At 32.9% G+C, this 57,670-nt stretch carries 40 protein-coding genes (1 of these 40 cut by a window edge); 6 read left to right on the top strand and 34 right to left on the bottom strand.

The window, feature by feature from the left end:
* The 16 genes from RT99_RS20945 to RT99_RS21020 all read right to left on the bottom strand — a co-directional run.
* On the bottom strand, window positions 1-405 hold the 5' portion of the coding sequence (locus RT99_RS20945) for a type VI secretion system Vgr family protein (RefSeq protein ID WP_042566684.1). 1,365 nt of this gene lie to the left of the window's left edge; 405 of the gene's 1,770 nt are visible here — the first part of the coding sequence; its start codon is at window positions 403-405; the stop codon falls past the left edge of the window.
* A gap of 29 nt (window positions 406-434) precedes the next feature.
* On the bottom strand, window positions 435-1,094 hold the full coding sequence (locus RT99_RS20950; RefSeq protein ID WP_131494937.1) for a hypothetical protein: 660 nt from the start codon (window positions 1,092-1,094) through the stop codon (window positions 435-437).
* Window positions 1,081-1,974, bottom strand: coding sequence for a glucosaminidase domain-containing protein (locus tag RT99_RS20955; RefSeq protein WP_131494938.1), 894 nt, complete (start codon window positions 1,972-1,974; stop codon window positions 1,081-1,083). The genes RT99_RS20950 and RT99_RS20955 overlap by 14 nt, the downstream gene beginning before the upstream one ends.
* An 80-nt stretch (window positions 1,975-2,054) precedes the next feature.
* On the bottom strand, window positions 2,055-2,702 hold the full coding sequence (locus RT99_RS20960) for a hypothetical protein (RefSeq protein ID WP_131494939.1): 648 nt from the start codon (window positions 2,700-2,702) through the stop codon (window positions 2,055-2,057).
* Between the two features lie 338 nt (window positions 2,703-3,040).
* A complete protein-coding gene (gene tssD, locus RT99_RS20965) occupies window positions 3,041-3,436 on the bottom strand; it encodes a type VI secretion system tube protein TssD (protein ID WP_042563897.1) in 396 nt (131 codons plus the stop codon).
* Between the two features lie 333 nt (window positions 3,437-3,769).
* Window positions 3,770-4,546 (bottom strand): DUF5457 domain-containing protein, encoded by a 777-nt coding sequence (locus RT99_RS20970; RefSeq protein WP_124020522.1) that lies wholly within the window; start codon window positions 4,544-4,546, stop codon window positions 3,770-3,772.
* Window positions 4,547-4,556: 10 nt separating this feature from the next.
* Window positions 4,557-6,881 (bottom strand): type VI secretion system protein TssR domain-containing protein, encoded by a 2,325-nt coding sequence (gene tssR, locus RT99_RS20975; protein ID WP_131494940.1) that lies wholly within the window; start codon window positions 6,879-6,881, stop codon window positions 4,557-4,559.
* A complete protein-coding gene (locus tag RT99_RS20980) occupies window positions 6,882-7,820 on the bottom strand; it encodes a PKD domain-containing protein (RefSeq protein WP_042566690.1) in 939 nt (312 codons plus the stop codon).
* Entirely contained in the window at window positions 7,810-8,280 is a 471-nt protein-coding gene (tssO, locus tag RT99_RS20985; RefSeq protein ID WP_042566691.1) for a type VI secretion system TssO, read from the bottom strand. Before tssO ends, RT99_RS20980 begins: the two co-directional genes overlap by 11 nt.
* Before the next feature lie 9 nt (window positions 8,281-8,289).
* On the bottom strand, window positions 8,290-8,781 hold the full coding sequence (locus RT99_RS20990) for a hypothetical protein (protein ID WP_042566692.1): 492 nt from the start codon (window positions 8,779-8,781) through the stop codon (window positions 8,290-8,292).
* Between the two features lie 10 nt (window positions 8,782-8,791).
* Complete coding sequence (locus tag RT99_RS20995) at window positions 8,792-9,928, bottom strand: hypothetical protein (protein WP_042566693.1); 1,137 nt, start codon at window positions 9,926-9,928, stop codon at window positions 8,792-8,794.
* A gap of 72 nt (window positions 9,929-10,000) precedes the next feature.
* A complete protein-coding gene (locus tag RT99_RS21000; protein WP_165587219.1) occupies window positions 10,001-10,882 on the bottom strand; it encodes a TssN family type VI secretion system protein in 882 nt (293 codons plus the stop codon).
* Between the two features lie 35 nt (window positions 10,883-10,917).
* Window positions 10,918-11,823, bottom strand: a complete 906-nt coding sequence (locus RT99_RS21005) for a hypothetical protein (protein WP_042566694.1) — start codon at window positions 11,821-11,823, stop codon at window positions 10,918-10,920.
* Window positions 11,824-11,826: 3 nt separating this feature from the next.
* On the bottom strand, window positions 11,827-14,259 hold the full coding sequence (locus RT99_RS21010; RefSeq protein WP_042566695.1) for an AAA family ATPase: 2,433 nt from the start codon (window positions 14,257-14,259) through the stop codon (window positions 11,827-11,829).
* 4 nt (window positions 14,260-14,263) lie between these two features.
* Window positions 14,264-16,021 (bottom strand): hypothetical protein, encoded by a 1,758-nt coding sequence (locus RT99_RS21015; protein ID WP_042566696.1) that lies wholly within the window; start codon window positions 16,019-16,021, stop codon window positions 14,264-14,266.
* Window positions 16,022-16,029: 8 nt separating this feature from the next.
* On the bottom strand, window positions 16,030-16,449 hold the full coding sequence (locus RT99_RS21020; RefSeq protein ID WP_042566697.1) for a GPW/gp25 family protein: 420 nt from the start codon (window positions 16,447-16,449) through the stop codon (window positions 16,030-16,032).
* Window positions 16,450-16,606: 157 nt separating this feature from the next.
* On the opposite strand from RT99_RS21020, the gene RT99_RS21025 reads away from it, so the two are divergent.
* The 3 genes from RT99_RS21025 (at window position 16,607) to RT99_RS21035 (ending at window position 19,213) form a co-directional block, all read left to right on the top strand.
* Window positions 16,607-17,062 (top strand): hypothetical protein, encoded by a 456-nt coding sequence (locus tag RT99_RS21025; RefSeq protein WP_042566698.1) that lies wholly within the window; start codon window positions 16,607-16,609, stop codon window positions 17,060-17,062.
* Between the two features lie 2 nt (window positions 17,063-17,064).
* The gene (locus RT99_RS21030) at window positions 17,065-18,429 is read left to right on the top strand and encodes a DUF5458 family protein (RefSeq protein ID WP_042566699.1); all 1,365 of its coding nucleotides are present in this window, start codon (window positions 17,065-17,067) and stop codon (window positions 18,427-18,429) included.
* A gap of 331 nt (window positions 18,430-18,760) precedes the next feature.
* Window positions 18,761-19,213, top strand: a complete 453-nt coding sequence (locus tag RT99_RS21035; protein ID WP_042566700.1) for a DUF1810 domain-containing protein — start codon at window positions 18,761-18,763, stop codon at window positions 19,211-19,213.
* A gap of 98 nt (window positions 19,214-19,311) precedes the next feature.
* Here RT99_RS21035 and RT99_RS21040 read toward each other — a convergent pair whose 3' ends face one another.
* The 16 genes from RT99_RS21040 to RT99_RS21120 form a co-directional block, all read right to left on the bottom strand.
* Window positions 19,312-20,295: a M20/M25/M40 family metallo-hydrolase gene (locus RT99_RS21040; RefSeq protein WP_242607234.1), complete on the bottom strand. Its 984-nt coding sequence runs from the start codon at window positions 20,293-20,295 to the stop codon at window positions 19,312-19,314.
* A 200-nt stretch (window positions 20,296-20,495) separates the two neighbouring features.
* Window positions 20,496-21,542 (bottom strand): exo-alpha-sialidase, encoded by a 1,047-nt coding sequence (locus tag RT99_RS21045; protein ID WP_042566701.1) that lies wholly within the window; start codon window positions 21,540-21,542, stop codon window positions 20,496-20,498.
* 73 nt (window positions 21,543-21,615) lie between these two features.
* Window positions 21,616-22,944, bottom strand: coding sequence for a sugar MFS transporter (locus RT99_RS21050; RefSeq protein ID WP_042566702.1), 1,329 nt, complete (start codon window positions 22,942-22,944; stop codon window positions 21,616-21,618).
* A gap of 186 nt (window positions 22,945-23,130) precedes the next feature.
* Complete coding sequence (locus tag RT99_RS21055; RefSeq protein ID WP_042566703.1) at window positions 23,131-24,732, bottom strand: SusD/RagB family nutrient-binding outer membrane lipoprotein; 1,602 nt, start codon at window positions 24,730-24,732, stop codon at window positions 23,131-23,133.
* Between the two features lie 26 nt (window positions 24,733-24,758).
* A complete protein-coding gene (locus RT99_RS21060) occupies window positions 24,759-27,866 on the bottom strand; it encodes a SusC/RagA family TonB-linked outer membrane protein (RefSeq protein ID WP_042566748.1) in 3,108 nt (1,035 codons plus the stop codon).
* 255 nt (window positions 27,867-28,121) lie between these two features.
* Window positions 28,122-30,782, bottom strand: coding sequence for a glycoside hydrolase family 3 N-terminal domain-containing protein (locus tag RT99_RS21065; protein WP_042566704.1), 2,661 nt, complete (start codon window positions 30,780-30,782; stop codon window positions 28,122-28,124).
* Between the two features lie 12 nt (window positions 30,783-30,794).
* Window positions 30,795-33,035, bottom strand: a complete 2,241-nt coding sequence (locus tag RT99_RS21070) for a GH92 family glycosyl hydrolase (protein WP_042566705.1) — start codon at window positions 33,033-33,035, stop codon at window positions 30,795-30,797.
* Window positions 33,036-33,045: 10 nt separating this feature from the next.
* Window positions 33,046-34,530 (bottom strand): alpha-L-fucosidase, encoded by a 1,485-nt coding sequence (locus RT99_RS21075; RefSeq protein WP_042566706.1) that lies wholly within the window; start codon window positions 34,528-34,530, stop codon window positions 33,046-33,048.
* 120 nt (window positions 34,531-34,650) lie between these two features.
* Complete coding sequence (locus tag RT99_RS21080; protein ID WP_042566707.1) at window positions 34,651-36,972, bottom strand: family 20 glycosylhydrolase; 2,322 nt, start codon at window positions 36,970-36,972, stop codon at window positions 34,651-34,653.
* A 7-nt stretch (window positions 36,973-36,979) separates the two neighbouring features.
* Window positions 36,980-40,117, bottom strand: coding sequence for a glycoside hydrolase family 2 TIM barrel-domain containing protein (locus RT99_RS21085; protein ID WP_042566708.1), 3,138 nt, complete (start codon window positions 40,115-40,117; stop codon window positions 36,980-36,982).
* A gap of 480 nt (window positions 40,118-40,597) precedes the next feature.
* On the bottom strand, window positions 40,598-41,623 hold the full coding sequence (locus RT99_RS21095) for an isoaspartyl peptidase/L-asparaginase family protein (RefSeq protein ID WP_042566710.1): 1,026 nt from the start codon (window positions 41,621-41,623) through the stop codon (window positions 40,598-40,600).
* A gap of 221 nt (window positions 41,624-41,844) precedes the next feature.
* Window positions 41,845-42,924 carry a putative glycoside hydrolase gene (locus RT99_RS21100; RefSeq protein ID WP_042566711.1) on the bottom strand — a complete coding sequence of 360 codons (1,080 nt, stop codon included), beginning with the start codon at window positions 42,922-42,924 and terminating at the stop codon, window positions 41,845-41,847.
* A gap of 7 nt (window positions 42,925-42,931) precedes the next feature.
* On the bottom strand, window positions 42,932-44,002 hold the full coding sequence (locus RT99_RS21105; RefSeq protein WP_042566712.1) for a carbohydrate-binding family 9-like protein: 1,071 nt from the start codon (window positions 44,000-44,002) through the stop codon (window positions 42,932-42,934).
* Between the two features lie 8 nt (window positions 44,003-44,010).
* A complete protein-coding gene (locus RT99_RS21110) occupies window positions 44,011-44,976 on the bottom strand; it encodes a glycoside hydrolase family 130 protein (RefSeq protein ID WP_042566713.1) in 966 nt (321 codons plus the stop codon).
* Window positions 44,977-45,160: 184 nt separating this feature from the next.
* Window positions 45,161-47,038: a sodium:solute symporter family protein gene (locus RT99_RS21115; RefSeq protein ID WP_042566714.1), complete on the bottom strand. Its 1,878-nt coding sequence runs from the start codon at window positions 47,036-47,038 to the stop codon at window positions 45,161-45,163.
* Between the two features lie 34 nt (window positions 47,039-47,072).
* Window positions 47,073-49,316, bottom strand: coding sequence for a GH92 family glycosyl hydrolase (locus tag RT99_RS21120; RefSeq protein WP_042566715.1), 2,244 nt, complete (start codon window positions 49,314-49,316; stop codon window positions 47,073-47,075).
* Window positions 49,317-49,437: 121 nt separating this feature from the next.
* Between RT99_RS21120 and RT99_RS21125 the strand changes: the two genes are divergently transcribed.
* Both RT99_RS21125 and RT99_RS21130 read left to right on the top strand, forming a co-directional pair.
* Window positions 49,438-50,496, top strand: coding sequence for a sensor histidine kinase (locus tag RT99_RS21125; protein WP_042566716.1), 1,059 nt, complete (start codon window positions 49,438-49,440; stop codon window positions 50,494-50,496).
* A 67-nt stretch (window positions 50,497-50,563) separates the two neighbouring features.
* Entirely contained in the window at window positions 50,564-51,277 is a 714-nt protein-coding gene (locus RT99_RS21130; RefSeq protein WP_042566717.1) for a LytTR family DNA-binding domain-containing protein, read from the top strand.
* A gap of 402 nt (window positions 51,278-51,679) precedes the next feature.
* On the opposite strand, the gene nagB is transcribed toward RT99_RS21130, so the two are convergent.
* Window positions 51,680-53,593 (bottom strand): glucosamine-6-phosphate deaminase, encoded by a 1,914-nt coding sequence (gene nagB / locus RT99_RS21135; RefSeq protein WP_042566718.1) that lies wholly within the window; start codon window positions 53,591-53,593, stop codon window positions 51,680-51,682.
* A gap of 144 nt (window positions 53,594-53,737) precedes the next feature.
* Window positions 53,738-55,837 carry an alpha-L-fucosidase gene (locus RT99_RS21140; protein WP_042566719.1) on the bottom strand — a complete coding sequence of 700 codons (2,100 nt, stop codon included), beginning with the start codon at window positions 55,835-55,837 and terminating at the stop codon, window positions 53,738-53,740.
* A 213-nt stretch (window positions 55,838-56,050) separates the two neighbouring features.
* Here RT99_RS21140 and RT99_RS21145 point away from each other — a divergent pair, with 213 nt between their 5' ends.
* Window positions 56,051-57,070, top strand: coding sequence for a proline-specific peptidase family protein (locus RT99_RS21145; protein ID WP_042566720.1), 1,020 nt, complete (start codon window positions 56,051-56,053; stop codon window positions 57,068-57,070).
* Window positions 57,071-57,670 lie beyond the last annotated feature (600 nt).

A 57,670-nucleotide genomic window follows, 5' to 3' on the forward strand; every position in this document is an offset into this window, starting at 1 on the left:
ATCATTTTGCAACTGTTCTCCAGCACCATTTTTTATTACCTCTTTTATGATGTCTTTTAAAGATAGTTCTTCCCAGGAATGCAACTTTTCACCAGACTCTAATAATATGGTTTTAGAATAGCCTGAAACCACAATATGATTTCCTGAATGTCCGTCTTCCTGATCGAAATCTATATTGGTAACAACTCCCAAAAAATTATTATTCTCTTCCAGCACAATATGTACTACCTTACCTAACCATGCCTGTGCATTTTCGAGCGTATATGCCAAAGGGCTCTCTACAGCAGCATGTGGAACAAGAATTTCAAATCGATGATGGTCATTTATTACTTGTACCAACTCAATGCTGGTAAAGTGGCTTATTTTTTTAGAATCTATTCCAAAAATTATTGTTGGTGGTGTCATAGTTTATTTTTTTGTATTAGTAGCAAATCTTAAGGAATATTATTGTTATTTGTATTTAAAAACTTAAAAAAAGCTTCATTGCTTTCAAGCATTTCAGCGGTTAAATCTAGGTCTTTAGTTCCTTGATGTGTTATTGTTTTTTTTCCTAGTTTGTAATAATGAACGGTTGTTTTTCCTTCATAATTCAAGCTATTTGTACTTATAATTATCTGGCTTTTTTCATTAAAATAAAAAGAATTGATAGCTGTTGTCAGGATATCATCGGATGTCTCTTTAAATTGATAGTTAATTTGTTTTTTATTTATTAGATCAATTACTATCAGGTTTATTCTATTATTAACCTCACTTAATGGTAATAAAAGCATTTCATTATCTGTGATATAACAATCTCTGGATTTATCATTTACAATCAGGCCATTTAAAGGAAATACTTTATCGAATCGATTTAGATATCCTATTTTTATAATATCTTTTTTGTTTTGACTAATATGAATACTATCATTATAATACTTAATCGTATATAAAGCTCCTACCTTGTCTTTAACTTCAAGGCTTTCAATTTCTAATTTATTTTGCTCATTTTTGACTATCTGTTTTGAAATATCTTTTTCTTTGGTCTTTGCATTACATCCAAAAAAAACAAAAACAATTAAAATTATTTTGAGTTTAAAAAAATTAGTTAATTTCATTTGAAATAGAATTGAATTTTTCGTTTTGTCTAATAAGTAATCTCTTTTCATCCTCTAGTTTAATTTTTCCCGGATCTGTGAATAAAATGGAGTTGTTTGTTAAGAGGGCATTTATTTCCTTTAATCTTTCTTTATTTTCCTCAACTTGATAGTCTAAACTCTTTTTAAAACGTTTTTTAAAATCGCCTATCTGATTTAATAAATGTTCCCCATAATGATTTTTACCTGCACTATCCTTATCGGCATTATAGGTATATTTACCAGCATGTCTTTCTTTTTCTGTTGGATAATATTTTCCTGTATTGAAAGCTTTATCAATATCATCTGCTGTTATATTATCCTGAGTTATTATTGTTGAAAAATAACTCCAGTTTTTATTTATTTTATTAAAATAATCTGTCAAAGCCGCCTGATAACCTCCTAAGCTTGAATAATCTTTCACACTACCGTGAGTAGTACTTCTTTTAGAAGGTTTCCCCATTACTCCAAATAAATTATAATCACCGTTTTTTATTGCAGATACTCCATATCCGCTTTCTAAACTTGCCTGCGCTAAAACTAATAATGCACCCTTACCAGATGCTCCTTTTGCTTTTGCAAAATCATAAATATCAATGGCAATTGTTGTCAAAAACTCATGATGAAGAAGTTTTTCTTTTTTAAATGATGAACTTAAATTTTTAGATTTAACATCTTCTGCAACACGATAGCCTTGTACGCTTCTTCGCTGCATCATCGCCGATAGCTTATCTGTATTTTCCCATTGGCCTGTTTGTCTGTTATATTGAGGACCTTTAACACCTAATGAGCTGGCATTTTTATGTTTTCCTGAGGATGAAGATTTGGCCATGGTAAAATTTATTAATTTGAAATATTTCAATACACATTAAATCATATATCTTATTTCGGTTTATTCAGAATATTATTTTGGTCGTTTACTAGGTTTAGGTTGGTTTTATTTCATTTTACCAATATTTTAGAACTTCTACTAACAAATTTATTTTTGATCAAAAATCCTTTTGCAAAAAAATACGACGAGAAAAAAACAAATACAATTGTTCCACACCAAAGAAATATATGCGGAAATGATTTAATATATAAAACTGATGGATAATCTGGGGGATCCATTATTAAAAAACGTTCCAGATTTTCGCATAATAAAAGTGCAAATAGTGAAACTACTCCTGAGAAGCTATTTCTTTTTTCTTTTTTATTTTTATATATGAAATTAAAAAAGAGTCCTGTTATAATACCAATAGAATATTTCAAAACACAAAAAGGACTATTCTTAAACAGATAGGCAAATACAGCTGAAAAGGAACTGGCAATAAATAATAGCAGAAGTAATTTTGAAATAGATAAAAGAGGATCTTTTTTATCATAAAATAAAAACATGAATATACAACTTAAAGATGTTGCTATTCCTACTCTCATTATATAGAAATATTCAGCTAAAAAATTCCTGTCAATCGATTCAATAGTCATCAATATAATAAAAGAATACATGTAAAAAATTCCAAATAGCATCAAGAATAAAATACCAGACAACATCTTTTTCAATAAAAAGTTCTTATCTAAATTACTATAAAGAAAATCTTGTTGTTGCATATCTTATTATTTAGTATCAGTTACCTTATACATTTCAATTCAAGGCATTAAGAACAAATAAAATTAAAGCTAGACAACTACTCATTTTTAGTAATGATTAGCCTAATTTTTGTTTGACATCTTATAATTCTTATTTATTTTTATTCTTCTCATCCGCATAAAAAAGAAGAAAAAAAAATATCACCACACAAATAGTTCTCAAAAAATTACAGTTATTTTCTTTGTAGTTAGAAAACTCCTACAAGTTAGATGAGTAAAAAATATTACTATTTTAAAACACTAAGATTTTATAAAAACAAGAAGCGGTGCATGACCGCTTCCTGATAAATTGAAATAAATTAGATTTTAGCCCAATTGTTATCTAATGTTGCATTACCTAATGTAATTTTTTCTGCTGAGAAAGTGATCTCAGTAGTCATTGGAGTTTCTGCCATAGCATCAAGCTGCTCGCTGAAGAATACAATAAATGCATTTTCAAAAGAAAGTTCTTTCATTACTTGTTCAGAATCTGCTTTGAAAAATTTTACTTTTCCGCTTACTGGTTTGTGCTGACTGTTTACTGCCTGTTCGATAACAGTAGTATTGTCTGTAGATTTTAATTTTAGGTTTAATCTACCTCCTTTAATTTCAGATGAAACTGCTCCTTTACCGTCAGTATGTCTTAACATATCAACTTTTGAGAATAATACTTGGTACTCGTTTCCTTCGAATTCTAAAATTGCTTTAAATGCCATAATAAAAATAATTAAGTTAAAAAATGTTTTTTTAGAATCCTCTTTATTTTGTATGACTAGTATTAACAAAAAAAAGAGGTATTCTACATGATTTTAGAATACCTCTTTTTTGTACTAACGTACTTTTTTTAATTGCTTCTTGTAGGAAGGTGAGGGTGATTCGCAATCAATAATATGTACGAATATACAAATACAAATTAAATAAACAAGTTTATTCGTAATCTTTTTCATCAAAAATAGTGAAATATTTTTTTTACGAAAATTAAAATATGTAAGAATACAGTATTTGCTGGGCTTGCAGAGAATTTATATGAATTTTTTAAATGTGAAATATTAATTAATAATATTTTTCATAAAAAATAATAAAATAAATCCCAGAAGTACAACCGTAATATGCAAGATGATAGCATTAACCTGAGGCTGCAATGAATTTATCTGAGTTTTTATATCTGAAGTCGCAATTGTATGGATTTCATTTATTTTGTTTACTTGTTTTTGTAAAGAATCAATCGTTTTATTTAAATATAAAATGTTTTGGTGCTGATTAGAAAACAAGCGCTTAACTTCCTTGTCTGATAAAGCTGCTTTTTTCTTAATAACCCCGGTTTTAGGCTCTTTAAGTGTTAACTCACTTACATCTTCAATTTTACTATTATTGACTTCGAAACTTTTATTTAGCTTGTTTACCAAAAAAAAGATAAAAACAATATAGGATAATAAAAACGTTGGTAAAATGTACTGAACAATTATCTCTATTGGTTTTGGTCTCACCGCACTATGAATATTGTTTATAGTACTGTAATTAGTGAAAAAAATAGGTTCTTGTTTTTTCTCTTTATTCAATCTTTCGTTTTTAAATTTTTCTTCTAAATCTATCAGTTCAAAGCGATCCAGGGAATAAACCCCCAGACTCTCGGTTAGTTTTTTATGATGTACCATCCAATTGAGCACTTCTTCCATTTGATATTCAGTAATGCCCGGATCTTTAAGTCTCCATAAAATTTCATTTTTTGTGAGTTCACACGGTTTTCCTTTGCTTTCAAAATAAAATAACTCTAGAATTATTTCATGCAAAGGTTTTGTCATTTCTATTGTATTCATAATCTCCATAATCCTTATTTTATAATAGAAGTTTTTTTGATATATAATAATATTTAGTCTGAGATTCATCGTCAAAAACCTCAAAAGTATTATTGCGCTGCATTTTTTCTAAAACCTCAACCTTACTGTTTAAAGTTGTAAAAATTGTTCTGAATTGGTCAGGCTTTTTCTTAAACTTTCGAATATCTTTAATCCTTATTTCATGCAAATCAGGACTGTTTACAAATACTCTTGTCTTGTAATAAAGTAAATCTGCCAAAGAACTTCTGTTTTTTATTGACTCTGTTTGTCTAATTTTACTGGCAAACATTTTACATCTGTCCCTAAAGCTTAAAATCTCGACTTTATCAATATTTGCGTTTGTATATTCTTTGCTAATTAACTCTCTGTAGTTTTCTATAAGCTGCTTAATTTCACTCTCGGTCAGTAAAATATGGACTTTGTTTTCTAAACTACTGCTAAGGGTATCTTTTGCATTTATTACAAATGTTTCGCTTTTATAGTTTTTAGGTATGTCGGTGCTTGTACTATCTTTTCGCGGATAATTTTGAATAAGATTATTGATCGTTCCGCTTGGCTGACTTCTTAAAAAGCTAAATTCATTTTTGTATTGTGTCAGCGATTTTAATAATGTATTATTTGTTTTTATAGTTTTACTAATAACGCTGTCAATGGATTTATTGATAGTTTCAGGCGTAAGCTCTCCATTTAATTTAGGAAAAATGATGCCTCCGTTAAAATTACTTTTTAATGGTGCATCGTAGATATAATCATTATCTACATCACCATTGTATATAAACTCATCGTTTTTTGCAATCAGTTTTGGGTCAACATAATAGTTCTGAATATTTTTTTTATTGGCACTACTTGCCTCGCTTAAATACATTTTACTCTGCAGAATGAAATCCTGGTTATCGGAATTGTTTTCATTTTTAAAAATAATGAATAATATTTTAGCATTATTTTTTGCCAAAATATTGAAATTATCCGGTAAAACGTTGTTTATAGATCCATCTAAACCTGTCAGGATAAAAAAGTTATTTTCAAAATTTGTTTCTGAACTCAAAAACTGGCTAATATTTGTATTACTGTTGCGTAAAATATTCTCATCCAAAATTTCATCTGGTGTCTTGATGCTTTTCTCTATTAAATCAAACCATTTTGAAAAAGATTGGGATTTTATCAAATAATAACTTTTAGATTTTCCTTTTGCTATAAACGAATATGTAAAATTATAATTTGCATATAATTCACTACTGGTCGTTAATTTAAGATTCTGTAATGCCGAAAGCGTTTTTTTTAAATATTGCTTTGTTGAGTTGTTGTTCTCAAAAACGTAATAAAAATTAATATTCTTACTTTCCAAAGCGATTTGTTCGATGGTTTTAATAGAAATGTCATCGCCTTTTAAATTTGTAATTTTGTTTTTGTCGTGGTTCCAAACATTTATGGGCAGCGATATTTTACTTGTGTTTTCAAACTTGATTGGCTCACTTGACTGATTTTCATTTACAAAAAAAGTATTCTTGTACAATTCATTAGCCAGAAAATTAATTTTTCCTGAAGAAAAATGCAGTGTATCCGCAGGATTCAGCCTGACAACCATATTATCTTCTATAGGATTCAAATATTGCAAAGGAACCCAACCAAATTTAAGATTTGTTGTGTCTTTTGGCATAACATCATCAAAATTTGATACAAAGGCTGAATTGGTGGTTTTGTTGATTTTATATACATATACAAAATCATTTAGTTTAATATTTTTTTTAGATGCCGATTCTAAATTCGGATCGTTCTTTAATAAAAGTGTACTTTTTTTGACATTTTTACCACTGGAAAACAAGTTGTCTAAGGTATTTGAAGCTACAAAATATTTTACATACTTTAAATTGACCTGGTTTTGCATCGCCCTGCTGTATTCAATGACATTTTCTTTTTTAATCCAGCCCAGATACTGTACTTCTTTTGCATTAGAAAAATGATTTTTTTTACTGCGTAAAACGGAGAATGTTCCTTTTGGTTTCCCAATCATTTTTTTATCTGCAACCACAACCTCATAATAGTTTTTATCTTCATCGATCACATACATTGGAGACAAAATATTGGCTTTATTATTTACTTTGGCACCATAAGGTTCTTCATAAATATTATTATCACTTCTATCTGAAAAAACCAATTTAAGCTGTGATTTTTCGCTTTCTTTTTGCTTTTCATTATCATAAGTGTTTACTGTTTTTCCTGTTTTCTCGATAACACTTGTGCTATTTTTAACCTGAGAAAAAACACCATTTGTTACCAATAAGCAAATCAACGAGGTATATCGAAGTAAAATATTAATTTTCATCTATTTACTTTGTTTTTTAGTTTTTTGAGTAACATTTATTTGCTTAAAGCATTTAATGGTATCTAATTTTACTTCCTGAATTATAGTAGAATTTCCGTCTAAGTAATGAAGTCCCTGACAATAACTTAAAAAATCATTGTATTTTTCTTCGTTTACCACTACTACAACATCAGACAAATCATTACATATGTACTTATTTTTCAAATAATTAACCTGTTCTTTATACATTCTTGTATCCCTTGCGCCCAGATTGGCAATAATTTGCAGGCGTTTTTTTATATCGTTCAAAACAATACCTGCAGAATCTACAACTTCTGGCTCTTTGAATGGTTCGTACAATTGAAGAATCTCTATTTCTTTTGTTATAGGATATCTGGTTTTATCTGTTTCCAATTTTACGGTATAAATACCGGGCTGGGTAAAAATATAAATAGCCTGCTTTTCATAAGAATCGATCGTTCCGGTTTCACCAAATTCCCAATACCAATTGTTTGAACTTGGCGAATATCCTGTAAACACGATTTCTTCGCCCACATAACCAAACTCTGAGCAAAATATTTTTGGAATAGAATCTTTTGCTGTCAATGCTCTTCCATTGACGATATTAATTTGTTTTGAAAAATCGAATTTATTATCAATTTTTAGTGTTACTAAATATTTACCTGCTCTGTCATAGGTATAATTTACGCTTCCTTTACTAACAATCGAATCACCGTTACCAAAATACCAGACTGCTTTTTTATCTGATATCAACGTACTGTCATTTATCTTAAAAGATAATTTTTCGTTTAATTCATACTGATGATTATCGTTATCGTCTAATATTGAAAAATCAAGATTACTTAATCTTTTATTGTACGGGAATAATAATGCCACTATAAACAAAATTATTGCAATACAAAACAAAACGATAACTACTGTTTTATTTTTAATGTTCATTTTTAAAATTTGCTTTACATTCGTTAAGACTTGTTTGTACAAGAGTATCGTTCTTTTTCACGGTACTTTCTTCAAGGTTTATCTCTAAAAAAACATTTAACAGGTTGCCGCCAATTAAACAAAAGTTATATGACGAATGAAATTCGTTATCCTTATACAATCGCTTATAATCTGATATTCTTCTTTTTACTTCATCAATACGCTGTACCTGGTTGATGTCATATTTAATAGTATCAATGGTCTGGAAAATTTTTCTGGATTTATTAGCATAATCTACTTTAATCTTCTGCATTTTTTCGTAATCATTGATTCTGTTGAGCATATCTGTATTATTAAAATTGGGTGTTTTTAATAAAAACTTGGTAACAACAATAAATATAATACAAGCACTGATGATAAATAATAAGTTGAATTTTACCTTTTTCCAATATGTTTCATCAAATTCTATTGCCTTCTTCATAAAATGGGATTATTTTTTTTTATTTTCCTGATCGTGTTTATCAATACATTTTTTAAGCTGAGTTTTATTTATCTCATAATTTGTCTCGGCTTCTTTCAAAACATCAATTTTAGTCTGTATATGTTGTAGTTCGACCAAAAACTCTTCATATAAAACAAAAGAATTTGTCAAATTTGTTTTTGATTTTTGAATCTCATTATTGATGGCAAATCTTTTCTCATTGATCAGAGACTGAAGATTTTTGCGCTCGTTTAGGGTTCTGTCTTTAAATCTTAAATCGTTGATTTCTATTAATATTTCATCTAAAAGCAGGTTCATTTCGCCTTGTTTTACTGCGATATCATTGTAATATTTATGTTTTTGCTCCAACTCGGCAACACCTTTATTTGCAGTTATCAGCGTGATATAGAGGCAACCAAAAACAAAAGCGAATGTTATAAAAAACATAATAAAAAACTTGCGCTTTTTACTGACTATTTTATCGTGATTAAGTGGGTTCATAGTTGTATGTTTAATCTAGTATTGACCACGTATTGCTTTTTGGAGCTGATACTTTGGTTTCTTCGCTAATTACAATATTTTCTTTTCTTACTCCGATGTATTCTAATTCGCTTAATTTTTGCCATAAGCGTTTTAAAATCCCCAGAAACTGATTTAGTTTTTCCAGCGTTTGCGCAATGTCATTATGGTCATAAACAGCGCTTTTTGCTTCAAACAATACACTAAGTAATTCTGAAGGTTTTACATCAATCCATTCGTAATAATATTGTAAAAGCATTTCTTTCTCTTTGTCGTCCATTAGGGTCAATGTTGAGATAAGATGATTGGCCAACACAATTATTTTGTCAAACATATACACCGGAGCTTCTTCAGAAGCTATGTTTTTAAGATAAAAGCAATGCTCTGCATAGTAATCAATTATTTTGGTACACAAACTAAATGTGTTCGATACTAATTTGTTGTTACTGGAACTGTGCGCGTTTTTTTTATGAATTTTTATCGAAAAATCGTTTAACTGATATAATTCGGTATTAACTTTTGTAATGAATTGATTTAAAGTTTCATTGTTTTTTGTTTTTACAACCGGAGCTATATATTTTCCGTCGTCAAGGAATGTACCGTTTTGAAATGCTAATTTTTTTACGATTAAAAAGTAGCCCGATAAAAAATTATCATTAACCTCATTTTTTTTGACAATATGTAACTTTATTTCCGGAAGCGCATGAGGATGATGTAACGGAATTATTTCCGGATCTGGAATACCTACAGGAATTAGATCATAAGGATTTATAGAAACTATAACATAATAATACTCTGCAGAATTTCGGTCTAAATCATTTGCATTGATACTTGCTTCAGGAAGTTTTGTACCATAAATATCCTGATTATAAGAAATTACATATCCGTTTTTAGCAATTACATCGCATTTTTTTAAATACGCAACTAATTGTCCGCCTTCAATTTTTATTTCAACATCTATAGATATATTACCTGCTGGCTGAATAGCCCCATAATTAAAGTTGTTTAACTGAACTTTATTATAATCGCTGACAATTGTTATAAAATTGAAATAATTATTGATAAAATGGTCTTTTGTTAGTTTTACACCATCTGTCCAGTTAATTGGTAAATGTATGTTTGATTTCATAATTGGTAAGTGTTATATTCTGGTATTAGTTAGTTTTTTTTAGTTAATGAAGTATTCCATACTTCATTTTAATTATTCCTCTATTGGATTTTGCTTTTTCAAAGTAACTCTCTTGGCAAAAATAGTTTGTTTGTTTTTTAGTTTACCCTCTGAAATCGTCTGATAAGGACTTAGGTTCCTAATAAATAAAGGGAAACTGAAATATTTTGCCGTATAAAAAGTCCATCCCTTATCTTCATGCTCGGCACTGGATTCAATGGCATCATTGGGAAATCTATAATTTTGGTCTTCAATAAACTTATCAAACCAATTACCCAGATTAACATCCTGGGCAATTTTTACATCAAATTTTGAAAAAAATTCAGAATTGCTTTTTTTCTTTATATGTATTGATACCTGCATTAAACGAAACTTATCAATATTGTCCCAATACTCAATGTCTTTACGTTCTTTTCCAACCCTCCAATATTCATAAAATGACTCAGGAATCTGTAAATATTTTTTCTTTGATTCCTGAAAAAAGATTGGCGCAAATAACCATAGAATATTAAGCATACTGATATGTGCATAACTGGAAATCGCGATATAATTAAACGCCAGATAGTAAATCCAGGAAGAGAGAATTGCTACAATTAAAAAAAGAAAAACTTTTGCCGGAGCACTATTTTGTATTTCTATCTTTTGAAACATGGCTGAATCCATAAAATACAACAATCCAACTCCGAGTATTAAGTACCATAATACTGAAAACAATAAGCCAAACCAAATAAACTCATTGTTAAAAAACGCAAACAAACAAGGTAAAGCTGCTATAAGCGAAAAGCATAAAATAAATATTATGGCCGCCTTGGCTTTTATTTTTATACTCGAAAACTGACTCATAATGAGTGTTATAATAAGTATCAAAAACGGCGCTAAAAGGTATTTTAAAAAAAAGGGTAGTATTGTATTCATAGGTGAATGTTATCTCTTTTATTATAGTTTAAAAATTATAAAATGGTATTTATACCTAAATAGTTTTCGTTTAGTTTTATCCCTAATTGATAGTTATTAAAAAAAACAATATCAACTTTTCTGTTGCTAATAAGAAAGTATTCTAATACTTTTCGCGTAAGTTCCATCTTGTTTTCTAAAATGGGATAATTAATATTTCCTTCAAAATATAAGGTCACCTCAACATCATCAATCTCACTTTCTACTGCTCCGCTAAGTCCTAAATCAAAGCCTAAAGTACCTTCACTTAGTTTTAAAAAAGGAGATGTCGTAAATACATGTTTTTTATATTTTAGTTTTACTACATTGCCTAGCAGCATTTCTAAAACTTTCTCCAACTCCGGAAGATTTTCTTTTAGCTTTTCGGCTTCACACAGATAAATGAACAGATTCTTTTTTTGTTCTTTAGATAAATTAAAATCAATGCCAACTAGTTCATCTACTATATTTAGAAACAAATCAATCTTGTCCTGAAACAAGTGTAAGCTTCTGATCGCATAATGAGTATTGGCAAAGAAAATCTCATTATCAAAAGGCATAAAGAAATCTAAAGCATTCTTTTCTGTTTCTTTATTTTCTCTAACCGCCTCCACAATCTCTTTGTTTGACATTGTAGGATTGCTAACAGACAAGGGATGAAAAAGCAGTTCGGGTAAATTATGGTAAATGCTGTTTTTTGCCAAATGCAAAACAAGCGCTTCCTTGGTAAATCTGGAATCTTCCTGATATAACATTGAAGAGAGATCAATAGCATCTCTGGAATTGTTCCTTTTTGAAAGACCTTTGTGCCTAACAAAGACTTCGGTATCATCTTTTAGAATATTCTGCAATTCATAAAAAAGAATTTCACCTCTTAAATTAAAATTAAGCTGTTGTTTTAAAACTGAAATATCCTGTTCCATAACTTACTTTTTTTCCCAAATAAACTCATCTTCTTTTATATCTAAAACAATAGCTTCATTCTCAAGAATAGCTTCTGATATAATTAATTTTGAAATTGTTTTCTTAAGATACGTTCTCACAATTCCGGCAATAGGTCTGGCGCCATACTTTTTAGAAAATCCTTTATTTGTCAGATATTCTAAAGCACCATCTGATAGATCAAATGAAATATTTTTGATGCTTATTAATTGCTCTTGCAAGCGATTTAAGTGTAATTTAAAAATAGCTTTGGCAATTTCTATATTGATAGGGGCAAATGGAACAACCTCTGTCAAACGGCCTAAAAATTCAGGTCTGAAATGCTGACTCATGATCTCAATTAATTGATTAGAAGTTGGTAAATGACCACTTTCTATTTGCTCCTGAATCCATTGGCTTCCAATGTTTGATGTAAAAATGATGATCGCATTAGAGAAATCACCTTCACGTCCTAATTTATCATGAATTTTTCCTTCATCCATAATTTGCAAAAACACATCATAAACAGAGCTGTGTGCCTTTTCGATTTCGTCAAAAAGTACAACTGAATATGGTTTTTGCCTAATTTTATTAACCAGCATCCCTCCTTCTTCATACCCTACATATCCTGGAGGAGCACCATATAATAAAGCTGCCGAATGTTCTTCTTTAAATTCTGACATGTCAAATCGAATCATCGCATTTTCATCATCAAACAACAATTCAGCCAGCGTTTTTGTCAATTCTGTCTTTCCTGTTCCTGTTGGCCCTAAGAAAAAGAAGGATCCAATAGGCTGTTTAGGATTACTCAAACCACTTCGGGATTCGATAATAGCTTCGGATAACGTTTTTATAGCATGCGATTGTCCTTTTACCCTTTCCTGCAATTTGTCTTCGATTGTTAAAAGCTTTTCTTTTTCGCCCGCGCTTATTTTTCCCAACGGTATCCCGGTCGCATTAGAAACAACTGCCAGAATCTCAGATTTTGTTACAACCGTAATTTTTTCTTTTGCTATATTTTCAATGTTCGATGCTAATTTCTCAATATCTTCAAAAGTAACCGGTTCATTTTTTTGTCTTTTCGAATTTTCTGTAACATCAATTTTACTAGTTACAACACAGCTTATTCGATTGTATATTTCCTTTTCAAGCAAACTCATTTTTGATTCATCAGCGGGATCAGATTCTTTTATCTGTTCTTTTATTTTTACAATTTCTACTAATGAATTTGCATTGGAAACAATTACTGATGAAGCCGTTCTGTCTAATAAATCAATTGCTCCGTAAGGCAGTTTTTTTTCTTTATAAAATCGTTTAGACAAATGAATTGCTTCCTGTATTACCTCTTCATTAATGGCTATTTTATAATGCTTTTCTAATTTATTTTTATAAATATTTAAACATTCAATCAGTAAAGAATAATCCAGCTCTTCAATAAAAATGTTCTCAAATTTTCCGTTTATAGTAGTTCCTTCAATTGATTTTCTATAAGAATCAGCATCAATTGAGGCAATAATATTAATATCACCCTGGGTTAATTGTGTATTAATAATATTGATGACAGCATTTGATTTAGAGTTTGATGAGTTTAGCAATACCTGTATATCATCAATAAAAAGAATGCTTTTTCCGTTTTTGGATAATTTTTCAAAAATTTCAATAAGCTTTTTCGAAATCTCATTTTCATTACTGCAATTTGCAACGAGTTTAGAAACATTTAAAGATAAAACAAGTGTTTCTTCAAAGAAATTAGGATCTGTTTCGTGTAAATTGTGAATAAGGTTTTTTATAATACTTGTTTTTCCAATACCAGATTCTCCAATTAATAAAATACCATGGTTTTCATATCTTTCTATATTTTCTAGTATCAGTCGAACTTCTCTATTTCTGCCAATGATACTGCTTCCTTCTTCAATAATATTTTTTTTATATAAAGTATCGCAATAGCTAATGTCGATCGTTTCCTGCTCATCTGCATTGTCTGCCAGGCTAAAACTCTTTTGATTATTTCTAAGTCCAAAGTGTTTCAAAAGTTCCTTATCGCTTAAGTTTAAGCCATCAATTTGTTTGTCACTATAAACCAATCCTGGTTTAATAATGGCAATAAAAACACAAAATGCATCGATAGAATCGGCCCCTAATCTAATTTTATTGAAATTTGATTCTGTAAAAACGTTTTCAACTTCGGTATCACTTGTAATACTATTATCATTGGTTTGAGATGAAGTGTACACTTCTTTTCTCACATCAAACCATTCTTTTATATATTCTATATCTTTAGATAGTGATTTTAATACTTCTACTAATCCTGTTGGTTCAAATAATAATGCATACGCTAAATGAGCTACCCCATATGTACTGTGACCATCCTGAATTGCTAATGATTTAGCTGATTTAATTGCAGATAATAAGCTTGGACTATAATCTAATTCGTTCATAAGTTTAGTTAATTGTAATTTGAAACGGAATGTTCATAACCGATTGTTTTTCTAATGTTTCTTTTAAAAACATCTCTATTTTTTTCTTGTTTTCTATCTGCAAAGCATATTTTTCCTGTAAAACAACTTCGATATCAATGGTTCTGTATACTCCTTGTTTTCTATTGCTGCTTATCCCTACTCCATCTTTAATTAAAACATCTTTAGTGATGTTTCTTAAATGATAGTCTACCGCTGATTTTATATCCTGTTTGGTTACTAAGCGCTCTTTTGACAAAAACCCGTAACGTAGATTGATTAGCTTCTCGACTTTGTTATTCCTGTAAATCCCTCCAATGGAGCTTGTTTCAAAAATGGTAGAATCCTGAGCTAATTCGGATATAGAGGTTTGCTTTAAAATAGTGCCTTTTTTTAAATTATTGGCCACCTGTCCATTCGAAGTCCAATACGAATAGTAAAGAATTTTAGATTTCTCCGTTTCATGAATTAAAGCATATACTTCCTCCTCATTAACCTGACTGTAACTGCTATTAATTTTACTTTCAATCGAATTAAGTTCTTCGTTGATTCTGGTCATTGTAGCATCAATATAATCTGCATTTATATTAGAAAAAGAACCAATATCTTCTCGTAGTGCCCTTGCCAGTTTTTTAAGAAAAAATTTTGCATTACGCGAATCATAATTTTCTAATCCGCCATAAAAAATAGTAAATGTATTTGAGGTAAGCGAATTAGCTTGTTTTATACCATTTGTAAATTCAATGTTTTTTTCGTTAAAAATTTTCATTACATCAAGAAAATGGGTATTTCTCTCTGCTTTCATCGGGAACAGACGCCCTTCGATCTGAGCATTATGAACTCTGTTATTTAACTTTCTATTGACAATTGGAAACGTATTTATTTTTATTTGAATTTTATCGAATTCTGTTTTAGTAAAAATTTCAGGAAATATAAATTCTAACCAGATCAATCCTGTATCTTTTTTGCTGGTTTTTAGCTCTTCTTTATCTATTTCAAATCTGTCTAATATCGATTCGTATACTAGGTTTTCTACGTTAAGCTTTACTTTGTAAATAGAATTTTTATAGAATGATTTTATATTTTCAGCATAATGTTTATTATCCTGAACTTCATCAAAAGTTTCATTTTCGATTTCAATATTATTCCCTAAAGAATCCTTTACTTTTATAAATTGCAAAAAGTTATCTAATGATGAGTTTTCTGTTATAAAAGTAAATTTCAATGAATTAAGCTTTTCCAGATTTTCTTTCGAAACATCTAATCCAACCCAAATACGATGATCTAAAACTTTATTTTGTGCAGATAAATGCTGTACCGTTTTTGAAGAATCTATTAAAAATGAGTCATACATTTGAAAACTAATCTCTCCTTCTACAATATTTTCATTTGTAAAAGGTGTAAAATAGATATCATAATCAACATTGGTGACCATTCCAGATTTTACAACAAATTCAGTATCATTATTTAGTATAACAATACCTTTGGTAGCCGTTGTACTTGCCAAAGTATGAGCCGGCATTGGCAAATTCCACTGACTTGGTACGATCTCCTGGGCAATTCGTTCGATAATTTTATTATCAGATTCTACTCCTTCCTGATACAAATAATAAAGTTCATGAACAAAAACATCTAATAACATCATCACCAAAGGATCTGCCATATTGATATCTTCAATTCCCCAAATTTCCAGGCATTTTTTTTGTATCCTGTTCTTTATTTCGATAAACTTAACGTCTTTCATATTTTATTTTATTGCGAAATTGGGCTAATATTCAACTTTGTGTGAAAATTAAATGGAATTAAACTTTCTATGATCGAACCTTTTACGACTATATTGGCTTTTCTTCTAATACTTGAACCTAATTCTTTATCATTAATTTCATCTAAAGAAATTGAAACTTCACTTAGAATTAGTCTTTTTTCGAAAGCCTGAATTGAATCATATAATGATTTTCTGACCAAATCTTCCCAGTCTCTTTTTTTAATATGTTGATTAAATTCTAAATCCCAAATAATCGTGCCATAGCTTGGTGTCTCTGGAATCTCACCAAAAGAAGTTGTAATTATCATCATAATATTGTACGCAATCGACTCGTCAATCTTACAAAAATTCTCCTGCGACCCTTTAAGCAAAGACTTAAAATTAACGGGGTATTTCAGATATTTCATCTTAAAAAATATTAAGTTGTTTTTTAACAAAAATTATGGTGTTTCTAATTTTTTAACATAGTACGACAAAAATCCAAATAAAATACTTACAAATCAATATTATTTAGAAGTTTTTTTTTATTAGTTTTACAAAATTAACTAAAAATCTTATAAAATTATGAGCATGTTCAATTATGGTATTGGTGGCAATGAAGTGAAGGTTGATGCCAATGAATCAATTTTAGAAATTCCTTCAAACAGAACATTACTAATTCAAAAACTTACAAATGAGCAACCGGTGGGACCCGAAGCTGTGTATGATTTGCAGACAGTAGAAGCTGTGTTTGAAAAGTACAAACCAAGTGTAGATTTTGAATTTACTACTGAAGAAGGTTCGGATTTAAATGAATCTATGGTATTTCAAAACTTAGGAGATTTTGGAGCAAAATCAATTAAGGAGAATAGCCCTTTTTTAAACAAATTAAATACTGAAAAAGAACAAGCTTATAAAATTGTGCGTCAACTTTCCAGTAACAGAGGATTAATTAAAGCCATTCAGGACCCTGCTGTCAAAGAGGCTATAATTGAATTACTTGAAAACGCTAAGAATGAAATTAACAACAATAAACTATAAATATGGCAACTCAAACTAAAGAACAAAAAAGTCATGGTTCTTCAACCGAACAATTGCTACAGGAACAAGGCAGCAAAATAAATTTATTAAATGAATATGGCGGTTTTGCCTTTTTAGAAAATGTAATCGACGGATTGTCAAACTTAAACCCTACGAGAAAAGCGAGAAAAAATATTTTTCTTAATGATGCACAATGGGAAAATGAGAGAACAACTCTAACCAATAGACTTGAGTTATGGTTGGATTTATTAAAAGGCAACGATTCTGTTGAATCTATGATTGAAGTGGCAAATGCAAAAGCTACATCTGCAGATTCAACATTAAACAGGAATTTAAAATACGCATTAAATGTTTCAAGAGAGCTGGAAACATCTTACCGCAGTGTCGCTTTATTCTATAAAAATGCTGAAAGCGATAAAATTAAAAATGTAACTATCGTAAATGCAGATATATCTCAATTAAAAGATTTAGATAATACTTTGTTTATTGATTATGTTTCAAACGAATTAAAACAAAATTTTGACAGACTAGATTTGAGAAAAAACTACTCCATTCTTTCAGTACCCGGTTATTTAGGTTCTAATGCCGTTTTAGATAAATGGTCTAAAATAGCACACGAAAACAAAACGGTATTATTAACCGATTTTCAAGACCTTGAAACTCCAGATGACGTTATAGATATTTTCTTTAATGCAAATCATACAGGTGGTGATGTATTTAAATCTAACACAATCATGACTTGTAACTATTTACTGGGAAGAAGTAAATATGATGAAGTTGGAGAGGAAGATAATTTATATGTACCGCCATCCACTTCTTTAGCCGGTAAAATCTACAAAACGCTAATGTCTCAGGTTGTTGCTGGTAAAAAATTTGGAGGTCTAAACGAAGTAGAAAGTGTTCGTTTTGATTTGAAAAAGAGCGAAATTTCAGAGCTTGAAAAAATGGGTCTTGTACCAATGGTAAATGAGTATAGTAAAATTATGGCTTTCTCTGCTAAAACATTATTTAACGGAGACAACTTAGGTTTACAAACTTACTCTGTAGTAAGAGTATTTGACCACATTACAAAAGTACTTTTCGACTTTTTAAACAGAAGAGCTTTTGAAAACTGGACAACAAGAACAGAAGCTGATTTAAGAAGCCAAATCATTAAGTTTTTAGATGGAATTAAAGGGCCAACTAATCTTATTGAGAAATTTACAGTGATGAAAATTGAACAAGATAAAACTCAAAAGGACAGAATTTTATTAGACATCCATATCACACCATATTTTCCAGCTAAAAGCTTTGTAATTCAATTAGATGGACATAAAGGAGACGGTCCTGAAGAAGCTGTTTGGCATAGTGACTACAAACAGGTTTAAACAGACATTTACCTATCAAATTTATTTTGACCCCAAAAAGTTTTTTAAAGCTTTTTGGGGTTTTTTAATATAAAATTATTCTTATAATTCCAGCACGAATTTTCTTCTATTGTTGTCAAATTTTAAGATAGAAACCAACTAATTAAGTTAAGATAGTCTTATAAAGTTGTTATTATATAACAAGTGACTAAAATTATATAAACAATAAATTGAATTCAGCATTTACATTTGACATGTTGTTAAAATGATTAATAAAAATCAAATTAGACTTTATTTAATCAAACATAGGAACGCTCAAAACTTTTATGAATCCTTTTAAAATTCAATACAAATGGTTTACTTAGATACTGACTTAATGCGATTTTTAGATGCACAAAACAAACTTTATCTTACTGCACTTTCAGAAATAAAAAAAGGCAAAAAACAAACTCATTGGATGTGGTTTATCTTTCCACAAATAAAAGGACTTGGCACTAGCAGCGTTGCCAATTATTACGCAATTCGCGATCTGAAAGAAGCTAGTGAATTTTTGCAGCATCCCGTATTAGCAAAACATCTTGTAGAAATTTCAAAACTTTTACTGACTTTTAAAAGAAAATCTATTGAGTCTATTTTGGGAGATTTGGATGCTCGTAAACTACGTTCATCCATGACGCTTTTCTCTCAGGTAGAAAATGCCGATCCGGTTTTTAAAGAAGTTCTAGATACATTTTTTTCTGGTCAGTTAGATTCACAAACTTTGTCATTAATTAATTCTTCTAGTGTGAAGTTGGCTGTGGCTTAATTAGAATAAAAAAGTGCACAAAAAATGTACACTTTATTTATTCATTTATAATGTATTTTAGTTTATTTCTTAATTCTAATCAATAAGTCTTTTAATTTCTAATCTTTATTTATAAAATAGAGCTTTTGCTCATAATTAGCAATTGAAGTCAAAGCATTATAAATATATTTTGCTACCAAAGCCCCACCATCCACATTAATCAAATCAACATCATCTTCCGGAGTATGATATTGCGGATGCCCTCCTGTATGGAAACCTATTACAGATATTCCAGATTTGTAAAATGAAACATGATCAGAACCTCCCACTTCTCCTGCGTGAATTACGGGATTGAGCCCGCTGTTTTCACCTAGTTTTTTCATTAGTTCTACTCCGTCGGGAAAAGTTCCGGCGCCTCCCATATAGATTTGTTTTTCTGCATTTAATCTTCCTACCATATCCATGTTGAGCATTACTTTTACGGCGGTTTTTTCGACCGGCAAATGAGAAACAAAATATTTAGATCCTAATAAGCCTTCTTCTTCTCCGCTAAAGGAAATAAAAATAATACTTCGTTTTGGTTTGACTTTCGCTTTAGATAATTCTTCTAATATACACAACAAAGCCGAAACTCCGGATGCATTGTCATCTGCTCCGTTGTGAATCGCTACAACATCTTTCTTTTTACTTCCGGATGCTTGTCCGCCCCAACCCCAATGGTCATAATGAGCTCCAATTACTATATACTCATTTTTTAGATTTTCATCAGATCCTTCGATATAACCAACAACGTTTTGGGTTTTAACGCTGTCTGATTTTACTTTGTTCAACCCTTCTTTTACAAAAAGACTGAAAGATTGGTAATAACTATCGTTGAACTTTTTCAGACCATATTTCTTAAAATATTTTTCGATATAAGCTGCTGCATCATTATTGCCTTTTGTTCCCGGAAAACGACCTTGCATTTTATCTGACGAAAGATACTTATCGTGTTTGTAAAATGTTTTGGGATTGATTCCGTTTTGAGCATTAATTGCAATATTGGCAAATAATGTAAATAGAAATACGGTCTTAAATTTTGAATTTTTAAAAAGTTTCATCATAAGCGTTTATTAATTTAACACATAGAGACATAGTATTCGTAGCTTAAAAAAAAGGCGTTCACTTGCATTAACAAACATAGTTTCTTTGGGACTATGTGTGAGAAACTAGTTTCTTTTTATATTCTTTTTTTACTCATTTCAATATAAATCTATGTTTCTATGTGTTAAAACAAATTATAGCAACGAGTTATGCTATTTATCTAATTCACATCAAAACTTACGTGCTTGATGTATTTTCGATTATAAGTATATAAAACATGTACTTTTTTATCTGAGGTTTGAATAATAGCGGGATAACTGAATTCGCCTTCGGGTTGATATTCCAAATCGAAAAGTTTTTGCCAATGAATTCCATCTTTTGAATGTTCTACGTCTAAAACATTTCTTCCATTAAACCAGTCTTTTCCTTGTTTTAGTGGGTTATTAACGACCAGGAAAGACTTTTTAGATAAACTTAAAGCATCAATTCCTGAATTTGAATTCACAACATTTATACTATCTGTTTGACTCCAACTTTGACCGCTATCTTGCGACCAGCTTGTAATTAGTTTATTGTGTTTGCTTCGAAATAACATCTGAATGTTTTTATCTGAATGCATCAAAAATGTCGGCTGAATAATGTCGAAATTCTGATTGTTTTCGATGTTTATTTTCTCCCACTTTCCAGTTGCTTCTGTATAGGTTTCTACGTGGCTTCTCCATTCATTTTTTTCTACGCTTTCTGTACTGCTTCCGCATAAAATAACTCCCGGGGTTGCTTCAATCGGTTTGTTTTTTATTGGTCCTAAAATACCTTCAGGTAAATATTCGGGATTACTCCAAGTTGTTCCATCATCTTTAGAAGTAATCATAGCGCCAAACCATTCTCTTGGATTTTTACCAACTTTATAAAACAAGTATAAGGTTTTGCTTTTGGCTTTAAATAAAACAGGATTCCAACAAGCCAGAGTGTCTTTTTCCTTTATTAAAGGTTTAATCAAGTTTTGCGGTGCAGACCAGGTTTTGTTTTTATAGTTTGAGAAATAAATTCCAACGTCTTTTGCACCTTCGTAACTTCCGCCAAACCATGCCGCCATAATTTCGTTTGGTTTTATTTCGACCAAAGTTGCAGCGTGACTGTTTGTAGTAATTGGTTTTTGTGTTATAAAATTATTTCTAATATTATAAGCTTGTGTGTTCTGTTTTTGAGAAGTACAAGTAATACTTATCAAAACGAATAATAGTATTGAATGAAATTTTGAAATCATTGTATTGTAAAAGTTTTTAAAGTGAAATTTGAATGGCAATTTCAAATCTCACTTTTCAATTTAATGGCGGGAATTATTTTTTGCTCAGGCCTAATTTATGTCCCCAAACAGCATAGTATAAAATAATGATATAACATGGCAACAAAATCCAATATCCTTCTGTAGCTGCTTGAGCTGTTGCAAAAGTATCATTGATTCCAAACGAAACCATATCGGCTTTGGTTAAATCTACAATTTTTCCATATAAAGGCGGAATAACTGCTCCTCCGGAAATTGCCATAATCAACAATGCCGAAGCCGTTTTGGTAAACTTTCCCAAACCTTTTAATGTTAATGGCCATATTGCAGGCCAAACAAGTGCATTTGCAATTCCTAGCGCTGCCACAAAAAGTATAGAAACAAAACCTGTCGTGAATACAATGCAAAGACAAAATATGATGCCTAAAATAGCACTTATTCTTAAAGCCAAAGCCTGAGTAATAAATCTCGGGATTAAAAATACGCCCAAAATATAAGTACCTACCATTGCCATTAAAGTAAACGTTGTAAAAAACTTAGCATCTGCTGCAGGAAATCCTAATGAAATACCATAAGCAATAATAGTGTCTCCAGCAATAACCTCAACACCAACGTACATGAACAAGGTTAATACGCCCAGCCATAAATGCGGAAACTGAAAAATACTTGTTTTTGTTGTTTCGCCTTCTTTTGATTCTTCAATTGGTGCCGCTTCAACATCTGGCAAAGGGGCTTTTAAAATTAAAACTCCCAAAACAAATAAAACAATAGCCATTATTAAATATGGTGCTACTACACTATCAGCCATCGTATCTAATAATTGTGCTTTTTCTGTAGCGTTTACAACACTCAATTTTTGTTGAATTTCATCAATTCCTGATAATAAGATTGCTCCAAAAATTAAAGATCCCAGTGCACCCGCTATTTTATTGCAAATACCCATAATAGAAATGCGTTTTGCAGCACTATCAATTGGCCCCAAAATAGTGATATAAGGATTTGATGCCGTTTGTAATAATGTCATTCCTGTACCCTGAATAAAAATACCCATCAAAAACATCCAATATGTTCTCGCTTCAGCTGCTGGTATAAAAATTAAAGCACCTAATCCTATAATAAACAATCCGAGTGACATCCCTTTTTTATATCCAATTTTATTTAAAATATAAGAGGCCGGCAAAGCCATCACCACAAACGAAATATAAGATGCTGATGCTACTAAAAGTGATTGCGCAGATGTTAATTCGTTTATTGTTTTCATAAACGGGATTAATGCGCCATTAATCCAGGTTACAAATCCAAAAATAAAAAATAGTCCGGCAATAATTAGTATTGGTATTAATGTGGTTTGGTTAGATGAGGATGGTTTATTGGTATTAGCCATAATTTTATTTTTTGCTGGTTATCTTCTTTCTTCATTTTTATTGACTCACATTAAAATTGAGATAACCTTTTTTATTATTCTGTTTTCATTGTTTTTTTGCTATTTTAGAAATAGTCGTATAAAACAAAAGGAGAGTTACCTCTCCTTTTATCCTTAAAGTAACGAACCTCTTTATCTTTACTTTATTTATTTGATGTCCCACCAAAGTCTTGTACCACCTGAGTCAGGACCTCCAAGTTTTGTGATAGCATCTGTAACGGCATCTCTGTTTGAAGAGTATTCGTTTGTAACAAAGATTACACGTTTCATTAAACTTTTTCCAACACCTGCTTCAACATTATCTGTGTTAATAGGTGGGTAGATTACTTTTGCATCACTTCTACGTAAGTCAGCCCATGCTTCCCAAGATTCAGGGAATATTGCTAAATATTTTTGAACCGCAATTTGTGTACGTTGGTTTGCTTCAGAAGCGTCCCATGCAACAGGAAGTGTTACCGGAACTGTTTCTAAACCTATAGTTGGGTAAAGAGCTGCAGCAGATGGTACAGATGGTGTAGATGTTCCTGCAATATAATTAGCAATCGCAGTTGGATCTGTAATTCCCCATTGTCTCAATGATAATGAAATCCCCTGCTCGTATAAAAATTGTGCACTACCATTCATATTCCATCCATTCAATGCACCTTCAGCTCTGCTTAAATAATTTTCAGAAGCCATGAAGATTTCAATATTTTTAGTTTCGCTTAGAGTTCCGTTAGAACCGCTTCCTAATACGTCATTATTAAACATAGAGAAAGTTGTTGTTCCAAACTGACCTTGTAAACCTCCAACTGGTCGACCTCTATAAAATTGAGCTGCAGGTGCAGCTGTAGGATTAGCTGGTGCGAACCATTTAGCAAGTCTAGGATCACCATATCCTACAAGTAAACTTTCCATAGATGCAGTCATATAATACCCCCATGCATTAACAATCATATTCATGTTGTTTGGTGTAATATTACTAACTTTAAAAGTAGCACTTTCCTCATTATTTTCTATAACACCCGCAGCTACTGCAGCTTCTGCCTGAGTTTTTGCTTTTGCAGGATCTACATCAGAAATTCTTAAGGCTAAACGTAATCTCATACTGTTACCAAATCTTTTCCAGTTTGCAACATTTCCTGAATACACTCTGTCATTTGGCTGAAGTGCAGCCACTGTAGTTACAGAAGTACCACTAAGTGTAGCATTTGCTTCGTCTAACAATTTGAAAAAATCTCCGTAAATAAAATCTACACTATCATAAGGTACTTTTTCTTTATTATTTCCTGCTTCTGTATAAGGAATTGGACCATAAGCGTCTACCATTTGATTGTACATGAATACTTTCCATATTTTCAATACAGCAAGAGCTTCTGCATTTCCTTCAGATGCTTTAATAGCATTGTTCAAAGCTGGTACAGCAACTGTGTAAAATCTTAACCATCCACGTCCTTCATAACCATTTACGAAAGCATTTCTTTCTGTACCATATCCACAACTAAGATATTGTGTAAACGTTGATGGTAAAATACCTGTTGCAATACCCCAGGTTCCCTGATCATCAACTCCTGGAGATGAATAAGAACCGTTGTGTATCCCTGCATATAATGCTGACGCAAACGCAGGACCTGCAAGAGTTTGATCTAACTGATCTTCTGTTAAGGTATTTTTGTTAGTATTTATTTCATCAAAATCCTTAGTACAGCTTGAAAAAACAGCGAGCATCGACACGACAACTCCTATTGTTTTAATTTTATAATTTTTCATATTATCTCTCTTTTTTTAAATTAAAATTAAAATCCAAACCTTACATTAACACCGTACTCTCTTGTTGAAGGAATGTTAAAAGATTCAATACCTTGTAAATTTCCTGTACCTGCTCCAGCTTCTGGGTCAAAGTATTTTGCTTCATTCAAGAAGAAAAATAAGTTTCTTCCAACTACTGAGAAGTCAATACTTGCGAAACCAGTGTTTTGTAACATACGTTTTGGAAGAGAATATCCAAAAACAAGTTCTCTTAATCTAATGTTTGTAGCATCATAAATAAAAGGCTCTGCTACCGGAGTTCTTTGTCCGATTGCTGTCCAATATTGTTCTGCAGTAATACTTGTTGTATTTGGAGCATAAGTAGTTACACCACCAGTAGTTGTTCCTACAACACCATCAACAACAATTCCGCCTTCTCTTCCTGCCAAAGTAATATCACTTACACCTAAACCAGCTTGTCTTGCTTGTGTATAAGAGATCACTTCTCCACCAATTCTGAAATCAACAAGGAAACTTAGTGAAAAATCTTTGTATTTGAAATTATTTTTTAATCCTGCAGTCCAGTCCGGGTTAAAGTTACCGGCACGAACACTAAAATCATCAGTTGCTAAAGGTATACCTGCAGCATTTACAATCATTTGACCATCTGGAGTTCTTTGGAATCCTTTGATGTATAAATCTCCGTACTCTCCACCTTTCACAACTTTACTTCTAACCAATCTTCCTTCACCAATAACCAATTCCTCTCTGTTATCATAGATAGAAGTAATTTTAGATTTATAAGAAGCATAATTTGCCATAACATCCCAAGAGAAATTCTCTGTTTGAATAGGAGTTGCAGTAAGTGTAAGCTCGATACCTTTGTTTTCGATATCTCCACCGTTTAATACAGCTCTTGATTTTGAAGAAGACTCAGGAGTGTTAATGTAGAAAATCTGATCTGATGTTTTTGTTTGGAAATAGGTAAAATCCAATCCTAAACGATTTTTAAAGAATCTAACATCTGCACCAAACTCAGAAGAACTTGACATCTCTGGTTTTAAATTAGGATTTGCAGCTGTAGTTTGAGAATACAACATACCACCATTACCACCAATATAAGATAATTGAGAACTTGTTTGATAAGGATCTGTATCATTACCCACTTTTGCGTAAGAAGCTCTTACTTTTGCAAAGCTAATAACTTCCGGCAAAGTAGCCATATCAGAGATTACTGCTGAAAGACCTGCTGATGGATAGAAGAAAGATCTGTTTTGAGAAGGTAAAGCAGAAGACCAATCATTTCTGGCTGTGATGTCTAAGAATAAGTAGTTTCTGAAACCAATTTGAGAGAATCCGTAAACAGAGTTAACTTGTTTTTCTGACATTGCTGAAGTTGATGTAACTGTCGCAACATTGATCAAAGAAAAATAGTTTCTTTTGCTTAAAACTCCTCCAGATGTTAAAGAAGAACTAGACTGTTTCAACATGTTGGCACCAGCATTAAGACCAATTGTGAAATCTCCAAATTTCTCTTTATAAGAAAGTAATGCATCAGTATTAAATTCACTTACTGTTTCATAGAATTCACTATATGAACCTAAGTTGTTGTTAAATGCTCTGGTTGCATATCTGTTTCTAATTGTTTTGTTAGTCATTTGATCTAAACCAGTTCTTACTTGTAAACTTATCGTATTTGTAATATCGTACTTAAGAGATGCAAGACCAATGAATCTGTTTCTTCTGTCATCGCGTGAATCGTCACGTAATGCAGACCAGTAAGGATTTCCTCCTGGAGAACCTGCTTCGTCAATAAAGTAATTTTGTTGCAATTGACCTGCTGCATCAGTATATTCAAAATCTCTGTATTCATTAAATTTAATACTACGAGGCAATAAATAAGCTGAAGTACCAATAGACTCCTCACCTGTTCTTAATAAATTATCAATGTTTTGAACGATGTAGTTTGTTTTTACATCCAAAGAAAATTTATCAGATAATTTACTAGTCAATCTTAAGTTAAGGTTGTGTCTGTCTAAAGCATTACCCTGAACGATACCTTCTGCACGTGTATTTGTATAAGAGAAATACCCTTGTGCTTTTTCATTTCCGGTAGTGATAGATAATGTATTTGCTAAATTATAACCTGTTTTATAAAAATCAATAACATTGTTTGGCTGTGGGCTGTAATCTGTAGTTGCAGGACCTGCATAATTCGGATTACGTTGCAACTGCCATGCCGCAACTTGTCTTCCGTCTAATTTTCCTCCCCAGCTTGATACAGAAATAGGGTTATAAACTCCTCCATCTCCCTGACCGTACTCGTTTTGGAAATTTGTCAAATTGTAAGCTGTAGAAGCCATAAAATTAGATGACAACGAAACTGAAGTTTTACCAGCTTTACCAGACTTAGTAGTAATAATGATAACACCATTACTCGCTCTGTTTCCGTAAAGTGCTGCAGCAGATGGTCCTTTAAGAACTGTCATCGAAGCAATGTCTTCCGGGTTAATGTTTGAAATACCATCTGGCTGTGTAGTTCCTCCTGTATCAATATCAGGATTACCAGTTGTAGTTCCATTACTAATTGGCACACCATCTACTACATACAATGGTTGGTTATTACCATTAAGAGACCTGTTACCTCTTAAAGTAATTCTTGATGAACTTCCTACACCATTTGAAGTCGTAGAATAGTTAAGTCCTGCTACCTTACCAGAAAGTGAGTTGGCAACGTTTAAAGACCTAGCTTGAGATACCTCAGCTACATCAATGTTCTGAGCAGAATAAGTAACCGCTTTTTTCTCTCTTTTAATACCAAGAGCAGTTACTACTACTTCGCCTAACTGATGCGTATCTGCACCTAAAGTTACATTGATAGTAGTTTGTCCTGAAACAGGAATCTCTTTTGAGGCAGAACCAACATAAGAGAAAACTAAAACTGCTGATTGATTGGGAACATTGATACTAAATTTACCATCAAAATCTGTTGATACACTAGTTTTCGTTCCTTTAACGACAACATTTGCTCCAGGGATCGGAATTCCGCTAGAAGCATCTGTTATCATTCCCTTTACTGTTGAAGTTTGTGCCTGAAGATTTTGAAATCCAAGCAAGCACACCAACAACAATAATTTTAGTACGTCTTTAATCATATAGGTTGTTTTTTGAGTTAATAACATGTTAAATTTAAGGATCCCGTTTGTTAACTAAATCATTATTTCGACAAATGACATCTTTGAAAAGGTGTTCGACAAACTTTTGTTTAAAACCCCTGATTTTACTATTAAAATCCTTACGTTTTCAGGGGTTACATATTATTAATCTTTACGTTTTATCAGTTTCTTAAAGGAATTCGAAATAAAACACTTAAAACACTACGTATTTTACTTTCCCCTTCGTCGAAAATACTATTCCACAACCTTAAAATTTAACTTTTGCAAATCTGTAGAATTCCCGCCTACCATAACTTCAAAGTCACCAGGCTCTACGACACGCTTCATTTCTCTGTTCCAGATAGATAATTCATCAGCCGTTAATGTAAATTCTACTTTTTTGGTTTCGCCTTTTTTAATAAACAACCTTTTGAAACCTTTTAATGTTTTTCTTGGAGTCGTTACACTACTATATACATCCTTAATATATAATTGTACGACTTCATCTCCATCATAATTTCCTGTATTTTTAACATCTACACTTACTTTCAATTCACCATCGGCTTTAATTTCTTTTGTATTGATAGCAAAATTTGAATATTCAAACTTGGTATAACTTAAACCGTAGCCGAATGTGTATAATGGATTTTCGCTTTCAGAAACATATCTGTGAATTGCAGATGGTTTTTGGTTGTAATATATAGGTAGCTGCCCAACTGATTTTGGAACTGTAATTGGTAATCTTCCTCCTGGATTATAATCTCCAAATAAAACATCGGCCACAGCTCTTCCTCCTGCTTCGCCCGGAAACCAGGCTTCAACAAGAGCCGGAATATTTTCGCTGATCCAATTTGTTGAAAGTGGACGACCATTTAACAGCACACAAACGACCGGAGTTCCTGTTTTCTGGATCGCTTCGATCAATTCCTGCTGCATTCCGTGTAAGTCTAAACTCGCTACGTCTCTGTTTTCTTCAACCAATTCATTTGATTCTCCTAAAACCACAATCGCAACATCTGCTTTTTTAGCAATATCGATCGCCGGCTGAAAGTTTACTTTTTCTAAATTCCAACGTAAGTGCGCTCTGGCTCCCCAGCCACCTTCCCACATTTCTATGCGGACTTTGTATTTTTTTCCAGCTTCGATATTTTTTGGAGTCGTAACCATACTTGTAGCACCTTTTGTCCAGTTGTCGATTACCAATTGATCATCAACCCACATTCTGATTCCATCATCTGAACTTAAACCTAACCAGCCGTCAAATGATTTTTCTGATTGAATGTATCCTGTCCAGCGAATAGAGAAATCATCATCTGTAACGCCATCACCAGGAGACCAAGGCCAGTCAAATTCTAATTGGTTGTCAATACGAGTTAATACCGGGTTTCCTTCTACATTCCTGTTATTGAAATATTCTCCTTTTAATCCGTTTTGAGATCCATCAGGAGTAAATAAAAATTTTGACGGAATAATTTGTCCTTTTACAATTAAAGAAACACCTTCTTCATAAAGTACATTTGTTTTCGCACCGGCAACTTGCTTAATTCCTTCAAGAACCGTAGTTCCAACTTTGTTTTTTACAGCATATCCACCTAATCTTGACGCATCAGCATTTGGTCCGATCACGGCAACTGTTTTAATATCTTTGCTTAAAGGCAGAATATTATTATCATTTTTTAATAAAATAATACATTTTCGACCCGCTTCTAAAGCAGCTTCCTGATTTTCTTTCGTATGAAAACGCTCTTTAATTAAGTTTTTATCTGTGTATGGATTTTCAAATAATCCCAATAAAAATTTCAATCTCAAAACACCGCCGGCAGCACGGTCAATTTGCTCCATCGTCAGTTTCTTTTCGCCTACCAATTCTATGATGCTTTGTTGCCAAAATTCATTTGTAAAATCATAAAACTGCATATCAACTCCCGCAGCAACCGCTTCTCTAATACTTTCTTTTGGAGAATTAGTTACGTAATGTGTCGTTTGAAGGTATTTAATAGCGCCTAAATCTGAAACTACAATTCCTTTAAAACCCCATTCTTTTCTCAAAACATCTGTCAATAACCAATGATTTGCGGCACAAGGAATTCCGTCTAATTCAGAATACGCACACATGGTTCCTAAAGCGCCGCCTTTTCTAAATGCTTTTTCAAATGATGGAAGATGATCTTCACGAGCCGAACGTTCTCCCACTAAAATTGGAGATGAATTTCCTCCCGCTTGCGGAATTCCGTGAACAGCGAAGTGTTTTGGTTCTGAAATTATAGTACGATCTGATCTTAAATCATCGCCTTGCATCCCTTTAATCATCGCCAAACCAATCTCGCTATTTAAATAAGCATCTTCTCCAAAAGTTTCTGCAACTCTTCCCCATCTTGGTTCGCGACCCAAATCTAAATTCGGACCTAAACCAAAATGAACTCCGTGCGCTCTGGCTTCCATGGCAATTACTTTACCTACTTTATCCATAACACTTGTGTCCCAGGTCGCGCCCAAACCTATGTTCATTGGGAAAGCTGTACTTCCGTCATCCAGATATCCGTGCAGCATCTCGCACATAATAAGTGCCGGAATTCCCCATTTGTTATTTTTAATCACTTCACTTTGAAGATCATTGATCATTTTTGCCGAACGCGGATAAAGATCATGAATCGCTCCAATTCCTAATTTTCCAATTTTAGTATCTGATTTTGATTTAGAAAAATCTTCTTTTTCTTTAAATAGTTCACCTCTGTACATATCCATTTGGCGGGCTTTTTCCTCCAAACTCATTCTACTTAACAAGTCTTTTACCCTGTCTTCAACGGGTAATTTTGAATCTTGGTAAGGGTATTTTTTCTGCGCATGGCTCTGGTTAAAAAAACCTACAGCCATTACGAGGATAATGGCTGTTTTTTTAATTCTTAATTGTAACATAGTTGTGTGTTTTTAATTTTGAATCACTTTTAGTGTTTTTCCATTCACAAAATCTTCATGAGAAATGAAAAAGCTATTTAGTGTTTTTCCGTTTAATTCAATTGAATTGATTTTTCCATCAGTATTGATTTCTTTTTCAATTACAATATTTTCTTTTTTATAATATTTTGGATCTAATTTGATGGTTATTTTATCAAACATTGGCGTTGTAATGGTATAAATTGGATCTCCCGGAGAAATTGGATAAATTCCCATCATAGAGTATACCAACCAAGCCGACATTGTTCCGGTATCGTCATTTCCAGGCAATCCTTTTGGTTTATTTTGAAAATATTCCTTCACCAGTTTTTTTACCATTTCCTGCGCTTTCCATTCGTCTCCTTTTACATAATTAAACAAATAAGGATTTGCAATATCGGGCTCATTTGCCATATCAAATTGTTTGATGTCGAATACTTTTTGCAATTGGTCGGAAAACTCTTTTTCACCGCCCATTAATTTGATTAATCCTTTGATATCATGCGGAACCATAAATGCATATTGCCACGCATTTCCTTCGATAAAACCAACATTTTCTTCAAAGTTTGCTCCGGATGCAGGATCGAAAGGTTCGTACCATTTTCCGTTAGCCGTTCTTGGTCGAAGTAATTTTAAATCGCTGTCATATAATTTTCGGTAAGATAATGAGCGTTTCGTAAAACGGTTATAATCATCTTTTTTACCCAAAGCTTTCGCTAAAAGTGAAATCGCATAATCTGAGGTATTATATTCCTGTGTTGTAGAAACTGGTCCACGATAATTAGTTGATAGATACCCTTTTTCAATATATTCTTTAAGTCCAGGACGCAACGGATTATTTTCGATTTGATCTGCACCTTTTAACATTGCATAATAGGCTTTGTAAATATCAAAATCCTGAATTCCCTTTAAGCAGGCATCAACGATAACAATGCTTGCCGGATCACCTACCATAGTAAATGTTTCTGTCGAATTTAATTCCCATTTTGGCAGCCAGCCGTTTTCATCATACATTTCTAACATGCTTTTTATCATATCTGATTGTTGTTTAGGATAAACTAAAGACGTTAACGGATGCATGTTTCGATACGTATCCCATAAAGAAAATGTGGTATAGCGAGTATCTTCGGTTTTAGCAATCTTGGTTCTTTTTATTACAGGATACTCTCCGTTATAATCGTTTAAAGTATTGGGATGAATTAAAGTGTGATATAATGCGGTATAAAAAATCGTTTTATCGTCTCCTGATCCGCCTTCAACTAAAATCTTCGAAAGTTCTTCATTCCATTCGTTGTAAGTATCTTTATAAACAGCTTCAAACGATTTGTTTCCGGTTTCTTTTTCTAAGTTTTCTCTTGCATTTTCGACGCTCACATACGAAATTCCGATTTTTACCTCAACCGTTTCCTGCTTATTAAACTTATAGGTAAAATAAGTTCCAATACTGTCACCAACAACCGTTTTAATGGTATTGTCCATCATTCTGGTTTTGCCGTTGTAGGTCATCCATTGCGCTTCTGTACCTTCATATTTTGATGGCTTTTTCCAAACGCCGAATTTATCTGCAGGTTTAGAAAACTTCGCCACAAAATATACCGGATAAGCATCTTCGGGACTATTATAACAAAACGAACCAACGGAACGCATTCCTTCAATTTCTGTAGAAGAAACGACTTTTACCATCGCACCTTCTTCATTGGTCAAACCTAAACCAAGATTCAATAAAATATTCGATTGCCCTTTCGGGAAAGTAAATTTGCTTACGCCAACTCTTTTCGATGCTGTAAACTCGGCTTTTACATTGTATTTGTCAATGTCTACGCTGTAATAGGCCGCTTTTGCAACTTCATTTCTATAAGCTGAACCGTATTTTAAATGATTGGTCTCAACAGCTCCCGTTGTTGGCATAAGTATTAAAACCCCTAACTCCGGACAGCCAACGCCACTTATATTAACCTGACTGAATCCTGTTAAAAATGTATTTTCATTTACATACGGGTTCGAAAGCCACTGACTGTCTTTTTCTAATTTATTCTGTTTCCCCGCTACATTAAACGGACTAATACTAGCCATTCCTCTTGGCGCAATTGGACCCGGAAAAGTAGCTCCGTAATTAGAAGTTCCAATAAACGGATTTACAAAATCAGCAGGCTGCTGCGCAAAAATACTGATGCTAAAAAACAGCATGTAAAAAATACATGCTGTTTTTATAGTGATCCTTTTGTTTAAAAACATAATCTTTTTTCTATCTGTTAATAGCTTCGATTTTTAAAGTCCATGCCTCTTTACAAGGTAAATTATTTCTTAAGTTTTCCGGAATTACAACTTTAAATCCTTCTGCTTCTTTTGTCCATTTCAATGCCGTTTTTGAACCTAACATCGTAATTTTTGTTCCTTTTTTAGGATTGATAGCTTTCACTGTAACTGTTGCAGGAATTTTATCTTCTCCTTCTTTAGCCAAATAAAACAAGAAAACATTTCCGGTTTTATTTTGCGTCATACAAATATTTTCTTCTTTAAAAGGTTCGATTGGTTTTGTGTTATAAATCGCTGTGCTGTTTACTTTCATCCAATCGCCGTAAGCCGCCAATAAATCGTACGCACCTTGCTGCCATTCTCCTTCAGGGCTTGGAGCAACATTCAATAGTAAATTTCCACCTTTTGCAACAACATCAATAAGCATATGAATTCCTTGTCTTCCTGTTAAATATTTTGCATCCGGAGTGTAAGACCATCCACCTCCAGAAGTAATACAAGATTCCCACGGGTAAGGCAAGGTCTTTTCAGGAACTCTGTTTTCAGGAGTTAAGTAATTTTGATTTTTTCCGTGAACCGCTCTGTCAACCACAATTAATCCCGGTTGTTTTTGACGTGCTTTTACAACCAATTCATCCATTTTAGGATCCTGATCTACAACTCTGTGTTTAATGAAACCGTTTTTAGATTCATTTTCTGCGAATTTTTCTTCGTAGTTTTCTTTTAGGTTTTGTTGGTCTCTTTTTCTAACCCATCCACCATCTAACCATAAAATATCAATTTTACCGTAATCAGATAATAATTCTAAGATTTGATTGTGTGTGAAATCAACATATTTCTGCCATTTTTCAGGATATAAAGACGGATCGTAATTTACGTTTCTGTCGAAAGGAGGAAAATAAGGATCCCAGTAATTTTCGTTATGCCAGTCTGGTTTAGAGAAATACGCTCCTGTTGAAATATTTTCGGCTCTAAAAGCATTAAAAATTTCTTTGGCAATATTGGCTTTTGGGTTTGTACTAAAAGCACATCCTGCATCGGTTACTTTATAATCAGAATATTTAGTATCGTACATATTAAATCCGTCATGGTGTTTTGTGGTAAAAACCATGTATTTCATTCCGGCATTTTTAGCTGCTTTTGCCCATTTTGCAGGATCAAATTTGGTTGGATTGAATGTTTTTTTCAAGCCTTCATAATCTTTTACATATTGATTATAATTAGCTGGATTACTTCCTTTTTTACGCTCACACCATCCATAATCTTCTGGACAAATAGACCATGATTCTACAATTCCCCATTCGCTATATGTTCCCCAGTGCATTAACAATCCGAATTTTTTGCCTTGCCATTCATCTAAATTTTTCAACACCAGCGGATCCGTTTCCGGTACATAGCGCTCATCTTCGTAAATGGCTTGTGAAAACATTTGAACCGAAAATAAAAGTGCGATTATGAATATTCCTCTTTTCATCTTTAATCTGTTTATTGTTTATTATTCTTTGTTTTTGGTATTATGCGTAATCTAAGCTTTGTCAAAGTTTAAAACTTTGACAAAGCTTCTGCTCGTTCCTTCGTTGTTTGAAGGCTTTTTTTAATTCACTAAAATTTCATCAACAAACAACCATGAAGATTCACCTTTTGGGCTTTTCTTCAAGTTATAGGCGATTACTTTTACAAATCTTGCATTGCGTTTTTCAAAACTGATTTTAAAATCTTTTAACTCCGAACTCACATTCGCAGCATACGGACGCATCACTTTTCCAACTTCTTTATATGTAATTCCATCATTCGAAACCAAAACTTTTATCTGAGTTGGGAAATTAACTCCTGCACCCTGACTTTCTAAAGCTCCAATGGTTACTTCCTGAATACTTTCTTGTTTTTCAAGATCAACTACAAGTTCCATATCGTTTACCAACCAGGCTTGCCATTGTCCGTCATGAAAATTCTTCGAACCCCTAACGGTATTAATCATCGTCGTTTTTCCGTCTCCTTTGTAATTATCATTAAAAGGAGTTAAGTAACTTACTTTCTTAGCAAATCCTTTATGAAAAATAATAGTATCTATAAATGTTTTTCCAACTGGTTTATCATCCTGAAATAAAGATGCTTTAAGAATAGTAGTTTCTTTAAATTCAATTGGACTTGTATATTTTATTGGATTATGTTCGATGTTTTTATCTCCCAAAACATAGCGAATGTCCGGGTTTGGAAACTCATTTTTCAACGTGACATTAATTTGTTTTTTAGCCAAATCTGCAGTTGAAGAAGCAGTTACCAAATAAGCACTTTTTGCATAATTGATTCCTAAATAATTGTAACGCTGCATTAACGAAATCAATCTTGGGGTAAAATCATTCCAGTTACGGCTTTCTTTTGTACTCCATAAAGTTTCTGATAAAGCGGCTAATCTTGGAAAAATCATGTATTCTGAATCTTTTGGCCCAGGTAAATGTTCTGCCCATAAATTTGCCTGTCCGCCTAAAACATGTTTGGCTTCTTCAGGGGTCATTCCGAGAACAACAGGATCAAATTTGTAAACTTCATTTAGCGGGTTGTATGCATCAAAAGCTACAGGTTCTTCATTTTGCGGACCTTGATAAAAATTAAAATAACAAGGAGATTCCGGTGTCATGATCACATCGTGACCTTGTTTTGTGGCATCAATTCCGCCTTGCGTTCCTCTCCAGCTCATTACGGTTGCATCTGGAGCCAAACCGCCTTCTAATATTTCATCCCAGCCAATGATTTTTTTGCCTTTAGAATTGATGTATTTTTCCATTCTCTTTACAAAATAACTTTGTAGTTCATGGGTATTTTTCAATCCGTTATCTTTCATTCTTTTTTGACAATTCGGACATTTTTCCCAATTGGTTTTTGTCGCTTCATCACCTCCAATATGAATGTATTTTGATGGAAAAATGGTAATCACTTCATCAATTACATTTTGCAAAAATTCAAATGTAGTTTCTTTTCCTGCACAATAAATATCTGTAATAGGCCATAATCCACCTGACGGAACACCAATACGCTGATCAAAACAAGCCAGTTCCGGATATGATGCAATGGCGCTGCTTACGTGCGCCGGCATTTCGATTTCAGGAATAATTTCGATGTTTTTGGTTGCTGCGTATTTTACGATTTCTTTTAATTCTTCCTGCGTCAAAAATCCTCCGTAAGTTCCTTTTTCATCTGGATTTGTAGTCAATCTTGCATTCCAGGCAAGGTTTTCCTGATCCACTCTCCAGGCTCCTACTTCGGTTAATTTTGGATATTTTTTTATTTCGATTCTCCAGCCCTGATCGTCTACTAAATGCAAATGCAAAACATTCATTTTGTGCATTGCCAAACGATCTATGGTTTCTATAACGTAGTTTTTATCAAAGAAATGACGTGATAAATCGAGCATTAATCCTCTCCATTGAAAACGAGGCTTATCATTTATAACTACATTTGGAATTTGCCATTTTTGGTTTGGCAGCGCATTTTTACTTTCGATAACAACCGGAAGCAATTGTCTGATACTTTCTAAAGCATAAATAAAACCTGCATTTCCTTTGGCCGTAATCGTGATACTTTTAGAATTTACATCTAAAATATAGGCTTCTTTTTCTAAATTCTGATCAACTTTAAACTGTACAAAATTACTTTGTGGAACTGATGTAGAAAGCTGAGGACGGAATCCTCCTGCTTTTTCAAACTTACTGATCAAAGCATTTGAAATATCCTTTTGAAAATCTGTAACTGCTACAAATTTTGTCGCAGCAGAAAATTCAAAAACACCTTTATTAATTAATAATTGCGTTGGTTTTGGTATAATCTGAATATCCTTTTCTGTATATATTTTTTGGCTGTAGCCGAAGTTAAAAACAGTCAGGAAGATTACGATAAGGAATGGTGTTAAAACCCTCATAATTGAATTATTTTATTGATGGTGTAATTTTAAATTGATATTGATAGGCTTTTTCTTCAAGCAAATATTTTTTCATTGGCCACGCTTGCCAACTGTCAATTCCGCCAACTCCCATTTGTTTATAATCGATTTTTAAACTGGTTAAATCTCTTTCTTTCAATTCGGCAGCATGTCTTTGGTCTTTTTGCAATCCATCGTCTAGATCTTCATTTAAAAAGTGTAAAGCCGTAGTTGCCAAAAATTCATCTGATGTCACTTTTATTTTCAGTTTATCATTTGATAATTCTAACCAGCGAACTTCTGTTTTATTTCCGGTTTCCTGCGGACGGATATAAGGATAATATTGCTCTGAAACCGTTTGATTGTAAATTCCGACTTGTGAACTGTAATTTCTGTCGATGTAATTTTCCTGTGGACCTTTTCCGTAATAAGTAATTGAGCTGAAATCTTTCGGCAAAATCATTTCCATACCAAATCTTGGCAGCATTGGTATTTCTTTATTTTTATCGATATTCAATTGTTCTTTTACGTTTAATTCTCCGTTGCTGTTGAATTCGTAATTTAAGATTATTTTTGAAGAAACAGTTGGTAAATTATACGTTGCTGTTACTAAAATTTTATTGTCTTTTGTTACAGAAGATACCCAGTTTACAAGCACCGGATTTTCTGTTGCATCTTTCCAGGCTTTTAAATTCACTTGGAAATTAGCTCCAAAATCATTGTCGTTTGGCGCTCTCCAAAGGTTTGGTCGCAATTGATATCCTTCTTTTATAATAGGTTCATTATTGAATGTGTAACCTGTAATAAATCCTGTTTTTTTATCGAAAGTTATAGTTGCTTTATCACTTTTAAATACCGTAGCATTGGCTTGTTTTTCAACCGAAATTTTTCCTGTACCCGCTATTTTTATATCATTTTTCCACGTTCCGGTAAGAGGCAATTGATCTGTCGCAATTTGAAATCCTTTTGGCAAAAAAGGTTCTTCTTCTTTAATATGATACGTTACCACAATAAAAGCTTCCTGAAACTCCTTTTGTTCTACATTAACCGGAAGCTGATAAGTCTTAGTTTCTCTTGGTTTTATGTCTAAATTATCAATTGTTCCCATTGCATCATCTTTTCCGTCTAAAACCAATTTCCAATGTAAACTAACATTGCTTAGATCTTTAAACGAAAATTCATTATATACTTTAATAGTTGCTGTTGTTTTATCTTCCCACGAAGTTAAAATATTTTGCATCACATTTCGCATTTCTAATGCATGTGGATTCGGTTTTCTGTCAACTGTAAAAACACCATTATTTACGAAGTTGTTGTCGCTTTTTACATCTTTTGGTCCAAAATCTCCTCCGTAAGCCAAAATACGAGTTCCATCTTCCGTTGTTTTATAAACAGACTGATCGATCATATCCCAAATAAATCCTCCCTGAAAGTTTGGATATTTACGAATTACATCCCAATAATCTTTAAAATTACCCATAGAATTCCCCATCGCGTGCGCATACTCGCATTGAATGTAAGGTCTTGAAGGATTTGGGTTTGCCAAAATATATTCTTCCATTTTGTTTGGAGAACTGTACATTGGGTCAATAATATCCGAATCCCACTCAAATTTTAAATCTTTTCCGTCCCACGCTCCTGCTGTCGCTCTTTCGTACTGAATTGGTCTTGATTTATCTCTGTTTTTTATCCACAAATATCCTCTGTAAAAATTATAACCGTTTCCGGCTTCGTTACCCATACTCCAGATAATTACCGAAGTATGATTTTTATCTCTTTCGATCATACGCTGCATACGCTGAATGTGCGCTAATTCCCAATCTGGTTTGTTACCCAAAGTTTTGGTAATATCGTAACCCATTCCGTGCGATTCTATGTTTGCCTCATCAACAACATAAATTCCGTATTTATCGCATAATTCATAAAAATATTCATCGTTTGGATAATGCGACATTCTTACCGCATTGATATTAAATTGTTTCATTAATTTAATATCTTCTTCCATTCTTTCTCTTGAAATGGTTTGTCCTGTAACCGGATCAACTTCATGACGGTTTACCCCTTTTATGTAAACTGCTTTTCCGTTTACTAAAAGTTGTCCGCCTTTGATTTCTACTTTTCTGAATCCAACATTTTGATTGATAACTTCAATAACATTTCCTTTTTTATCTTTTAAAAGAAAACTTACCTGATACAAATTCGGAATTTCTGCACTCCATTTCTTCGGATTATTTACAGCGAAGTCAAAAGTTTGTTTTTCGCTTAAAGCGGAAATAACTTTTGAAGTAATAATTTTATCACCGTCTTTTAACTGAACATCTAAAGTATAACCGTCTTTTGCATTTAAATTAGAAAAATTTGTCGAGATTTTTAAAGTTCCGTTTACATAAGAAGCATCTAAATCAGGAATAATTTCGTAATCTTTTAAATGCGCTTTGTTTCTGGCAATCAAGTAAGAATCTCTTGTGATTCCGCTCATTCTCCACATGTCCTGACATTCTAAGTACGAACCGTCATTCCATTTCATAACCTGCAAAACAATGCTGTTTTTTCCAGTTTTTACGTATTTATTTAAGTTGAATTCAGACGGCAATTTTCCATCTTCACCATAACCTACATAAACACCATTTACCCAAACAGTAAGGTTTGATTTTGCTGTACCAATGTGAAGAAAAATATCTTTTCCTTCCCATGATTTGTCAATTGTAATTTCTCTTCTGTAAACTCCTGTCGGATTGTATTTTGTGGGTACAAACGGCGGATTTGGTGCCATTAAATAATCAAAATCGTAAGTCGTATTTACATAAACAGGATATCCGTAACCGTTAACATCCCAACTTGCCGGAATTCTAAAATTATCCCAGGATTTATCATCAAATGTTGTTTTTTCAAAATCTTTTGGAAGTGCGCTTGGGCTGTCAACATATTTAAATTTCCAGGCTCCGTTGATATCTAAATAATTCTTAGATTGTCTCCATTCATTTTTAGCGGCCAATGCTTCATTTTCATAAACATAATAAGCAGCGTGCATCGGCTCTCTGTTTTCTTCATTGATTTTTTCATTTTGCCAAAAAGGAATTTTATCCTGTGCCTTAACCGAAAATATTGAAGCTATTAATGTTATTATGAATACTGTTTTTTTCATTCTTTTGTTTTTTATTCTCTCTTTGCATTTTTTTAAAACACATAGAACATAGATTTTCAAGTTTAAAAAAAAAGGTGTGGGGCTTTAATTTTAATCTTATGAGAGAGTAAAATCTATGTTTTTTCTATGTGTTTAAATTTTAGTTTATTCAATTTTCTGCAAAATTTGTCTTTTCGATTTCTATGATAAATCATTTTTTTTGGAGCAAATCCCGCTATCCGTTGCAATCTTTTGTTCCATTTCATTACACAAAAGGATTTCCACTTCTATCGGGGCTAGGGCAATCATTTTCATAAGAAATATTTTCGTCTGCTTTGTCATTTCGGCGGAGAAATCACATAAAGTGAAGACATATAGTACGTCGCTCTCTGGATGTGATTTCTCCTCCGTCGAAATGACAAAAAGGTTAGTAAATGGCGCAGGAAAAAAAATCCGCTTTATCTGCTCAATCCGCGTCATCCGCGTGCCATAATCGCATTCCTATTTATCCCACGACATTTTAAATTTTGCATCTTCCATTCTGTGTCCATTTTCGTCGTCAGAAACGGCGTAGTTAAAACCAGATCTTAAACTGTAACCAGCGTGTTCTCCATTTTTATTCAAAGCGATAAAACCAACCTGAAGATATTCCATGTCTTTGTGGTTTTTATGCTTGTTGTAAATACGTTCTGTAATTTCTTTACAGGCGTCAAAAGGCGATTTTCCCTGACGCATTAATTCTACAACCATTGCACTTCCTGCGGTCCTAATAACGGCTTCACCTAAACCAGTTGCCGCAGCGGCGCCGACTTCATTATCCAGAAAAAGACCCGCGCCGATTATTGGGGAGTCACCAACGCGTCCGTGCATTTTCCAGGCGGCGCCACTTGTTGTACAGCCTCCGGCAAGATTTCCATCTTGATCTAACATTAGCATGCTTATCGTATCGTGATTTTCGATATTAATCACGGGCTTGTATTTTGAATCTTCCAACCATTTTTTCCAGTCTTTTTCAGACTCCGGAGTTAACAGGTTCTCTTCTTTAAATCCTTCTGATAATGCAAATTGTAAGGCGCCTTGTCCGGCCAGCATGACGTGAGGTGTATTTTGCAACACTCTTTTTGCAACCGAAATGGGATGCATAATTCCTTGTAGAAAACATACTGAACCACAATTACTATTATGATCCATAATGCAGGCATCTAATGTAACTTTTCCTTCGCGATCCGGATATCCTCCATAACCAACACTGCGGACATTCGGATCTGCTTCAGGAATTTTCATACCGGCTTCGAGCGCATCTAAGGCTGATTTTCCGGCTTTTAATTCTTTCCAGGTTTCCTGATTAGCTGGCAAACCGTGATTCCATGTTGAAATTACGACTGGCTTTTTTGTCTTTTTCAAAGGATTTTCTATTTCCTCTTTTTCATCTTCCCTGCTATTTGCAAATCCGCTATAGCCTAAAACTGAACTTACGGCCAATGTGCCTAAAGTTGTTTTTTTGATAAAATCTCTTCTATTTGACATATGCTTATTTTTTAGTTGAAATTTGAAATCCCTGTGATATTTTATTTTTGTTGAGTTCTTTACAATTTATTTTAACACATAGAAACATAGTTCTCAATATATAAAAAAGTCTTTTTACTTTAGAATAAATCTCATAGTTGTATGCGAAAAAAAATAGGATTTATAAAAATGACTTTTAATTTAAATCTATGTTTCTATATGTTGAACAATCTTCTAACTCTTTATTTTAAACCGTCTTTTGTTTCTTTGATGGTTTTTAAATTACTTGCTGTTAAAGCATTTCCGTCAAAAAATGAAACTCCTGTTGCTCCATTATCTTTCGCCAATAAAATTGCTTCTTTTAATTCTTTATCAGATTTTAAACCCGGAATATAAATTCCTGTATTGATTTTAGTCTTTTTATCTTCTAAATCGGCAACGCCTTGTTTTGTTGCGTAACCTACCCAGTCAATTTCTTCGTCATAAAAACTATGGTAAATCATTGGATAAACTTCGTCGATATTCCATTTGTCCCAACGCTGACGTACCATATGATCTGCCATTTCAGGATAAGGAAATACGGCTGCAGTTAATTGTTTATTGTGTTTGTGAACAATTTTATACGCATCATCAACAACTGCTTTTATGGCATTTAATCTGAAGTTTTTCCACTCCATATCAATAGAAGTGTTATGACTGTTTTTTGGATTTTTATGATGAATTTTTTCGAATGCTTTGATACATTCATCACAATAACAAAAGTCGAATTGAGGTAATTCTGTATCCTGAACCAAGTTGTATTTTGGCAATAAACTTATCGGTAAAAAGATATCCGGGAAACGAATATAGTCTAAGTGAACGCTTTCGATTCCATCTACTTTTGCTAATTCTTCCACTAAATTTAAAACATGATTTCTTGATTCTTGTCTTGTTGGACACAACCATTGGTAATAATCTACATAAGGACGATTATCAAAACAAGATTTTCCGTCTTTACTTACCTGATACCAATCCGGATGCTGTAATGCAATTGAATCTCCGGGTCTGTTCATAGCCATAATCCAGGCGTGAACTTTTAGGCCTTCTTTTGTAGCCAGAGGCACTAATCTTTTTAAGAGTTTTGGGTCTGTTGATGTATTGATTAATACTTCATCTATTCCGCCATCTTTATATTTTTTAAATTCTTTGGTATAATCTGCATCTGATTTTTTAGGATCTGCAGTTGTCCATACGCCAAATTTAAAAGTGGTTGGTTCTTCTTTTTCAACACATGAAAAAAGGCTCAGCGTCAATAAAAAAAGTAATAGTTTTGGTAGTTTCATAGTTGGTTTATTTTGATATTATTTTGCCATCTTCCCTTATAATTAAAGTTTGGTTAGAAAAAGGACTTTTTACTGAAATATTATATCCTGAAGCGTGGTTTTCTAATACTGGTTTTAAAATTTTACCGTCGACACTAATGGTTTCCTTAGTAAGATTTTGTATTGATTTTGCCCACGTTTTATTCTTCTGATAATATTCTTTTTGAGCTCTGAACAACGTGTACAATTCCCATCTCACTTTTTCTTCCTGCGGAATTGTAAAGGTCTCTTTTCCTTCTTTCGAAGAAAAATAAACATAACCCCATTTTTCAGGCTCATGCATATTGATTACACCCATTGGCGACCAAACCCAATTGTATTCGGGTAAAAATTTTCCTTCGGCATCTTTCTTGCGTTCGTAACTTCCGTCTTTTATGGTATGCTGCCAATTAACTCTTGAGAAATTGACTCTCCAAAATTTATCTTCTGGTACATTTTGCTCATTATAGGATTTTCTATAAGATGCCCAGGGAATTGCCATTTCCAGTACCCAACCTTGATCTGTATCGTTTGGATTATTAAGCGTTCCGTTGATTTTTACCGCTGATTTCAGGCCCGGAATATTCCAGTCATTTAATACTACGTTATCATTTTCTCTATATGGTTTTGACAGAAACAGGTCCCAAGCTGTATTTAAAGCATTAATTTCTAATTCATAATAGTTAAAAGTGTCGCTATCGGGATCAATGAAAACTTCAAAATCGTTGTTGTAAAAAATAATGGTGTCGCGTTGTTTTAAATTTGCCCAAACATGTGGCTCATCAAGCTTTGCTAATATATAAAAATTGGTTTCATCCCAGAGCATTTTAACTTTTGTTCCATATTTTGGCTTTATGCCATTTTCTATATCTTCAAAAAGATCTGTCCAATCTGTTTTGCTCCAGGCAGCATCAGACTCGTCTCCATCGATTACAATTGGATTTATAGTTTTACCCGCTACGTAAGTTTTAGGTATAACGGTATTTTTTTTCGATTGCGAAAAACCCGCAATCGAAAAAAATACTAAAACAACTGTTAACCATTTAAATTTTAAATGCATGCTTTTTTCTATAAACTATTATCTTTTGTAAACTGAATTACCTCACTTAATTTACCAAATGCCATAGCAACAACAGTATCTGCTGCACCATAATATACGGCTAATTTATCTTCTTCGATGTTATGTAAAGCAGCACATGGGAAAACCACATTTCCTACGTCTCCAACTTGCTCATAAATTTCTGCAGGTCCTAATAAATAAGGCTGTGTTCTGTATTTTACCTGATCTGGTGCATTTTCTTCTAAAAGTGCTGCTCCCATTGCATAACGGAAACCGTTGCAGGTATTGATAACACCATGGTATAACATTAACCAGCCATCTTCGGTAAGAATTGGAATTGGCCCCGCTCCTACTTTTGTACATTGCCATGCACTTTGCTCAAATGGAGATGGTTTCATCACCAAACGGTGTTCTCCCCAATATTTCATATCCGGGCTGTAACTGATCCAGATATCTCCAAAAGGTGTATGTCCATTATCACTTGGACGGCTTAACATCGCGTATTTTCCGTTGATTTTTTGTGGAAATAAAACTCCGTTTCTGTTGAAAGGTAAAAAGGCATTTTCACACTGAAAAAATTCTTTGAAGTCGAAAGTGTAACCAATACCAATTGTAGGTCCGTTGTAACCATTACACCAAGTGATCCAGTAACGATCTTCAATCCAAACCACACGAGGATCATATTTATAAGCAGATTCAATCATTTCTGTATTACCAGACTGCATTACGATTGGTTCATGATTAATGTCCCAATCGATTCCGTTTTTACTAAAACCGGCAAAAATATTCATTTGAACTGCTTTGTTATCACATCTGAAAACACCTGCAAATCCGTCGCCAAAAGGAACAACTGCACTGTTAAAAATACTATTTGATGATGGAATTGCGTATCTGTCAATAATTGGATTTTCAGAATATCTCCACATTACATCATTACTGTTTTCGGGTCTGTCTTGCCAAGGAATTGTACTCATGCTCTCTTTCTTTATTATTATAGTTTGTTTTTTGTTTGCTGTTTTTTTGTTTGTTGTTCTGAAATTTGAAGCTGCGCAATCTTGTCATTCCTCGAAATGACAAACCGGGTTGTTAAGCTTTGTCAAAGTTTTAAACTTTGACAAAGCTGTCGTAGTTCTTTTAATTTTCTAATTGACTAATTATCTAATCTTCTATTCTGCGAACTTTATCTAACCATGTAAATTTCAATATCGTTGTTGTTACCAAAAACACAACTAATGCTGTAATTGCTTTTGGATAATCTCTGATGATGAAAAATATCGGAAGTAAAATCATACTTGACTGCCATACAATTCCGATGGCGCAATTCATCATATCTGTCCAGAAATCATTGTTTTTTTCGAAAGTCAGGTCTTCTGCTTTTAGTGTTTTATAAACCGGATTCCAGAATCCCCAAGGTCTTACGTTTTTGTAAAAAGATCTTAAAACTTCCATATCTGTTGGCTTGCTTAAGAATGTTCCTAAAAGACATCCTAAAATAGAAAATCCAAAAATTACAGGAAACAGATAAATTGCCTGCACATGCGCTAACTCAAATAAGAATGAACCTTCGGATAAACTTCCTTTGGCTTGTCCTAAAGCAAATTGTAAAGACGCTACGACTAATCCGGCGAACATTCCCCAGAAATAACCCCAGCCATTAAATCTCCACCAAATCCATTTTAAGAAATTGGCCGCTACGTAACCTCCGTATAAAGCACTTGTAATCCATAAGGTTAATGAATTAATTGAGTCTGCAAAGAATCCCATGAAAACTCCTAAACCAACAACAAGGAAAGAAGAAATCTGGCTTACCTTAATGTAATGTTCGTTTGTTGCAACGGGTTTGAAGTATTTTTTATAAATATCATTTACGATATAAGCTGGTCCTGCATTTACGAAAGCAGAGAATCCAGACATAAATGCGGCTAATAAACCGGCAAGCAAAATTCCTTTTATTCCAACGGGAATGTATAAGTTAACAACTTTTGGCATTAATAACTCTAAATCAGCCCCTGTTAAACCTGTGTTTGCGTTTAACTCCGGCGCAAGGTTTACTAATGCAATTACCACTATTCCGGTAATTAGTAAATATCTTGGAATGAATAAAATAAGGTTGGTAAAACCACTCATGTAAGCGGCTTCTTTTACAGATTTTGTAGAAAGAATTCTTTGTAAATCGTAACTTGGTGTTGGTCCTGCAACACTGGCAAAAAATCCTTTAAACAATGTCATTCCGATAAAAGCACCAAACATTTTATATCCTTCAGAATCAATTAAATTATTGAAGGTCTGGAATTTATCACTCCATTGGGTCTCAAACTGCCATCCAAAGAAAACATTTTTCCATTCTTCTGTAATGACAGAATTGATTTGTAAATCTGTATAGTTGATAAAAGCGTAACCGGCGATTAAAACTCCGGCAACAATCATGATTAAATATTGTACAACTTCTGTTGCTACTACAGAAAACATTCCGCCTTTTACAGTGTAAATTGTAGTTAACAAAATAATTATTAAGGCATAAGATCTTTCTGAAGTCAGGAGAATTAAATCGCCGTAATGAAGCGTTAAATCCCAAGGAAGAATGATGGTTACAAATTTCCCGATTCCTTCAAAAAAGTAAGCGATGAAACCAATTGTAGAAATAATGGCAAAAATGGCAACGATAATATGAGATGCTTTTCCGGCTCTGTCGCTCCCAAAACGGGTTAAAATCCATTCAGAACCTGTCATTACCTTCGATCTTCTGATCCAGACTGCAAGGAACATCATTACAAAAATCTGATTCCATATCGGCCACAGCCACATAAACATAAAACTTTTTACGCCATATAAAAACAGTACGCCAATCATCCAGGAAGTTCCTGAAACATCAAACATTCCAGATCCGTTACTTAATCCCAGGAAATACCATTTAATTGTTTTTCCTCCAAGGAAATAATCATCTAAACCTTTTGATGCTTTTCTTGAAATCCAAATTCCTATTCCTACGGAGAGGAGGATATAGGCTACGATGATTGATACGTCAATAATGTCCATTAATTTTATTTGTTTTTTAGTTAGTTACGTGGTTTTAGTGTTTTGTTCCCCAGTTTTTATTGGGTTCAGCTCCCATCACAAAATGCAAAATTCCGCCTTGTAGTATTTGTTTATGGGTAATGACTGTTGTATTGAAAGGAACACCGTTAAGCGTTGCCGATTGTATATAAAAGTTTTTGTTTGAAACATTTTCTGCTTCGATTACAAAAGATTTTCCTCCTTCGAGATTGATTTTTGCTTTTTCGAAAATCGGACTTCCTATTTCGTATTCGCCAGAAGCGGGATTCATTGGATATAATCCCATTGAACTGAAAACATACCACGCCGACATTTGTCCGCAATCTTCATTTCCGCTCAATCCGTTTGGTGTTGTGTTGTATTGTGTGTCTAAAATATGACGCACCCAATATTGCGTTCTCCACGGCTGATTGGCGCGATTAAACATATAAGCAATGTGGTGGCTTGGCTCGTTTCCATGTGCATATTGACCAATTAATCCTGAAATATCTGCAGAAACATTGCTTCCTGTGATTTCTGAACTTTCTGTAAAAAGCTGTTCCAATCGTTTTGTAAACACTTCATTACTTCCGTGAAGCGCAATAAAATCGTCTACATTATGAGGCACAAACCAGCTGTGTTGCCAGGCGTTTCCTTCGGTATAATCGGTGTGTTCTCTGTGATTCGAATGTTTTGGATCAAAAGGTTCGTTCCATGATTTTCCATCTTCTGATTTTCCTCTCATAAATCCGGTTTTCGAATCAAATAAATATTGATAAGCTTTTGAACGGTTTAAGAAAAATTGATAATCTTCGGTTTTACCCAATGCTTTTGCCATTTGAGCCACGCACCAGTCATCATATGCATATTCTAAAGTTATGGTAACAGATTCGTCAAGTAAATTATAAGGAATGTAGCCGTATTTTTTGTAGAAATTCAACCCGCGTTCGTCCTGCATCATGGTGGCTTTCATGGCTTGATAGGCTTTTTCGGCATCAAAACCTTTAATGCCTTTTTGATAAGCGTCAACAATTACCGGAATGGAATGATATCCTGTCATTGTATTTGTTTCGTTGGCGTAGAGTGTCCAAACCGGTAATATTTTTTTAGTATCGTAATACGCTAACATTGAGTTTACAATGTCTGATGTTTGCTTTGGTGCCAATAAAGTCAATAAAGGATTTTCGGCTCTAAAAGTATCCCATAGTGATAAGGTCGAATAAGCGGTATAATCTTTTGCTGTAACAATTTGATCATCCTCTCTTCTAAACTGACCGTTTTTATCACTATAGGCTACAGGGGCAACTTGGGTGTGGAACATCGCGGTATAAAAGATGGTTTTTAATGAGTCGACCGGCGTTTCGACTTCTATTTTATTTAAAGCAGCATTCCAGATATTAGCTGCCTTTGTTTTTGTATTTTCAAAATTTGAACTTTCGCCATCCAGATTGCCTTTGGCATTAGCCACACTAACAGATGATAAGGCTACTTTTACAAATAGTTCCTGATTATTATTGGCATCAAAAAATAATTGTGCTGCTGTATTTTCTCCTTCTGCAGTTTTACCTGTAACTATTTGTTTATTAGCCAATAAAACAGATTCTGTGATAGGTTTTGAAAATTTTGCAACAAAAAATACTTTTTGATTTTTTGCCCAGCCCATACTATATCGATAACCACTTATAGTAAATTGATCTTCAACTGTTATGGAAGTTTTTAAGGCTTTATCCCAATTAATTGCAAAACCAAGATCGATTACAACAGATTGTTTATCGTTTTTGGCAAATGTATATTTATGGAATGCGGTGCGTTGTGAAGAAGTTAATTCTACATTGATTTTAGGATCTTCAAGAAAAACTTGGTAAGAGCCCGGTGTTGCTTTTTCGTTAACATGATTGTATTTTGATTTATAAGGTAATTGATCTCGTGAAGTTGTTTTTGTAGTTAAATCCAGTTTTTTATTTGTAGGCATAAATAAGATGTCTGCCAAATCTCCAATTCCTGTTCCGCTTAAGTGTAAATGACTGAAACCAGCAACGATCGAATCTGAATAATGATACCCTGAACACCAATCCCAGCTCGAAATACCATTGTCAGGACTTACCTGAAGCATTCCAAACGGAACAGTTGCACCCGGATATGTATGTCCGTGACCACCTGTACCGATAAAAGGATTTACGTGATTAGTAAAAAAATTATCTTGTTGGTTATTTTTGTTTACATTTATTTTGCAACTTGTAACCAAAATGACGAACAAAACAAGCAGAGTAAATTTCTTCATATAAAACAATCTTAATTTAACTTTAAATTTAAACAAATACGACTTTTACCAAAACTAATTTAGACGGATGACGTATAAACTTAGATAAACATCAAAAAAAGTCACAAAACGTCACATTATTATGATTTTAAATTCAAGCAGGTTATACCGCATTCAATTGCAGTATCACATTATATTTTGGTTAACTTATTTCATATTTAATACTTTTAGATGGGGAAGTTATTTTAATGATTATGGTTATTCGTTCAAAACAAATTTGTTGGGTTTTCCAATTCATATGGCGTTATGTTATTTGAATATTTTGGTTTTGATGCCTAATTTGGTTTATAAAAAGAAATACCTTCAGTATGTTATTTCTATTTTATGCGCTATCTTTATAATGGTAGTTTTGAAATTTAATCTTACCTATTTATTAATAACACACGAAGTTTGGCCCGAAGGCCCTGAAACGATAGATAAATTGACACTCAATTATACTATTGATATGATGATGGGAGAACTTTATGTGATGACTTTTGTTACGGCAATTAAGATTACTTTCGACTTTTTGAAAGAACAAAAAAGAGTTACAGATCTTGAAAAATCACAGTTAGAAACGGAATTGCTTTTTTTGAAATCTCAAATTTCTCCGCATTTCTTCTTTAATACGCTTAATAATATTTATTCTTTATCCGTAGAAAAATCAAACAAAACGCCGAAAATCGTTCTTAAACTATCTGAATTAATGCGCTATATGTTATATGACACAAAAAGCACCAGACAAACTTTAGAGAACGAAATCCTTTGCATTCAGAATTATCTGGATTTAGAAAGAATCAGAAACGATGATCGCCTGGAAGTAAATATGGAAATTTCGGGAGACATTCATGATAAAGAAATTAGTCCTATTATATTATTAACGTTTCTGGAAAATGCATTCAAACATGGTGTTAATAAAAACACGGGGAAAGTACTAATCGATATCAAATTCAAGGTAAAAGGAGATTTTCTGCATTTCACTATTAGTAATCCTATGCCTGAAATTACGCAACATAAGGACAATTTTAACAAGTCTAGTGGTATAGGTTTAGAGAATGTCAAAAAAAGACTCGAATTAGGTTATAATAAAAACGACTATAAGCTTTCATTTAAAAATAAAAAGGATATTTTTGTCGTAAAGCTTGTAATCAAGGTCTCTTAGCAAGCATTAGCATCTTTTTTACCAACTATACTTACTAAAATTATTTCTCTCACCAAAATAATCGAAAATGAAAATAAACTGTTTGATCATAGACGATGAGCCATTAGCGATTAATGTTATCAAAAACTATCTGGAGCCTATTGAAAATTTTGAGGTTATAAATACTTTTAGTAATCCAATAGAAGGTCTGAATTTTTTAAAAAACAACAAAGTCGATGTCATTTTTCTGGACATTAACATGCCAGTTCTTGATGGTATAAATTTTATAAAAAGTCTGGATAATCCGCCGATACTTGTAATAACAAGTGCTTACAGTCAGTTTGCAATAGAAACTTACGAATTGGACGTTTTGGATTATTTGGTAAAACCTATAGAATTTCCAAGGTTAATGAAAACGCTAAACAAAATTAGTAAAAGACTAAACAGCAACAGCAGTCTTCCTCAGGAAACTAGCCCTGAAAGTCCTTTTATATTTGTTAAGATTGATAAGAAGAGAATGAAGAAAATCTTTTTTAATGAAATCTTAGTGATCGAAAGTTTAAAAGATTATTTAAAAATAAATACCCTTACAGGAAAATATATCATCCACAGCACATTATCTGATTTTACAGATTTATTACCTGAAAGAAATTTCTTAAGAATACACAGGTCTTACACCATTGCAATTGATAAAATTGATGCCGTTGAAGGAAATAGTATTGAAATTGAAGGCCTTAGATATGTAATTGGAAGATCATATATTGATCATGTAAAACAGAGAATTTTAAATTCTTCGATCTAAATAATTACTTATTATATTATGAGAGAACCTTTGTCAAAGTTTGAAACTTTAACAAAGGCTTTTTTTATTTTGACGTGTACGTTTCTAAACCCGACAGGTTTTTAAAATCTGCCGGGCTTGTCTCCATAACTTTTATAAGATTTTTATTTTGATTGCGGATTACACTTTGCAGTCCTTCTCCCGAAGCTTCGGGACGCTCAGGATGACATACATTACAGTTAGACTTTGTAAAAAGCTTAGCGAACTTCTCAATCTATAATTGCTTTATATAAAACTTTGCGCTCTTTGCGTAAAATTCACAACGCAAAAAAAATGCGGCCAAAAGGCCGCATTTTCAACATACAGGTAACTAACCAAAATAAACCATTTAAAAAATAATTTATTGTATTGTAAAAAAATTAACTAAAAATAATATCTTTTGAACGCCTCAATAGCTGAATAATCTGCCAAACCTAAAGCATGATATTTTTCTGCTGTTAATCTGTTTCTGTCTTCAACTCTTACCCAGAATTCTCTGCTATCATCTCCCTGAAACATAACTCCGTCTTTTTGAGATTGGTGATAGAAAATGGCATGACGTTTTTTAAGAACCTGATCAGGGCTCATCGGAACCGCCATCTCGATTTGGTATGATTCCCATTCATGCCACGCTCCTCTGTATAACCAGACCCAGCATTCGTCCATAAATTTCTTGTGCTTTAATCTTTTTAAAGCTTCAAACAAACTATCTAAACAAACTTTATGGGTTCCATGAGGGTCTGCTAAATCTCCTGCTGCATATATCTGATGTGGTTTTATCCTTTCGATAATATCACACATAATTTGAATATCAGCCTCTCCAAGGTTATTTTTCTTAACTGTTCCAGTTTCATAAAATGGTAGATCTAAAAAGTTAACATTCGTATCCGGTAAACCTAAATATCTTGTAGCAGCCAAAGACTCGCTTCTTCTAATTCTTCCTTTTAATTTTCTAACTTCTAAAGAATCAATATCATTGTGCTTTTTGGTTTTCAAAAAGTTAATGATCTTTTCAGATTCAGAAGAGTTCGGATTTAATGACAACGAAATCTCAGCAAATTTTAAAGCCTCTTCGTTAGAAACTGCAATATTTCCTGAAGTTTGATATGCAATGTGCACATCGTGACCCTGCTCTACCAATCTGTCAAAAGTTCCTCCCATCGAAATAACATCATCATCTGGATGCGGACTAAAAATGATAATTCTTTTTCTTTCCGGCGTTGCACGTTCAGGTCTGTAAGTATCATCGGCATTTGGTTTTCCACCTGGCCATCCCGTAATAGTCTGCTGCATTTTATTAAACATTTTAATGTTCAAATCATACGCAGTCCCTTCTTCCGTCAACACACTAGACATACCGTTATCGTTATAATCTTTGTCTGTTAATTTCAGGAAAGGTTTTTTCGTCAATTCACTTAACCAGGCTACAGCTTTCAGTTTTAACTCTTCGTCCCAAATCACTGATTTTACCAACCAGGGAGTTTTTACTCGTGTTAATTCTGATGAAGCTTCGGTATCTAAAACAAAAGTTGTGTTGTTGTGCTGTTGTAAATACGTTGCCGGTACTTGCGAAGAAATATTTCCTTCAATTGTTTTTTTAATGATTTCAGCTTTGCTGATTCCCCATCCAAGAAGTACAATTCTTTTGGCATTTTTTACAGTACCAATTCCCATTGTAATTGCTTTTCTAGGTACATTATCTATTCCTAAAAATGATGATGCCGCGTCTGTACGAGTCAAATGATCCAATGTAATACTTCTCGTTCCTGAATTAACGTGAGATCCCGGTTCGTTAAAACCAATATGACCTGTTCTTCCAATTCCTAAAAGTTGAAAATCTAAACCTCCGTAGGCTTTAATTTTCATTTCATAATCGATACAATATTGTTGTAAATCTTCATTACTTATTTTTCCGTCCGGAATATTTACATTTTCCGGATGAATATCAACATGATTAAAAAGGTGCTCATGCATAAAATGATAGTAACTCTGAATATTATTTTTATCCATTGGATAATATTCGTCCAGATTAAAGGTTACTACATTTGCAAAACTCAAACCTTCTTCTTTATGCAAGCGAACCAATTCTTCGTAAACTTTTACTGGCGAAGATCCTGTTGCTAATCCTAAAACACAAGGCTCGTTTAATTCTTCTTTTCTTTGAATTATGTTTGCTATTTCCTGAGCAACTAATATTGAAGCCTCTTTTGATGATTCGAAAATCACGTTATGAATCTTCTCAAAACGAGTTTCTTCGAATTTTCCAGCTTCTTTAAAATTTATGCCTTCTTTAATCATTTGCCTGTTTCATTTAATTTATAATATAAAATTAAGAATTACTCTGCCGATAAAATTAAAAATTCGACTAATGACCCGTTAGCTTCGGTAAAAGACATAATTAGAAACTTTAAAAATTTTTTCTTCTAATTGAGATGTCTTATTTTACTTTTCAACTACATTTATTTCGCTAATAGAAACTGTCTGTCCTTTTCCTTCAGCAGATTTTGCTACAAAACGAAGGTATCTTGCTTTCGTTTCGGCAAATGTTTTTACTTGTTCTATTGGATTATTTTTGATGTTCGAAAACTCACCATCAGATTGTAATGTCCATTTTACATTATCCAAACTTGTATAGAATTCATATTTTGAAATCAAATTAAGATTATTTCCAACTTGCTGCGGAACATAAGTAAAACCAGCAATTTTAAGAATTGTTCCCATATCAATTGATACTTCTTGCGGAAGTTTATTCGTTTCATTTCCAAATCCCCAATCTGTATTTGGATTTCCATCTATTATTTTGATAGATGAATTTAAATCTCCACTCGAAACAGCTACGATTTTCCATTTTTCTTTAGAAATTCCATACTTTGCCGTTTTAACAGCACTATATATTTTTTCTTCTTTATTGAATGCAACCGCTTTTATCTGAACGGCTTTGTTGTATTTAAATATATCTTTATATAATGTGCTTTTTGTTGTTGGATTACTTCCGTCAACGGTATAATAAATACTATTTCCTTCTTCAGATTTTATAGTAACATTTCCGTTTTTATCACGTTGAATTTCCGGCATTCGAACAAAAGTAGGTGCATTAAAAGCCTGAATATTTGAAATTACAATATTAGCTTTCGAATCTGTAATATTCACTTTTAATGCCGAAGCAATAACCCGGTCAATTCTTAAAATTCTTTTGTAACCAATGGTTGTTTCATTTGCAACAGTTTTCCAGTTTCCATCAACTTTGACTTCAATATTAAAAGCCTTAACGCGCTGTCCTAATTTTATATATTCCTGAAGCAAAACACGATCAATAGCTGTAGGTTTGTCAAATTCAAACACAATTGATGCAGTTTTTACATTGTCATCTGTTGCCCAATATGTATTTTTATTTCCATCAGTAACATTCTTGGCAGTAAATTCTTTACTCTTTCCTCTAACATTATCGGCACTTATTTTACTTCCTGCCAATAATTCAGTTTTAAAATCTTCTTTTATTGTTGCCACCAATTCTTTTAATCTTGCTTCATCATTTTCATGAACCAAACCTCTTCTGTCCACAGGAAGATTCAATAATAAAGTAGCATTTCGACCAATAGATTCATAATAAATATCAACCATTTCATCCAAAGGACGCACTTTGTCATCTTCAACACTATGGTAAAACCATCCCGGTCTTATGGATACGTCGGCCTCACCTGGAACCCATTTTTCACCATTTTCATGTCCTGACATAAATTCGGTATAATGTACTTTACCAGCCAATTCATCTTTCTGGCGTAAAAGCGACCAATTTGTTTTTCCAGCCCGGCCTTCCTCATTTCCAATCCATCTTGCTTCTGCAGGTCCAACTCCCCAAACTAATGTTTTTGGAGCTAACTCATAAATCATTTTATAAGTTTCATCCCAATTATAATATTCAAGCGTATTTATTTTTCTTGTTTCGTTTGCTCCACCATAATATCCATCACCACCGTTAGCACCATCAAACCACATTTCAAAAACATCACCATAATTAGTTAATAATTCTTTTAACTGATTTCTGAAGTAAGTAATATATTCTGGTTTTCCGTATTCCGGATGATTTCTATCCCAAGGCGAAAGATATAAGCCTAGTTTTAAATCATATTCTTTGCAAGCGGCAGCTAATTCTTTAACAAGATCACCTTTCCCATTTTTCCATGGAGAATTTTTGACAGAACGTTCCGTATAAGCAGAAGGCCACAGACAAAAACCATCGTGATGTTTGGCTACCAATATAATCCCTTTCATTCCGGCTGCCTTTACCACGCGCGCCCATTGACGAACATCTAAATTCGTTGGATTAAAAAGTTGCGGAGACTCGTCACCATAACCCCACTCTTTATTTGTAAAAGTATTTAAGGAGAAATGCACAAAAGCATAAAACTCCATTTCCTGCCAATCTATCTGTTTTTGCGTAGGAAGTGGCCCAAAAGGTTCCGGAGATTTTACCAATTCCTGACTATTGACAGATGGTGATAGTAAACAAAAAAAACTCAGTAAAAGAAAAAGGTTTTTCATTACGATTGCAATTAAAATTTTGGTGGTTAGCTAATTAAAAATATAAATTTAATGTAAATGAGTATTTGATTGTATAGTATTTCGACCAATGACGTTTTTTAAAGAGTATTGGGATGTTTTTTTCTTCGTAAAACATAAATATTAAAGTGTAATTAAAATTTGTATTTTAGATGTAGAATAAATCTACCAGAAACTAATAATTTAATTATAAATATGCGTTCTATCATCCTTCTAGCATTCGTTGCTTTATTTATTTCCTGTAAAAATGAAAATAAATCACAAACACTTTCAGATTATTTTACCTATGGTCAAAATACCGCTGTGGAATCAGCCGGAATAAAAATGATTCCAATTAAAACACCTGTTGGGGAATTTAAAGTCTGGACAAAACGTTTTGGAAAGAATCCAAAAATAAAAATCTTATTATTACATGGTGGTCCGGCCATGACACATGAATATATGGAGTGTTTCGAAACCTATTTTCAACGTGAAGGTTTTGAGTTTTATGAATACGATCAATTAGGATCATATTACAGCGACCAGCCAAAAGACAGTAGTTTATGGACAACAGAGCGTTTCGTAGATGAAGTAGAACAAGTTCGAAAAGCAATTGGTGCTGATAAGGACAATTTTTATGTTTTAGGAAATTCTTGGGGAGGGATTCTAGCTATGGAATATGCTTTAAAATACCAAAAAAATATAAAAGGTCTATTAGTCGCAAATATGGTAGCCAGCGCGCCAGAATATGGAAAATATGCAGATGAAGTATTAGCCAAACAAATGAAACCGGAAATTCTTGCAGAAATAAGAGCATTAGAAGCTAAAAAAGATTTCAATAATCCACGCTATATGGAATTACTTATTCCTAATTTCTACAAGGAACATTTATGTCGTTTAAAAGAATGGCCTGACGGCTTAAACAGAGCAAGTAAACATGTAAATGGAGAAATTTACACTTTAATGCAAGGACCCAGCGAATTTGGAATTAGTGGCCGTTTAGCAAAATGGGATATTAAGAATCGCCTTCATGAAATCACAGTCCCAACATTAATGATTGGTGCAAAATATGACACAATGGATCCAAAAGCAATGGAAGAGCAAAGTAAATTAGTCAAAAAGGGACGTTACCTTTACTGTCCTAATGGAAGTCATTTAGCAATGTGGGACGATCAAAAAGTTTTTATGAATGGGGTTATCCAATTCGTAAATGATGTAGATAATGATAAATTTTAATTTAAAAAGTTTTATATAAAAAAAAAGTTAACATTGTAATCAAAACTCCTTACTTAGGAGTTTTTTTTTATAATTATTAGTCGCTACATTTATATAAAAGAACAAATCAAATGGTTTGAGCAATCAAGACAGAGTCTATGTTATTATTTGAATTCCGGATATCTAAAAAGCATATAGCCTATCAGAATTTGTATAATATCTTTAAAAGATAACCAATAAAATCATTGATCTTTCCAGAAGACGATCAAATGGCATGAAAAAGTAAACCAATCGGGATTTAAATCATTCAATGCAATATTAGAACGATAATAAACCTATCAAATCATATAAACAGAAACACCAATGCTTCCGACAGACTCTTTTAATGCAAAATAAAAGTTTTAGATCACAATTCAGAGGTGTCAGAAATGTAGATTTTTTTTTTTAGACTATACTAAACATTTATGTATAAATTTTGTTGTTGCACAGATTTGAATTAATCCGTTTTAGCTCTAAATTCCAAAATAAGAAGATTTTATATTTCAAACTATTTATAAACAAAAAATCCCCATCAAATGAATGATGAGGATTCTTAAAAGAAAGGCGACGACATACTCTCCC

The organism is Flavobacterium sp. MEB061 (genome assembly GCF_000834715.1).
Taxonomy (GTDB): Bacteria; Bacteroidota; Bacteroidia; order Flavobacteriales; family Flavobacteriaceae; genus Flavobacterium; species Flavobacterium pectinovorum.

Bases quoted from the DNA above. Each gene is read 5' to 3' on its own strand.
- RT99_RS20950 (WP_131494937.1), bottom strand. From the start codon at position 1,094: ATGAAATTAACTAATTTTTTTAAACTCAAAATAATTTTAATTGTTTTT.
- RT99_RS20960 (WP_131494939.1), bottom strand. From the start codon at position 2,702: ATGCAACAACAAGATTTTCTTTATAGTAATTTAGATAAGAACTTTTTA.
- tssD (WP_042563897.1), bottom strand. From the start codon at position 3,436: ATGGCATTTAAAGCAATTTTAGAATTCGAAGGAAACGAGTACCAAGTA.
- RT99_RS20970 (WP_124020522.1), bottom strand. From the start codon at position 4,546: ATGGAGATTATGAATACAATAGAAATGACAAAACCTTTGCATGAAATA.
- tssR (WP_131494940.1), bottom strand. From the start codon at position 6,881: ATGAAAATTAATATTTTACTTCGATATACCTCGTTGATTTGCTTATTG.
- RT99_RS20980 (WP_042566690.1), bottom strand. From the start codon at position 7,820: ATGAACATTAAAAATAAAACAGTAGTTATCGTTTTGTTTTGTATTGCA.
- tssO (WP_042566691.1), bottom strand. From the start codon at position 8,280: ATGAAGAAGGCAATAGAATTTGATGAAACATATTGGAAAAAGGTAAAA.
- RT99_RS20990 (WP_042566692.1), bottom strand. From the start codon at position 8,781: ATGAACCCACTTAATCACGATAAAATAGTCAGTAAAAAGCGCAAGTTT.
- RT99_RS20995 (WP_042566693.1), bottom strand. From the start codon at position 9,928: ATGAAATCAAACATACATTTACCAATTAACTGGACAGATGGTGTAAAA.
- RT99_RS21000 (WP_165587219.1), bottom strand. From the start codon at position 10,882: ATGAATACAATACTACCCTTTTTTTTAAAATACCTTTTAGCGCCGTTT.
- RT99_RS21005 (WP_042566694.1), bottom strand. From the start codon at position 11,823: ATGGAACAGGATATTTCAGTTTTAAAACAACAGCTTAATTTTAATTTA.
- RT99_RS21010 (WP_042566695.1), bottom strand. From the start codon at position 14,259: ATGAACGAATTAGATTATAGTCCAAGCTTATTATCTGCAATTAAATCA.
- RT99_RS21015 (WP_042566696.1), bottom strand. From the start codon at position 16,021: ATGAAAGACGTTAAGTTTATCGAAATAAAGAACAGGATACAAAAAAAA.
- RT99_RS21020 (WP_042566697.1), bottom strand. From the start codon at position 16,449: ATGAAATATCTGAAATACCCCGTTAATTTTAAGTCTTTGCTTAAAGGG.
- RT99_RS21025 (WP_042566698.1), top strand. From the start codon at position 16,607: ATGAGCATGTTCAATTATGGTATTGGTGGCAATGAAGTGAAGGTTGAT.
- RT99_RS21030 (WP_042566699.1), top strand. From the start codon at position 17,065: ATGGCAACTCAAACTAAAGAACAAAAAAGTCATGGTTCTTCAACCGAA.
- RT99_RS21035 (WP_042566700.1), top strand. From the start codon at position 18,761: ATGGTTTACTTAGATACTGACTTAATGCGATTTTTAGATGCACAAAAC.
- RT99_RS21040 (WP_242607234.1), bottom strand. From the start codon at position 20,295: ATGATGAAACTTTTTAAAAATTCAAAATTTAAGACCGTATTTCTATTT.
- RT99_RS21045 (WP_042566701.1), bottom strand. From the start codon at position 21,542: ATGATTTCAAAATTTCATTCAATACTATTATTCGTTTTGATAAGTATT.
- RT99_RS21050 (WP_042566702.1), bottom strand. From the start codon at position 22,944: ATGGCTAATACCAATAAACCATCCTCATCTAACCAAACCACATTAATA.
- RT99_RS21055 (WP_042566703.1), bottom strand. From the start codon at position 24,732: ATGAAAAATTATAAAATTAAAACAATAGGAGTTGTCGTGTCGATGCTC.
- RT99_RS21060 (WP_042566748.1), bottom strand. From the start codon at position 27,866: ATGATTAAAGACGTACTAAAATTATTGTTGTTGGTGTGCTTGCTTGGA.
- RT99_RS21065 (WP_042566704.1), bottom strand. From the start codon at position 30,782: ATGTTACAATTAAGAATTAAAAAAACAGCCATTATCCTCGTAATGGCT.
- RT99_RS21070 (WP_042566705.1), bottom strand. From the start codon at position 33,035: ATGTTTTTAAACAAAAGGATCACTATAAAAACAGCATGTATTTTTTAC.
- RT99_RS21075 (WP_042566706.1), bottom strand. From the start codon at position 34,530: ATGAAAAGAGGAATATTCATAATCGCACTTTTATTTTCGGTTCAAATG.
- RT99_RS21080 (WP_042566707.1), bottom strand. From the start codon at position 36,972: ATGAGGGTTTTAACACCATTCCTTATCGTAATCTTCCTGACTGTTTTT.
- RT99_RS21085 (WP_042566708.1), bottom strand. From the start codon at position 40,117: ATGAAAAAAACAGTATTCATAATAACATTAATAGCTTCAATATTTTCG.
- RT99_RS21095 (WP_042566710.1), bottom strand. From the start codon at position 41,623: ATGTCAAATAGAAGAGATTTTATCAAAAAAACAACTTTAGGCACATTG.
- RT99_RS21100 (WP_042566711.1), bottom strand. From the start codon at position 42,924: ATGAAACTACCAAAACTATTACTTTTTTTATTGACGCTGAGCCTTTTT.
- RT99_RS21105 (WP_042566712.1), bottom strand. From the start codon at position 44,002: ATGCATTTAAAATTTAAATGGTTAACAGTTGTTTTAGTATTTTTTTCG.
- RT99_RS21110 (WP_042566713.1), bottom strand. From the start codon at position 44,976: ATGAGTACAATTCCTTGGCAAGACAGACCCGAAAACAGTAATGATGTA.
- RT99_RS21115 (WP_042566714.1), bottom strand. From the start codon at position 47,038: ATGGACATTATTGACGTATCAATCATCGTAGCCTATATCCTCCTCTCC.
- RT99_RS21120 (WP_042566715.1), bottom strand. From the start codon at position 49,316: ATGAAGAAATTTACTCTGCTTGTTTTGTTCGTCATTTTGGTTACAAGT.
- RT99_RS21125 (WP_042566716.1), top strand. From the start codon at position 49,438: ATGATTTTAAATTCAAGCAGGTTATACCGCATTCAATTGCAGTATCAC.
- RT99_RS21130 (WP_042566717.1), top strand. From the start codon at position 50,564: ATGAAAATAAACTGTTTGATCATAGACGATGAGCCATTAGCGATTAAT.
- nagB (WP_042566718.1), bottom strand. From the start codon at position 53,593: ATGATTAAAGAAGGCATAAATTTTAAAGAAGCTGGAAAATTCGAAGAA.
- RT99_RS21140 (WP_042566719.1), bottom strand. From the start codon at position 55,837: ATGAAAAACCTTTTTCTTTTACTGAGTTTTTTTTGTTTACTATCACCA.
- RT99_RS21145 (WP_042566720.1), top strand. From the start codon at position 56,051: ATGCGTTCTATCATCCTTCTAGCATTCGTTGCTTTATTTATTTCCTGT.